A 57,671-nucleotide genomic window follows, 5' to 3' on the forward strand; every position below is an offset into this window, starting at 1 on the left:
CGGCGCCGTACCAGGGGCCGGCGGCGTAGCCGAGCGCGATCACCCCGATCCACGGCAGCACCGGGTAGGAGGTGCGCAGGCGCAGCTCGCCCAACTCCAGCCAGCGCCGGTCGTGCAGCACCGCCCAGACCGCCGCGAGCGGGCCGTCGCCCTGCACCTGCACATCGTCCAGCAGGTGGTGGCCGGCGACCAGCGCCGCGCCGAGCAGGGCCAGCGCCGGCCGCGGCAGCCACAGCAGTGCGGCCAGGGCGAGCATGCTCAGGCCGATCGCCCAGATCACCTGCAGGTACAGCGCCTGCGGCGGGAAGGCGCCGCTCCAGGCCAGGTTGACCAGGGTCAGCTCCAGCGCGATCAGGAACAGGCCGCGCTTGAGCAGGAAGCGGGCGGCGGCCGCGCGCCCGTCGGCCTGCCGGGACGCATACAGCCAGGCCGACAGGCCGGTGAGGAACACGAACACCGGCGCGCACAGGTGGGCGAGGGTGCGCGCGACGAACAGCGCCGGCGCCGTGCCCTCCACCTCCATCGGGTCGCCGACCGGGTGGTGCAGGTAGAAGGTCTCGCGCACGTGGTCGAGCAGCATCAGCAGCATCACCGTGCCGCGCAGCAGGTCGATCGGGGCCAGTCGCGCGGCGGGCGTCGCGGGAACGGCGAGGGAGGCGGGCGAAGCGAGGGCAACAGACGGCATGCGGTGCGATCGGTGTTAATTTTGAAACAATATAACACTTGGGCGGTAGAGCCCTTCCCGCCGCTGCTGGCGCTGGGGTACTCAGGCTTGGCCGCGCCGGGGTGCTGGCGCGGCGGCGGCGAGGCTCGGGCGGGGCAAGCCGGCGCGCCAGGTCGGCGTCGCTCGGCATGGCTTGGTGTCGGCCCGTGGGCGCGTCGGCGGGCGTCCTGCCTGGTGCGCCGAGCGCGGCGCCCGCGGCGGGCCTCTCAGTCCTCGCCGATGTCCTCGTTCCACACGTCCGGGTGCGCGGCGATGAAGCCGCCGAGCAGGTCGATGCACTCCTGGCTGTGCAGGTCGATGACCTCCACGCCGCTCTCGCGCAGCCAGTCGATGCCGCCCTGGAAGGTCACCGATTCGCCGACCACCACGGTGCCGATGTTGAACTGCCGCACCAGGCCGCTGCAGTACCAGCAGGGCGCCAGGGTGGTGACCATGATGGTGTCCTTGTAACGGCGCTGGCGCCCGGCCTTGCGGAAGGCGTCGGTCTCGCCATGCACGGACGGGTCGCCTTCCTGCACGCGGCGGTTGTGGCCGCAGCCGAGCAGGCGGCCGTCGCGGTGGTACAGGGCGGCGCCGATCGGGATGCCGCCCTCGGCCAGGCCCTGGCGGGCTTCGGCGATGGCGGTGTCGAGCAGGGCGCGGTAGTCGGGGGTGGTCAGCATGGGATGGCCCGGGGAAAAGGGAGTCGGCCGGCAGTCTGGCGCAGGCAGCCGGCGGCTGTCATCCCGGGCGGCGCTTCACCGGCACGGAGCGTCCGGCAGTGCGATAATCCCGGCATGAGCGAATCCCCCTACAAATCCGGCACCACCCATTTCGGCTTCCGCGACGTCGCCGCCAAGGACAAGCAGAAGCTGGTCGGCGAGGTCTTCACCTCGGTCGCCGGCAACTACGACCTGATGAACGACCTGATGAGCATGGGCATCCATCGGGTCTGGAAGCGCTATTTCGTCGCCACCGCGCAGGTCAAGCCGGGCGACCGCGTGCTCGACCTGGCCGGCGGCACCGGCGACATCGCCGCGCTGCTGAAGGACCGGGTCGGTGCCGATGGCGAGATCGTGCTGGGCGACATCAACGCCGGCATGCTCTCGGTGGGCCGCGACCGCCTCACCAACCGCGGCCTGGTCGCGGGCCTGGACTACGTGCAGTGCAATGCCGAGGCGCTGCCGTTCCCGGACCAGAGCTTCGACCTGGTGACCATCGCCTTCGGCCTGCGCAACGTCACCGACAAGGACGCCGCACTGCGCGAGATGTACCGCGTGCTCAAGGTCGGCGGCCAGGCGCGGGTGCTGGAGTTCTCCGAAGTCACCGCCGATTGGTTCAAGCCGCTGTACGACTTCCATTCGTTCAAGGTGCTGCCGCGCCTGGGCCAACTGTTCGCCAAGGACGCCGACAGCTACCAGTACCTGGCCGAAAGCATTCGCAAGCATCCGCCGCAGGACGCGCTGAAGGCGATGATGGAAGAGGCCGGCTTCGCCCGCAGCCACTACAAGAACCTGACCGGCGGCATCGTGGCGATCCACTCGGGCTACAAGATCTGAGAAGCCGGGAATCGGGAGTGGGGATTCGGGAATCGTAAGAGCAGGCGATCGGTGCTGACCGATCGCGGGCCCTGTGCCGTCTTTGTGGGAGGGACTTCAGTCCCGACGCGCGGTCCGGCGGTGCCGGCGCAAGCATTCGCCGCAGGACGTGAAGGCAAGGATGGAAGCAACCGGCTTCGCCCGCAACCACTACAGGAACCTTGCGGGCGGCATCGTGGCGATCCACTCGGCGACAAGATCTGAGTGGAGCCGGGATGGGAATTGAAGATTCGGGATTCGTCAGCGCGCGCCGCACTCCCGTTGCGAATCCCCACCCCCGAATCCCGAATCCCGGCCTTCCGGTAGACTGCGAGTTTTCCTCGAACCGGTTACTGCCATGCGTTCCCCGTTCCTGTTGTTGTCCCTGGCCGCGGTGATCGCGTCCGGGTGTTCCCGTGAAGCGTCCGCGCCCGATGCGGCCGCCACTGCCGCCAAGCCGGCACCCGCCGCGGCCAAGCCGGCCGACCGCAGCCATGACGAGACCTCCTACGCCGAGCCGTCCAAGGTCGTGATCAAGGATCTGGCGCTGGATCTGAAGCTGGATTTCGACAGCAAGCAGATCGGCGGCACCGCCACCTACACGCTGGACTGGAAGGACAAGAGCGCCAAGCAACTGGTGCTGGATACGCGCGACCTGACCATCGAGAAGGTGCAGGCCGACGACGGCAAGGGCCAGCAGGCGCCGCTGCAGTACGCGCTGGCGCCGGCCGACAAGATCTACGGCAGCAAGCTGACCATCGAGGCGCCGACGCAGCCGCAGACGATCAGCATCACCTACCACACCGCGCCGACCGCCTCGGGCCTGCAGTGGCTGGAGCCGTCGATGACCGAGGGCAAGAAGCTGCCCTTCATGTTCAGTCAGTCGCAGGCGATCCACGCACGTTCGTGGGTGCCGCTGCAGGACACGCCGAGCGTGCGTTTCACCTACAGCGCGCACGTGGTCTCGCGTCCGGACGTGATGGTGCTGATGAGCGCCGACAACGATCCCAAGGCGGTGCGCAACGGCGACTACCGCTTCAAGATGCCGCAGCCGATCCCGTCCTACCTGCTGGCGATCGCCGCCGGCGATCTGGTGTTCAAGCCGATCTCGGCGCGTTCGGGCGTGTGGGCCGAGCCGGCGATGGTCGACAAGGCGGCCAAGGAGTTCGAGGACACCGAGAAGATGATCGTGGCCGCCGAGACGCTGTACGGTCCGTACCGCTGGGGCCGCTACGACATGCTGGTGCTGCCGCCGTCGTTCCCGTTCGGCGGCATGGAGAATCCGCGCCTGACCTTCGCCACGCCGACGGTGATCGTCGGCGACAAGTCGCTGGTGTCGCTGATCGCGCACGAACTGGCGCATAGCTGGTCCGGCAACCTGGTGACCAACGCCAGCTGGAAGGACATCTGGCTCAACGAAGGCTTCACCACCTACGTGCAGGCGCGCATCACCGAGGCGCTGTACGGCCCCGAAGCGGCGGAGATGGAGCGCGAGATCGACCAGACCGACCTGCTCGCCGAACTGAAGGGCATGAGCCCGGCCGACCAGGCGCTGGCGCTGCCGGCGCTGACCGAGCGCGATCCGGACGAGGCGCTGAGCCAGGTCGCCTACGTCAAGGGCGCATGGTTCCTGCAGTTCCTGGAGCAGCGCTTCGGTCGCGACACCTTCGATCCGTTCCTGCGCGGCTGGTTCGACGACCACGCGTTCCAGAGCGCCAACACCGATCAGTTCGTCGAGTACCTGAAGACCCACCTGCTGCCCAAGAAGCCGAACGCGGTGACCGCGCAGGAACTGCATGCGTGGCTGGACGAGCCGGGCATTCCGGCGTTCGCGCAGAAGGCGCGTTCGCGCAACTTCGCCATGGTCGACACCGCGCGCATCGCCTGGACCGGCAGCGGCACGTTGCCGGGCAAGCAGGTGACCGATGCCTGGAGCACCCAGGAGTGGACGCGCTTCCTCAGCGGCCTGGGCGAGAAGCTGACCCCGGCGCAGCTCAAGCAACTCGACGACGCCTACCACTTCACCGGCACCGCCAACGGCGAGATCGCCATGCGCTGGTATCCGCTGGCGATCCGCAGCGGCTACGTGGACGCGCGCCCGGCCGCCGGCGAGTTCATCGCCCGCGTCGGCCGCCGCAAGCTGATCCTGCCGATCTACGCCGAACTGGTGAAGACGCCGGACGGGCTCGCCTTCGCCGAAGAGGTGTTCGCCAAGGCCAAGCCCGGCTACCACCCGATCACCACGGTGTCGGTGCAGGACATGCTGGACAAGGCCAAGGCCGGCAGCACCGCGCACTGACGCAAGTCGCCCGCGAAAGACCGCGCACACGGCGCCGGGAGCACTCCCGGCGCCGTGTGCGTGTGTGCGGCCGGCGTGTTGCGACCATCGCGTCGCGCGTGGAGAGTGCGATGGTGGTGGCATGGCCGCGCCTGCGTTGCAGGACGTCGTCATCTGCGGCGTCGCATGCGCCGCCGGCATGAGGCGCGTGCCTGTGCAGTGCCGCCTTAACGGATTCCACACGCAACGCCGTCGATCAGCACGACCTGCTGCCACGCATTCGCGATATCCTCGGCAGTCCCGATGGTCCTCGGTCCATGCGCGCATGACATCGTTCGCCACCGCCGCCCCGGTCTCCGCTGCAAGCGCCAGTGCCATGGCAGGTCGTTGCCGGCGCCGATGCGCGCGGGCCTGCATGCGCCTCCCGAGGGGCTGCTGAGATGACCGACGCGCCCGTGCTGTCCGGTTCCTTGCTGGACGCATTGCCCGATGCCCACGGTGGCGAAATCTTCACCGAACTGCTCCGGCGCTCCGGTTGCCGCGTCGAGCGCATCGTCTCGCACGGGCAGACCACGCCGCAGGAGTCGCCGTACCTGCAGGCGCACGACGAATGGGTGCTGGTGCTGCGCGGTCGCGCGCGGGTGGCGCTGTGCGATCGCGAGGTCGCGCTGGCGCCGGGCGACCATCTGTTCATCCCGGCCGATACGCCGCATTGGGTGACTTTCACCGATCCCGGGCAGCCGACCGTGTGGCTGGCCCTCCATCTCGGCGAAGCCGACGTGGTGGCGTGAGCGCATGAGCGACCTGCGCGCTCCGGTGTCCCCATGGTGATGGCGACCCTGGTCTTGATGATGCTGCTGCTGCTGGCTGGCGCCCTGGCGTTGCTGGTGTCGCTGCTGTGCGTGGCGCTCGTGGCGATGCCGATCGGGGCGCTGCTGGTGGCGCGCGATCCCTTCCTGCTGGTGCGCCTGGAGAGCCTGCGCCAGCGCCGCGGCAGCGGGCTGCGGCGGCGCCAGTCGCAGGTCGCCGGGCACACCTGGACCTATCTGGTGCGCGCCGCGGCCGATCCCGCCGCGCCGACCCTGCTGCTGGTGCATGGCTTCACCGGCAGCAAGGAGAACTGGCTGCCGCTGGCGCGCGCGCTGGGCACGCGCTATCACCTGGTGATCCCGGATCTGCCCGGCTGGGCCGAGAGCCAGCGCATCGCCGGGCAGGACTACGGCTTTGTGGCGCAGGCCGAGCGCGTGGCCGCGTTCGCCATGCAGTGCGCGCGCCGTGCGGGCAGCGAATGCGTGCTGCTCGGGCATTCGATGGGAGGCGGCATCGCGGCGCTGGCCGCGGCGCGCCATCCGGCGGTGTTCGACCGGGTCGGCCTGTTCAACGCCGCCGGCGTGCGCTTCGCCGACAACGTCTTCGGCCAGGCGGTGCTGGACGGGCACAATCCGTTCGCGGTGCACGATGCCGCATCGCTGCAGCGCTACATCGACACCGTGTTCCTGCTCGAGCGCGCCAAGCCGCGCATCCCGCGCTGGGCGGTGCCGTCGGTGGTGGCCTGGCGTCGCCGCGAGGCCGATTTCGAGCAGCAGGTGCTGGCGCGCATCGGCCGCGGCGAGGAGGCGTTCCTGCCGTTCGAGGAGGCCGCGCGCATTCGCCAGCCGGCGCTGCTGCTGAATTGCGTGCAGGACGCGGTGATCGACGCCAGCGCGCTGGCGCTGTACGCGCAACGCCTGCCGCAGGCGATCCAGGTACTGCTGGACGGCAGCGGCCACATGTCCATCGTCGAGAAGCCCGCCGAGGTCGCGCAGGCCATCGACACCCTGATCCAACGAGGAACCCCACGATGAAACGCATCCTGCTCGGCGCGCTGTGCGCCGTCGCCCTGGCCGCTTGCGGCGATCACGAGGCCGAGCGCAAGGCGCAGGCCGCGGCCGAAGCGCAGGCCAAGGCGCAGGCGGCCGACGACCTGGCCAAGCAGTACGACGCCGCGGTGAAGTCGGGCAACTGGGACCTGGCCCGGATCCACGGCGCGGCGCTGCTGCAGCAGTACCCCGGCTCGGACGCGGCCGAACGCATCCAGCCCGGCTACGCAGAGGTCAAGGCCAAGGGCGAAGCGGCGCGCGAGCTGCGGCGCATGCAGGCGGCCTGGCAGTACTCGCAGGTGCCGGCCGGCAAGGGCGTGCAGCGCTCGGCGATGCTGTACAGCCGCGACAAGGTCGATGTGGACGGCAGCGGGCCCAAGCCGGTGCAACTGGTGTTCCGCGACCATCCGGAATGGAAGCGCAGCGCCTACCTCGTGCTGCAGTCCGGCGATTTCCGCTGCGCCGGCGGCTGCAAGGTGGAACTGAAGGCCGACGACGCGCCGCCGCACGCGGCCGCGGCCTGGCGGCCCAAGACCGACGAGGCCATCGCCATGTTCATCAGCGACGACAAGGCGCTGTGGAAGCTGGCGCGCAAGACCACGGTGCTGCAGATCACCTTCCCGGTGAAGGCCGGCGGCACCCGCACCGCGGTGTTCGAGACCGGCGGCCTGGACGGCGCGCAGATGCCCGGCTGGGATTGAGCGCGATGCATGCCGCCATGCCACCGCCGGCCGAGGCGCTGTGCCAGGTGCGCCACTGGGTGTTCGACATGGACGGCACCCTGACCCGTGCCGTGCACGATTTCGCGCTGATCCGCCGCGAACTGCAGATCCCGCCGCAGGCCGACATCCTGCAGCACCTGGCGGCGCTGCCGGATGCGCAGCGCGCCAGCAAGCACGCCTGGCTGCTGGAGCACGAGCGCGTGCTTGCCCAGGAGGCCACCGCGGCCAACGGCGCGCCGGCGCTGCTGCGCACCCTGCACGCGGCCGATTGCCGGCTGGCGGTGCTCACCCGCAACGCGCGCGAGCTGGCGCAGCTGACCCTGGAAGAGATCGAGGTCGACGACCTGTTCGAGGACGTCACCATCCTCGGCCGCGACGAGGCGCCGCCCAAGCCGCATCCCGGCGGCCTGCTGCAGTTGGCCGAGCACTGGGGCGTGGCGCCGCAGGCACTGGCGATGGTCGGCGACCACGCCTACGACCTGCAGTGCGGGCGCCATGCCGGCGCCACCACCGTGCTGCTGCATCCGGACAATCCCTGGCCGGCGCTGGCCGACCTGCATTTCGCCGATTGCGCCGCGCTGCTGGCGTGGTGGCAGGACCGCGTCGGGCCGCAGTCGCACTGACTGCTGCGCGGCGGCTGACCGCCGCCGCGCGCCGGACCCTCCTTGGCGAGATCGGTGCAGGCGTGCCGGATGCGCACTCCCCGTCGCGCGCCCCGCCGTGCGCATCCGTGTGCGCCAGTGTGGCAAGCGCAGCGATGGCGCAGGGTGTGCCACCGGCACATGTGCTCACACTGCGCCACGTCCGATGCAACCGTGTGGCGCAAAGTGTCACGTTTCCGAGACACCCTCGACCGCGCTGGTGGGCGTCTCCGCGACGACAACCGGCGTCGTGATCCGCACGTCAAGGGATGTTGCATCGCAGCGCCGCGATGGCATGGACGTTGCTCGTATACATCCACGCTTCAGGTTCCGTGGCACACGCCGATAGGTGAAGTGACGCGGCTCTTCAACGAGGGGAGTAGAACGATGCACAGTCATTCACGTCGTACCCAGGCTTGTACGCTGCTCGCGCTGGCCACTGCGCTGGCATTGGCGGGTTGCAAGAAGCAGGAAGAGGCTCCGGCGCCGGCCGCACCGGCCGCCGCACAGCAGCCGCCGGCCGCCGCGCCGGCCGCGGTTGCCGATACCGACAGCGAGTTCGCCAGCAATGCCGCCAACCCTGACAACTGGGGTGGCATCGGTCGCGACTTCGGCCTGAACCGGCACAGCCCGCTGGCCGAGATCAATCGCGACAACGTCAAGAACCTGAAGATGTCGTGGGAGATGAAGACCGACGCCACCCGCGGCCACGAAGGCCAGCCGCTGGTGATCGGCAGCACCATGTACATGGTCAGCGCCTATCCGAACAACGTGTTCGCGATCGACCTGTCGCAGGAAGACAACGGCAAGGTGCTGTGGAAGTACACCCCGCAGCAGGACGAGCGCGCGGTGGCGGTGGCCTGCTGCGATACGGTCAACCGCGGTGCGTCCTACGCCGACGGCAAGGTGGTGTTCGGCAGCCTCAGCGGCGACGTGATCGCGCTCGATGCCAAGACCGGCAAGGAAGTGTGGAAGCAGAAGCTCGCCTATCCCGAGAAGGGCGAGACCATCACCATGGCCCCGATCATCGCCGACGGCAAGGTCGTGGCCGGCATCAGCGGCAACGAGTTCGGCGTGCGCGGGCGCGTGGCCGCGTACGCGCTGGCCGACGGCAAGCAGGCCTGGTCCTGCGAAGCCACCGGCACCGACAAGGACATCTGCCTCGGCCCGGACTTCAACAAGGCCAATCCGCAGCACGGCCAGCTCGGCGACCTCGGCCAGAAGACCTACCCCGACGAAGGCTGGAAGCGCGGCGGCGGCGCGGCCTGGGGCTGGTACAGCTACGACCCGAAACTCAAGCTGGTCTACTACGGCACCGGCAATCCCGGCCTGTGGAGCCCGTCGTACCGCTGCGGCAAGACCACGCAGAAGGAATGCGATACCGGCGAGTACGACAACAAGTGGTCCATGACCCTGTTCGCGCGCAAGATCGACACCGGCGAGGCGGTGTGGGGCTACCAGAAGACCCCGTTCGACCAGTGGGACTACGACGGCATCAACGAGCCGATCCTGGTCGACCTGACCATCGACGGCAAGCAGGTGCCGTCGGTGGTGCAGTTCGACCGCAACGGGTTCGCCTACGTGCTCGACCGCCGCGACGGCACGCTGCTGCGCGCCAACAAGTTCGTGCCGGCCAACTGGGCCGAGCGCATCGACATGAAGACCGGGCGCCCGGTCAAGGTCGCGGCGCATTCGCCGCTGGAACGCGGCCGCAAGGTCGAGGCGTTCCCGTCGGCGATGGGTGGCAAGGACCAGCAGCCGTGCTCGGTGGATCCGGCCAATTCGGCGGTGTTCTTCTGCGGCACCAACAACTGGCACATGGAGCTCGACCCGCAGGAGCGCGGCAACACCATGATGGGCCTGCCGTACGTGTTCGCCAACGTGCTGATGAAGCCCAACGAGCCGGGCGCACTGGGCATCGTCAAGGCGTTCGACGTGGTCGAAGGCAAGTCCAAGTGGGAGATCAAGGAGAAGTTCCCGGTGTGGAGCGGCACCCTGGTCACCGACGGCGGGCTGGTGTTCTACGGCACGCTGGACGGCTGGTTCCGCGCCGTGGACAAGGACACCGGCAAGAAACTGTGGGAGACCAAGCTGCCCTCCGGCGTCATCGGCAATCCGATCGCCTACAAGGCCAACGGCCACCAGTACGTGGCGGTGTTCTCGGGTATCGGTGGCTGGATCGGCCTGCCGGTCGCCGCCGGCCTGGATCCGGGCGATCCGTACGGCGCGCTGGGTGCCGCGGGCCTGGCCTTCAGCAACGGCTTCGACAAGATCCCGTTGGGCGGCATGGTGCACACCTTCCGCATCGACGGCGCCGGCAAGACCGTCACGCCCACCACGACCGCCACCGCGGCCGCCGGTGGCGGCAGCGCGGCGGTCGCCGCCAAGACGGTGCGATGAGCCGGCGGCGCCGCGTCCAGGGTGCGAGCGGGTGCCGGATGGCACCCGCCTCGCGGCGCCTGCCTGCGGGCGCGCGCGCCGTGTTGCTGTTGTGCAGCCTCGGACTCGTCGCCGCGGGCTGTACGCGCGAGCCGTCGTCCGCGACGGCTCGCGCTCCTGCTGCCCCGCCCGCCGTTGCGGCACCGGCATCCGCCGCGCCCGCCACGACGCTGTCGGCCGATGCGCCGGTGCTGCGGGTCTGTGCCGATCCCGGCAACATGCCGTTGTCCGATCGTGCAGGCGAGGGCTTCCAGAACAAGATCGCCCAGGTGGTGGCCGCGGAGATGGGCCGGCGCCTGGAGTACGAGTGGCGCAGCTACTACCAGCGCGGCCTGGCGCGCAGCACGATCAACGCCGGGCGCTGCGACGTGCTGATGGACATGAACAGCGATTTTGAAATGGGCCTGCCCACGCGCCCGTTGTATCGCTCCACCTATGTGCTGGTCACCCGCAAGGGCCTGGACCTGCGTCCTGCCTCGCTGGACGATCCGGCGCTGAAAAAGCTCAAGGTCGGCGTGTTCCAGAGCTCGCCGGCGCGGCAGGCGCTGTTCGACCATGGCGTGCAGGGTGAAGTGCAGTACCTGTTCTACGATTCGGCGAGTGCGCCGCAGGAACATCCCGGCAAGCTCGCCGAGCAGGTCGCCGCCGGCAAGCTCGATGCCGCCGAATCCTGGGGACCGGTGGCCGGCTACTACGCCGCGCGCGGCGGCCTCGGCTTGGTGCCGCTGAACGTCATCGACAACGAGGTGCTGGAATATTCGATGGCGTGGGCGGTGTCGCGCAAGAACGCGGCATTGCGCGATGCGCTGAACGCGGCGATGCAGCGCAGCGCCGGCAAGATCGACGCGATCCTGCGCGACTATCACGTGCCGCTGGTGGCCTGCGCCGATTGCATCGTCGCCGGCAACCTGCGCTCGCACGGACCTTATGCGGTGCCCGACGACCAGGACGACACGCCGAGCGCGCAGGCCTCGTCGGACATGCTGGCGCAATTGCAGCTGCGCATCGCCGGTGGCGCCGATCCCAACGAGGAGTTGGCGCACGCGCTGGATGCCGGCGATGGCGTGCGCGTGACGTGGCTGCTGCGGCATGGCGCCAGCGCCGACAAGCCCAACCTGCTCGGCGAGCCGCCGCTGCAGCAGGCGATCCGCAACCAGGCGCCGCTGCTGGTCGGCGAGCTGTTGGCCGCGGGCGCCAAGGTCGAAAACCGCGACAGCAATGGCTGGACGCCGTTGATGAAGGCGGCCTGGTCCAACGACGGCAAGAGCGCCGCGCAATTGCTGGCGCATGGCGCCAAGGTCGAGGCGGTGTCCGCCGACGGCTGGACGCCGCTGGACCTGGCCATCTCCTACGCCGACGCCGACCTGGTACAGGCATTGCTCACCGCGGGTGCCAGCGTGCGCCGTGCCAATCCGGCCGGCTTCACCCCGGTGATGTTCGCGGTGGCGCGCAACGACCCGAAGATCCTCGATCTGCTGCTCAAGCGCGGTGCCGAAGCCGACCGTGCCAACCGCGCCGGCGTCACGCCGTTGATGCTGGCCGCCGCTGCCGGCCGCGAGGACAGCGCCCGGCGCCTGCTCGCCGCCGGCGCCAGCGCCGATGCGCGCGACGCCGACGGCAAGACCCCGGCGGCGCTGGCCCAGCAACGCGGCAATGCCGAACTCGCCCACCTGCTGACGGAGGCCCAGCACCGACGCACGCAATGACCGCTTTCCGCCGTTCCGTACACGCCGCTCGCGCGGCCTGCTCCTCCCATCGTGCACTCCGCAAAGGTTCTGCTCCCATGCGCTCTGCTTCCGTCCGTCGTCGTGCCGTCTCCGTGCTGTTGCCCGTGTCCCTGTTCGCCTCGCTCCTGTTGCTGGCCGCCTGCGGCAAGCAGGAGACGCCCGCCGCGCCAGCGGCCACACCCGAGCCGGCTGCGGCGCCGGCGCCTGCACCGGCCTCTGCGCCGGCGGCGACCGCGCCCGCCGCCGCTGCTCCTGCCGCCGCACCGGCCCCCGCTGCGGCGGTGACGCCGATTCCGAAGGGACCGCCGGTCAAGGTCACCCCGGAGTTGGTCGCCGAAGGCAAGGCGCTGTTCAACTCCGCCGGCTGCACCGCCTGTCACGGCGGCACCGGTGGCGGCGGCATGTGTCCGCCGCTGACCAACGACATCTGGGTGTACGGCAGCGACGACGACACCTTGCGTACGCTGATCACCGAAGGGACGGCCGGCATGACCGCGCATGGCAAGACCCGGATCGGCCACGAGAAGGTGGTCGGGCAGATGCCGCCGTTCGGTCCCGTGCTCAAGCCGGGCGATACCGAGAAGCTGCTGGCCTTCATCCATTCCATCAACAAGACCGCAGGCGCCACGCAATGAGGAAAGCGTTGCGCCTGTCCGCCGTCGTCGCGCTGTCGCTGTTCGCTGCTGCGTGCCAGCGCACCGCCGCGCCGACGGCGGGAGCCGATGCGGCGGCGGCCGCGCCGGCGCCTGCGGCCGCGGCGCTGGCCTACGTGCCGAACCAGCGCAGCGGCACCATCTCGGTGATCGACACCGGCAGCGACCGCGTGGTGCGCACGCTGTCGGCGCAGGGCCAGCTCGGCAAGCGCCTGCAGCAGGTGGTGCCGGGGCCGCCCGGGCATCTGTACGTCATCGACGCGCAGGGCCATCGCCTGCTGGACCTGGATACCGTGCAGGACCGGGTGCTGCGCAGCGTCGACATCGGCGAGAACGCCGAAGGCGTCGCCGCGTCGCCGGACGGCCGCCAGCTGGCGGTGTGCGTGGAGGGGCAGAACCAGGTGATGCTGATCGACCCGGCCAGCTTCACCATCGGCGCGCACATCGCCACTCGCGGGCAGGCGCCGGAACACTGCGTCTACACGCCGGATGGCGCGCTGCTGCTGACCAGCAACGAAGGCTCCAACGACCTGGACGTGATCGACCTGAAGGCCGGCGCGTCCACCGGCGTCATCGCCACCAGCGGGCATCCGCGCGGCATGGCGTTCGCGCCGGACGGCAAGACGGCGTACGTGGCGCAGGAAGCGGCCAACGTGGTCGACGTGATCGACCTGGCGGCGCGCACGCGCGTGGCCAGCATTCCGGCCGGGCAGCGTACCGCCGGCATCGCCATCGCCCGCGACGGCAGCCGCGTGTACGCGTCCAATGGCGCCGGCACGGTCAGCGTGATCGATCCGGCCGCGCGCCGTGCGTTGGCGGAGATCCCGGTGGGGCAGCGGCCCTGGAACCCGGCGCTGAGCCCGGACGGCAAAAAGTTGTACGTGGCCAATGGCCGTTCCAACAGCGTCAGTGTCATCGACACGGCGGCGATGAAGGAGATCAAGCAGATCGCGGTGGGCGAGATGCCATGGGGTGTGATCGTGGCGCAGTGAGGTGAGGCGAGCGGCGCTCTTGGGCGCCGCGACGGGAGGCGGGGAGAGCCGGAATGAAGACGCGAGCCGCGGTCGCCTGGGCGGCGAACCAGCCGCTGGCCATCGAAGAGGTGGATCTGCAGCCGCCCAAGGCCGGCGAAGTGCTGGTGCGCATGGTCGCCAGCGGCATCTGCCACGGCGACGACATCGCCCTGTCCGGTGCCGATGCCGATGCGGCATTCCCGGTGATCCTGGGCCAGGAAGGCGCCGGCGTGGTTGAGGAGGTCGGCGTCGGCGTCACCAGCGTGCGCCCGGGCGATCACGTGATCCCGCTGTACATGCCCGAGTGCGGCGTGTGCAAGTACTGCCGTTCCAACCGCACCAACCTGTGTCAGGCGATCCGAAGCACCCAGGACCGCGGGCTGATGCCCGACGGCAGCAGCCGCTTCTCGCTGCATGGACGCCCGCTGCTGCACTACATGGGCACCAGCACCTTCGCCGAGTACACCGTGCTGCCGGAGATCGCGGTGGCCCGGATCCATCCGGCCGCGCCGCTGGACAAGGCCTGCCTGCTCGGCTGCACGGTCACCACCGGCATCGGCGCCGTGCTCAACACCGCGCGGGTGCGTCCGGGCGAGAGCGTGGCGGTGTTCGGGCTCGGCGGCATCGGCCTGTCGGTGGTGCAGGGCGCGGTGATGGCGCGCGCCGAACGCATCATCGTGGTCGACATCAACCGCGACAAGTTCCCGCTGGCGCGCGCGCTGGGCGCCACCGACTGCCTGGATCCGAAGGATTTCGGCGCACCGGTGCAGCAGGTCATCGTCGACCTCACCGACGGCGGCGCCGACCACAGTTTCGCCTGCGTCGGCGACGTGCGCGCGATGCGCGCGGCGCTGGAGTGCTGCCACAAGGGCTGGGGCGAAAGCATCATCCTCGGCGTGGCGCCGAGCGCGCAGGAGATCAGCACGCGGCCGCTGCAATTGGTCACCGGCCGCGCCTGGCGCGGCAGCGCGTTCGGCGGGGTCAAGGGCCGCAGCGAGCTGCCGGCCTATGCCGAGCGCTACCTGGCCGGGGAGATCCGCATCGACGAACTCATCAGCGAAACCCTGCCGCTGGACCACATCAACCGCGGCTTCGAGGCGATGCGCGCCGGCCGCGGCATCAAATCGATCGTTCTCTACTGAGCCCTCAAGGAACCGGCATGACCCACACCCCAGGACCGCATACTCCGCCGCCGAGCCTGCTCGCGCTGGCCGTCGCCACCGCCATCGGCCTGCTCGCCGCACCGGCGCACGCGCAGACCACGGTCAACGCCGACGACGCGCAGATCACCGCGCTGGACCGGGTCGAGGTCACCGCCACGCCGATCCCCGGCACGCTGATCGATGCCGACCTGCTGCCGTACACGGTGCAGACCGCCAATGCCGACGACATCGCACGCAGCCAGGCCGGCAACCTCACCGACTTCCTGCTGCGCGAAATGAACGGCGTGGACACCAACGAGGTGCAGGGCAGCCCGTTCCAGACCGACCTGACCTTCCGCGGTTTCCGTGCCTCGGCCTTGCCGGGCGCCTCGCAGGGCGTGTCGGTGTACCTGGACGGTGTGCGCATGAACGAGCCGTTCGCCGACATCGTCAGCTGGGACATGATGCCGGAGGCGGCGATCCGCAGCGTCGCGCTGATGCCGGGCTCCAACCCGCTGTTCGGTCCCAACACGCTGGGTGGCGCGCTGGCCTTCACCACCCAGTCCGGCCTGACCGCGCCTGGCCTGCGCGCCGACCTGTCGGTGGGCAGCGGCGCGCGCAAGCGCCTGGATGCGTCCTACGGCTACGCCGGTGCCGACGGCCTGCATGCCTTCGTCGCGGCCACCGGTTTCGACGAGAACGGCTGGCGCGACGCCTCCGCCGGCCGCCTGGGCACCGTATTCGGCAAGTTTGGGCGGCAGGGCGAGCGCACCGACTGGGACGTGTCGCTGCTGCACGGGCGCAGCCGCCTGGTCGGCAATGGCCTGCTGCCGAGCTATCGCTACACCGACGAGGGCACCGAGCCGGGGCTGTACGAGGCCGATCGCGCCGCGGTCTACACCTCGCCGGACCTGACCCGCAACCGCAACACGCTGCTCACCGGACAGTTCGACCATCGCTTCGACGAGCGCACCGCACTGCATCTGCTCGCCTACTACCGCCAGGGGCAGCGCGACACCGTCAACGGCGACATCAACGACGACTACGAAGAGTTCGTCGACGATTGCGCCGACGGCTACGCCGCCGACGGCACGCCGCTGGACGCCGGCTGCACGGTGTCGCGCGCCGATGCCGACGCGCTGCACAGCGGCGTGCTCAACACCACGCAGATGCGCCAGCACGCCGAGGGCGTGGCACTGAACCTCAGCCACCAGGCCGGCGCTCACGCGCTGAGCATCGGCGCCACCTACGACCGCAACCGCGTGCGCTACCGGCAGTACGAGCAGGAGGCGTTCGTGCAGGACGATCGCTCGGTGGTCGCCGATCCGGACGAGGATCGGGAGTTCTTCTCCGGCGTCGACGGGCGCAGCAGCACCCTGGGCCTGTTCGCCGCCGATACCTGGGAGCTGAGCGAGGCCACCCACCTCAATGCCGCGCTGCGCTGGAACCGCGTCGCCGTCGCCAACACCCTGTCCACCGCCGACGACGGCGTGCTGCCGCGCGAGCGCTTCGTGTTCGCCAAGGCCAATCCCTCGCTGGGCATCACCCAGCGCCTGGGCGACGGCTTCACCGCGTTCGCCTCGGCCTCGCAGAACAGCCGCGCGCCGACCGCGATCGAACTCGGCTGCGCCGACCCGGAACAGCCGTGCCGGTTGCCGACCGGGCTGCAGGCCGACCCGCGCCTGGAGCAGATCGTCTCGCGCACCTACGAGCTCGGCCTGCGCTGGAACCCGACGCCGGCGCAGACGCTGAACGCCTCGCTGTACCGCGCCGACAACCGCGACGACATCCTGTTCCTGCGCGCACCCAATTCCCAGCAGGGCTATTTCGACAACGTCGACCGCACCCGCTATCAGGGAGCCGACCTCAGCTACCGCGGCAGCCACGGCGCGCTGCGCTGGTTCGCCGGCTACAGCTACCTGGACGCCACCTACCGCAGCGCCGGCGAACTGCTCTCCGGCGAGCGCACGGTGACCTTGCGGCCGGGCACGCGCATCGCCGGCCTGCCGCGCAACACGCTGAAGCTGGGCGTGGACTGGCAGGTGCTGGCGCAACTGACGCTGGGGGCCGACTTGCGCGCGGTGTCGCGGCGCGTGGCCAGCGGCAACGAGGACGGCCTGGTCGAGGACCCCGAGGAAGGCGAGGCGCCGGCGCGCCACGACCTGTCCACCGGCGGCTATGCCTTGCTCGACCTGCACGGCACCTGGGAACTCGCCGAAGGCCTGTCGTTGTACCTGCGGGTCAACAACGTGTTCGACCGCCGCTACGAGACGTATGCGGCGATCGCCGAGGACCTGTTCCCGGGCGGCGCCCTGGCGCGCCCGCAGGACGCTGCGGTCGAGGACGGCCCCTCGCGCTTCGTCGCCCCCGGCGCCCCGCGGCAATACCAGGTCGGTTTGCGCTGGCGCTTCTAGCGGGCGCTTTGCGGTTCGTGTGGTGGCACCGCTCGGCGCGTGCCATCCGCCGTGTCCACCCGGCTGCACGCCAGCCGGCGCGGGCGACTGGCGCGGCTGACGCCGCTCCTGCCTGGGTTCGCGCTTGGCCACCGGCGCAGGGCTTCCTGCAGGAGCGGCGTCAGCCGCGACCTCGGACGAAACTATCCGGCTCCGTCCGCAGTCGGGACTGAAGTCCCTTCCGCAGTGTGCGATCTCAGCGACCCGCAAGCTGTTGTCGTAAAAACGGTTGTCGTAGGAAGCGGCTTCAGCCGCGACATCGAAGCCCGGCATCCTCCAGCCGCCTCAACGGTTGGGACGCCAATACCCCACAGCACTCACGCCGCTACCGAATGGCAAGACGCGACAGGCGGGGCTTCATTCGCGACACGCAGCAAACCCCTTGAATCGCGATGCCGCCGCCACTCAAGCCGTCGCCAACCCGTGCTTGCGCAGCTTGCGATACAAGGTATTGCGGCTGATGCCCAGCGCATCGGCGGTGCGGCTGACGTTCCATCGGTGACGCTCGAGCTGCTGCTGCAGCACGCTGCGCTCGGCACTGTCCAGGGCGACGCGGCCGGGCATGCCGTCGCCGGCATGCGCATCGTCGCCGAGCAGGCATGGGCCGCTGTCGGCGTCGACGATTTCCTGCGGCAGGTTGGGGATGCGGATGACGCCATCGGCGCACAGCACCGCCGCGGTACGCAGCACGTTGCGCAGCTGCCGCAGGTTGCCGGGCCAGGCATAGCTGAGCAGCTTGTGCAGGGCGTCCTCGCTGATGCGCACCGTCTGCTCGCCGCTCTCCTCGCGCAGCAGGGTGCGGATCAGTTCGGCCTTGTCGCTGCGCTCGCGCAGCGGCGGCAGGTGCAGCACCACGCCGTTGAGGCGGTAGTACAGGTCCTCGCGGAAGCCGCCGCTGCCGACCATCTGCGCCAGGTCGCGGTGGCTGGCGCTGATCACGTGCAGTTCCAGCGGCACGGCGCGGTCGCTGCCCAGCGGGGTCACGCTCTGTTCCTCCAGCACCCGCAGCAGGCGCGTCTGCAGCGGCAGCGGCATGTCGCCGATCTCGTCCAGGAACAGGGTGCCGCCGCTGGCCTGCAACAGCTTGCCGTGGCGTCCTTCGCGCGCGGCATCGGTGAAGGCGCCGCGCGCATAGCCGAACAGCTCGCTCTCGATCAGCGCTTCCGGGATCGCCGCACAGTTCACCGCCACGAACGGGCGGTCGGCCCAGGGCGAGCTGCGGTGCACCGCCTTGGCGAACTCTTCCTTGCCGGTGCCGGTGGCGCCGCACAGCAGGATCGACACGCGGTGCTTGGCCAGCTTCAGCGCATTGTCCAGGTTGTGCAGCATGCGCGGATCGGAACCGACATGATCGTTGGCGCGCGCGGCCTGGCCGTCCTCGCCCGCGGCGCGCGTTCGGCCGGCAGCGCTGCGCGCACGCGGTGGCTGCGCCAGGGCGAAGAAGCGGCGGCCGTGGCAGGCGCAACGGATCGACCACAACGTACTGGCGTCTTTGCGCGCGCGCTGCTCCAGCGTGTCGAAATCCAGCTGCATCACCTGGGCGATGTCGCGCCCGACCAGCGGCGAACGGTCGGGCTTGCCGAGCTGTTCCAGCGTGGCCTCGTTGACCGCCAGCACGCGGCCGTCGCCGCCGACCGCGATCAGCGCCTCGTGCAGCAGGCCGGCGAACTCGGGGCGGCTGTGGAAGCGCAGGATCCACGCATGCCGGTACTGCTCCAGGAAGTACGCGCGGGCGATCTGCGCCGCCGACATGCGCACCAGCGCGCCGGTATGCCGCTGCACCAGCTTGGTGTCGCGTGCGTCGGGCGTGGAGGCGTCCAGCACCGCCAGCAGATGGCCTTGCGGGTCCAGGATCGGCGCGCCGCTGCAGGACAACGGCAGGTGCCGCTCCAGATAGTGTTCGCCGCGGTGCACGCTCAGCGCACTGCCCTCCACCGCACAGGTGCCGATGCCGTTGGTGCCCTGGTAGCGTTCGGCCCAACTGGCGCCACAGAACAGCCCGGTCTCGCGGAACGCACGCAGCAGCGCCGGATCCTGCACGCTGTGCAGGACCGTGGCCTCGGTGTCGGCGAACACCACCGCGTAGCTGCCGCCGGCGATCTGTTCGTAGAGATTTTCCATCTCCACCTTGGCGATGCGCAGCAGCGCCTCCAGCCGCTGCTGGCGCTCGCGCAACTCACCGTCGTCATGGACCATCGGCGAGGGGTGGGTGTCCGGGGCCAGGCCGTACTCGTCGAGGCAGCGCCGCCACGAGCGTGCCAGCGCCGGCGGCAAGGACTCGATCTGGCGGAAATGGCGCATGCGCGCCAGCGGCGCGCAGTCGGCCTCGGCGGCGGATGGTGCGACGACCTTGGCTTGCGCGAGGCTGGCGACAGTCGACTCGGACATGGGCGCGCTCTCGTCCCCCCCAGGGGCCCTTGCGCAAGTGACGCACAAACCAGGCCTGGGCTCAACCCGCAGTGCAGCAAAGCGATGGCGTCGCCCGCCGTCGATCCCCCGGTCGCGCTGGGATCCTCGCTCCATCATGACTGTCGGTGGGCGTGCAGGACACGCCGCGCTCCGACAGCGCCCTGTCGTAGTGCATCCGCATCCACCGTCGCGCGGGGGGAACGGCGACGGTGCGAATCGAATCGAGTGCCGCACCGCACCGCCTGCTACACAGACGGCGCGCTGCGCGCTGCCGCATGCGCCCCGCCGAAGTCGGGTTATGCCAGTGCCGGGCCGTTGCGGCTCGGTGCGTCCCGCTCGCGCGCCAATTCCTGCTGTTGCGTGAGTTGCCGTTCGCGGTCGATCGCCTGGTTCGCGGCCTGCAGTCGCTGGTCGGACTGCTCGACCGGAGTGGCGAGCGCCACTTGCACATCCACGCTGGCGCGCTTTTGCGCCGGGTCGCGCTGTTCACCTTCGACCACCACCAGATGGCCCTTCTCGGTGAGCGCCACGCGATCGGCGCGTTCCAGTGCGTTCGACGCCAGCGGCGCGTTGCCGGGGCCGCCATTGTCCCGGCAAGCGGCCAACGCAGCACGGCTCAGGCGTTCGCTGGCCGCATCGTACGGTTTGCCCAGATCCTGGTCGATCCTTCTGACGCCCTCGCGGATCTGCTCGAGCAGCGCATGATTCGGGTGGCTGGCGTCGTTCGGGCCGGGCGCCGACGCCGGGGTGCGATCCGGCGCAGGCGTTTGCGGTTGCTGCTGCTCGCTGCGTTCGCGCAACTGCGCCGGGGTCGGTACGTGCAGCAGCGTTTCGCTCTTGCCGTCCTTGCGCAGTTGAAGATCCACGCTCTGATCGGCATTGCCGACGCGCTTGACCTCGTCGCGCTGCACCGCGCTCCACTTGCCGCCGACGAAGGCGGTACCGTGACCGTTCCCATCGAAGACGACCACATCGTTGTCCGCGCCGAACAGACTCGACGACTGCGCGACCGTCTTGCCGTTCCGGCCTTTGAGGTTGTAGCCGAACGCACTGTCCTGGTCGAGGGCGCTGATCAGTTTTGGCGACTGGCCGTTCTGCAGGAACAGGGTCTTGGTCGCGTTGTACTGATGCAGCGCATCCGCGTGGGCAGTATCGCCCTTCAGGTCGACGGGGCTGCGCAATGGGTCGGCGGAGACCGCCGCAAAAGCGTCATGCAGGGGATTCCCGGGCTGCGCCGCACGGAGCTTGTTGAACACCTCGGTACCTGCGAGCGCGTGGTGGACGCCGCTCTCGATGTAGTCGGGCACCACCTCGCCTTTCTTGTTGGTCTTGTTCGGCAGCAGCGCGTCGACCTTGTTCACTACGTCCTCGACGCTGCCGAGGCTGCCGTCGTTGATGCCCTTGAGGATCTTCGGATACTGACTCTTACCGGCCTGGTTCTCCAGCTTCATCAGCACGGTGGCGTACTTGGCCTGGTCGTCCAGGCTCGCGTTCCTGTACAACTCCGTCTGGCGCAATTGGTGCAGCGCGCCGCCATGGTCCTTCTTGCCGTCGCCTTCGCGCATCAGATGGTCGATCTGCGTGCGGTCGCGATCGTGCACGAATTGCACGCCTGCATCGGAGGCCAGGAAGGTATTGAGGTTCTTGAGCACGGTTGCATCGGGTGCGCGGCCGTTGTCCGCGCGGATGGCATCGCCATTGCGCTGCAGATCGGAGATCGTCTGTGTTCTTTGGTTTTCCGACAGCGCCAGACTCGGAGTCTGCCGGGCGGCCCATGTCTGGTAGGCATCCACCAGCGTCGGGACGACGTCCGGATGTGCGCCCAGGTCGGTCTGCAGCGTGCCGATGCTGAAGCCACTGTTGGCCACCGGCTTGAGCGTGTTGCCCTCGACCGATCCGGCGAACGACAGGTGATAGGCCACATTCTTGGGGCCCAGGCTGCCTTCCGAGGCCACGCCGATGGCGAAGTAGCCCAAGGTCTTGAGTTGCGCGTCGGTGAGTTGCGGCGTTGCCGCGGTGGGGGCGGTGTTTGGATCGGACATGTCGCTGTTCCCCGATGGTGTGTTGTCCCTGTAGACGCTCGCGTTAGCCTCTGCCTTCTCCGCAGAGCTTGAGGTTGGTGCGTGCGGCGCGGATCACGCGGAGGTAATCGTCGACGAGGGCGGGCGTCATGCCCTCGCTGATGGCGTCGTCGCTGCGCTTGGCGTCGTCCTGGTAGGGCGCCAGTGTCTGCCGGCATCCGGCATCGTCGCCGAGTTTATGCTGGGTCAGCGCGTAGTCATTGCGGATGGCGCCGGCGTTGCTGAAGCTGAGGGCCGCCACGCAGTCGCGATAGAGCGGCGCGAGCGCCGCTTCGGCACCCGCATAGTCCTTGCGATCGTAGGATGCCTGGAAGGCCTTGCGCGTTCGCTGCATGGCTTCAGGCGTGCAGGTCGCAGCCTGTTTCAGATAGTCGCCTGCGAAGCTGCCGTTGCCGCCGCAGTACTCCCGGCACGCGCTCTCGGCGCCGGCCGTGGCGGACACCGCCACGCCGTCTGCCTTGGGTGCGAACTGCAGCGTGCAGGTGCCGTCGTCGACCGCGGCCTGGGTCCCGTGCAGCGTGCCGCTGAAGCTGCAACCGGCATCGACATTCTGCGTTTCGAGGGTGAAGCGTGCATCGGGCTGCACGGTCAGCTGGCCCCAGCCGGGCTGGGTGGCATAGTGGCCGGGGGGCACTTGCGCGGCCGCCGCATCGTGCGTCGCAGCAGGCGCCGTCGGGCCGTTCGCGGCAGGCGCGGGGGCGGTCGGGGGCACGGAGGGAGTGGCGCTCGCGGGTGCCTGGGCGGCGTTGCCGCAGGCGCACAGGGTCGCCGCGCAGCACAGGGAGAGCAGCAGTCCACGCGGGATCGGTGCGGCGGCCAGGATCCTGGCGGTCCAGCGAGGCGCGGTGTCCATCCGATCATTCCATCGACGCGGGCGGCCGAGTCTAGCCCCGCCCGGATCGGCGCCGCAAGCCTGGATGCCGCGTCGCAATCGGTCGTGGAACGGCGGCCCGCCGGGTACGCGGCCGGCAAGCGCGATGGCCAGGTGTCGACGCTGCCGTTCCGCCGGTAGTGCCCCAGCCTTACAACGCGTAACCGAACTGCTGCTTGAACTGGTCGTTGAATTCGTCGAAGTCGAAGCGCTGGTTCTGCGTGCCCGGGTGCTCGACCTTCAGGGCGCCCATCAGGTTGCCCATGCGGCCGATGGTCAGCCAGTCGCAGCCGCGCTGGATGCCGAAGATCAGGCCGGCGCGGAAGGCGTCGCCGCAGCCGGTGGGGTCGACCACGCGGCGCTCGTGCGCCGGCGGGATGTCGTAGGTCTTATCGGGGGTGTGGACCAGGGCGCCCTTGGGGCCCTGGGTGGTGATGTAGGCCTGCACGCGCGAGACGATGTCCTTCTCGTTCCAGCCGGTGCGCTCCTGCAGCAGGTTGGACTCGTAGTCGTTGACCACCACGTAGTCGGCCTGCTCGATGAACTGGCGCAGCTCCGGGCCGTTGAACAGCGGCATCGCCTGGCCGGGGTCGAAGATGAACGGCACGCCGCCGGCGCTGAACTCCTCGGCGTTCTGGATCATGCCCTCGCGCCCGTCCGGGCCGACCAGGCCCAGGGTCACGCCCGGCACGTCCTTCACGTGGTTCTCGTAGCTGCGCATCATCGCGCCCGGATGGAAGGCGGTGATCTGGTTGTTGTCGTGGTCGGTGGTGATGAACGCCTGCGGGGTGAACAGCTCCTCGATCACCTTGACCCGCGACAGGTCGATGCCCAGCGCCTGGAAATGCTCGCGGTACGGGCCGAAGTCCTGGCCCACGGTGCCCATCGGGATCGGGTGGCCGCCCAGCAGGTGCAGGTTGTAGGCGATGTTGCCGGCGCAGCCGCCGAACTCGCGGCGCATCCGCGGCACCAGGAACGACACGTTCAGGATGTGCACCTTGTCCGGCAGGATGTGGTTCTTGAACTGGTCCGGGAACACCATGATGGTGTCGTAAGCGAGAGAACCACAGATCAGTGCAGACATCGGGCAGGCCTTGGCGGAGGAATGAGCCCGCATTCAGGCGGGCGAGGGGCGGGGTCGCCGCGGCGCAAAGGGTAACGGCTGCGGCCCGGCAGGGCCAGAACCACGATCCATCGCGGTCCCGCCGATACCACGCAACGCGTGGTTTTAGCGAGAATTTTCCTTGCCCGCTCCCAGGCGGGTTGTTAGGCTAGCGGACTTCGTTTTCTGCCCATTTTTTCGCCATTCTGGCGACGGCGCGCGCCCCAGGACCCAATCCCCCGATGTTCAAGAAACTCCGCGGCATGTTCTCCAACGACCTGTCCATCGATCTGGGCACGGCCAACACCCTCATCTACGTGCGTGGCCAGGGCATCGTGCTGAACGAACCGTCGGTGGTGGCGGTGCGCCAGGACCGGGCGATCGGCGGCACCCGCTCGGTGGCCGCGGTCGGCGCCGAGGCCAAGCAGATGCTCGGCCGTACGCCGGGCCACATCACCACCATCCGCCCGATGAAGGACGGCGTCATCGCCGACTTCACCTACACCGAGGCGATGCTGAAGCATTTCATCAAGAAGGTGCACAAGTCGCGCTTCCTGCGCCCCAGCCCGCGCGTGCTGGTGTGCGTGCCGGCCGGCTCCACCCAGGTCGAGCGCCGCGCGATCAAGGAATCGGCCGAGGAGGCCGGCGCCCGCGACGTGTACCTGATCGAGGAACCGATGGCCGCGGCGATCGGCGCCGGCATGCCGGTCACCGAGGCGCGCGGCTCGATGGTCATCGACATCGGCGGCGGCACCACCGAGGTCGCGGTCATTTCGCTGAACGGCATCGTCTATTCGCAGTCGGTGCGCATCGGCGGCGACCGCTTCGACGAGTCGATCACCAATTATGTGCGCCGCAACCACGGCATGCTGATCGGCGAGGCCACCGCCGAGCGGATCAAGCTGGAAATCGGCTGCGCCTACCCGCAGGCGGTGGTGCAGGAGATGGAGATCTCCGGCCGCAACCTCGCCGAGGGCGTGCCGAAGATGATCAAGATCAACTCCAACGAAGTGCTGGAAGCGCTGCACGAGCCGCTGTCGGGCATCGTCTCGGCGGTCAAGCTGGCCCTGGAGCAGACCCCGCCGGAACTGTGCGCCGACGTCGCCGAGCGCGGCATCGTGCTGACCGGCGGCGGTGCGTTGCTGCGCGACCTGGACCGGCTGATCTCCGAGGAAACCGGCCTGCACGTGCAGGTCGCCGACGATCCGCTGACCTGCGTGGCCCGCGGCGGCGGCCGGGCGCTGGAACTGGTGGACATGCACGGCAACGAGTTCTTCGCGCCGGAGTGATGGTGAGGCTGGGAATCGGGAATGGGGAATGGGCAATCGAATGCCCCATCCGCACCGATGCCCCAGTACCCGCGTTCACCGCCGTATCCGCGCCCCGGCCCGATCGAGCCGGGAGCGCGCCGTTGTTGTTCGATTCCCCACTCCCGATTCCCCATTCCCGGCTTTAGCCCGTGCCTCCTTACGCCGGTCCTCCCGTCACCGCCCGCCCCGGCGAATCCGCCAGCACGCCGCGCCTGCTGGCCTACCTGGCGTTGGCGCTGGTGCTGATCGTGCTCGACGCGCAGGCCGACTGGCTGGCCCGCCTGCGCAGCCAGGCCACGGTGCTGGTGCAGCCGATCTGGGCGCTGGCCGGCCTGCCAGGACGGCTGGGGTCGCAGGTGCAGGAGAACGCGGCCAGCCACGCGCAGCTGGTCAAGGAAAACCGCGCGTTGCGCAACGAACTGCTGATCGCCAAGGCGCGCCTGACCCGGCTGCAGACCGCGGCGCTGGACAACGCGCAGCTGCGCGAACTGCTGGGCGTGGCCGAGCGCCGCGGCCTGGACGTGCAACTGGCGCCGATCCTGGACATCGACCTGGACCCGACCCGGCAGCGCCTGGTGCTCGATGCCGGCAGCCGCGACGGCGTGCACGTCGGCCAGGCGGTGATCGACGCCGGCGGCCTGATGGGCCAAGTGATCGCGGTGACCCCGCTGCACTCCACCGTGCTGCTGCTGACCGACCCCGACCACGCGGTGCCGGTGACGGTGGCGCGCAACGGCGTGCGCCTGATCGTCTACGGCCGCGGCGGCAGCCTGGAACTGCGCGACATCCCGCTCAGCGCCGGGGTCGAGGTGGGCGACGAGATCGTCACCTCTGGCCTGGGCGGCCGCTTCCCGGCCGGCTTCCCGGTCGGCACCATCTCCGCCCTGCGCCCGGACGACACCCACGCCTTCCTGGTCGGCGAGCTGAAGCCGGCGGCGAAGCTGGACCGCGGGCGGGATGTGTTGTTGCTGAAGAGCCGGGAGTGGGGAATCGGGAATCGGGAATTGGCGAAGCCGGCGTCCGCGGCAGCGGAAGGGGCCTCGCCCGTGGTTGGCGCAGCGCAAGGCGGTGACAAGGCCGCGCAGCATTCGGCCCCGACCGTCGCAACTGGGACGACCGCACCGGCCGCACCGGCCTCGCACCCGTCCGCCACCGTGCCCACCCCGCCGCCGACCAAGCCGGCACGCGCGACATCCGATTCCCGATTCCCGAATCCCGATTCCCGCCCGGCTCCAAAGGAGACGGGCCAATGAGCCGCCTGCGCAGCAAAGGCTGGGTGCTCCCGGTCAGCGTGATCGTGGCGCTGTTGCTGGGGTTGATGCCGTTGCCGCTGGTGGTGCAGCCGCTGCGGCCGTACTGGCTGGCGCTGGTGGTGGCGTACTGGGTGATCGAGACCCCGGACAAGGTCGGGCTGGGCTTCGCCTTCGCGGTCGGGGTGCTCGCCGATCTGCTGTACGGCGGGGTGCTGGGCGAGCAGGCGCTGCGCCTGGTGATCCTGAGCTTCATCCTGCAGCGCTTCCGCGCGCGCATCCGCTTCTTCCCGATGTCGCAGCAGGCGCTGGCGATCGGCGGCCTGCTGGTCAACGACCGCATCGTCGCCGCGGCGGTGCACCTGGCCGTCGGCGAGCCGACCCTGCCGTGGAACTACTGGTGGGCGCCGCTGCTGGGCATGGCGCTGTGGCCGCCGCTGTTCGTGCTGCTGGACGCGCTGCGGCTGGGCCGGCGGAGCAAGTAGCATGGCCCTGCATCCGCGCCGCGCGCAGAAGAACCCGCACGCCGAGGCCGAGCAGTTCCGGCGCCGCGCGGCGCTGGGCTTCCTGTGCGTGCTGCTGGCGCTGCTGGGCCTGGGCGCCTGGTATTTCAAGCTGCAGGTGCTGGACCACGACATCTACGCCACCCGCTCGGACGCCAACCGCATCAAGCCACGGCCGGTGGTGCCCGGACGCGGCATGATCTACGACCGCAACGGCCGCCTGCTGGCCGAGAACGTCCCCGCGTTCCGGCTCGACGTGACCCCGGACAAGGTCGCCGACATGGACGCGCTGCTGGCCGAGCTGGGCAAGGTCATCGCGCTGTCGCCGGAAGACATCGAGCGTTTCCAGGCCGCGCGCAAGGCCAGCCGCAGCTTCCGCCCGATCACTCTGAAGCTGCGTGTCAGCGAGGAGGAGCGGGCGCGCTTCGCGGTTGACCGCTGGCGCTTCCCGGGCGTGGAACTGGAACCCTACCTGACCCGGCACTACCCCTACGGCGACCTGTTCGCGCACATCATCGGCTACGTCGGCCGCATCGACGAGAAGGACCTGGAGACGCTGGGCGAGGGCAACGCGGCGCTGACCCACATCGGCAAGTCCGGGCTGGAGCGCTATTACGAGGAGCAACTGCGCGGCAAGGTCGGCTACGAGCAGGTCGAGACCAACGTGCAGGGCCGCGCGATCCGCACCGTCGGCCGGGTGCCGGCGCAGTCCGGCGCCGACCTGCGCCTGTCCATCGACGCCGACCTGCAGCGCGCCATGGTCGCCGCGTTCGGCGACTACCAGGGCTCGGCCATCGCCATCGATCCGCGCACCGGCGAGATCCTGGCCATGGTCAGCCTGCCGTCCTACGACCCCAACCTGTTCGTCAACGGCATTTCCCACGCCGATTTCCAGGCGCTCAACAGCGACCCGTCGCGGCCGCAGTTCAACCGCCTGGTGCTGGGTGGCGTGGCGCCCGGCTCCACCATCAAGCCGTTCATGGGCCTGGCCGGCCTGGACAGCGGCACCCGCCGCCCGGAGGACAAGATCCTCTCCACCGGCATGTTCTACCTGCCCGGGGTCAGCCGCGGCTGGGGCGACTCGCACCGCGGCGGCCACGGCTGGACCGACCTGCGCAAGTCGATCGCGCAGTCGGTGAACACCTACTACTACAAGCTGGCCATCGACATGGGCATCACCAAGGTCGACCAGTACATGACCCGCTACGGCTTCGGCGTGCCCACCGGCATCGACCTGGTCGGCGAGACCGGCGGCATCGTGCCGTCGCCGGCGTACAAGGCCAAGAGCCGCAAGGAAGCCTGGTACCCCGGCGACACGGTCAACATCGCCATCGGCCAGGGCGACTGGAAGGTGACCCCGCTGCAACTGGTGCGCGGAGTCGCCGGCCTCGCCGATGGGCAACTGCGCACGCCGCACCTGGTGATGGCCACGCGCCAGGCCTTCGACCAGCCCTGGGCGCCGGTGCAGCCGGGCACGAGCAAGCCGATCAGCGACAACCCCAGCAATCTGCAGGCGGTGCGCGAAGGCATGATGGACACCATGCGCCCGGGCGGCAGCGGCTATTCGATCACCGTCGGCGCGCCCTACCAGATGGCTGGCAAGACCGGCACCGCGCAGGTGGTCAGCCGTAAGGGACTGGCGGCGGTCGATCCGCGCAGCCTGCCGATGCACCTGCGCCACCGTTCGCTGTTCGAGGGCTTCGCGCCGGCGGAGCGGCCGACCATCGCCCTGGCGATCGCGGTGGAAGGCGGCGGCTACGGCGCCAGCACCGCCGCACCGATCGCGCGCAAGATCTTCGATGCCTGGCTGCTCGGCCGACTGCCGCCCGGGGTCGAGCCGCTGGACAGCCTGCGCGGCGCCACCGCGTTCGGCAGCCACCTGTACTACGCAGAAGATCCCGGCTCGCGCGCCGCCGCCGACGCGGTCGCACTGGCCGCTGGCGAACGCCCGGTGCTGATCGGCCAGGCCGAGGTGGACGCCGCCGCGGTGCCGCTGCCGGCTGCGCCGCCGCCGATCCCCGACGAGATTCCGGACGAGCGATGAAGGATTTCCTGCGCTGGCTGGTCGACATCGGCGGCCGCTTCACCCGTACCCTGGACTGGCCGCTGTGCCTGGCCCTGGGCGCGCTGATGGCGATGGGGCTGGCGGTGCTCAAGAGCGCCGGCGGCATGCACCTGGTGATGGCGCAGGGCGCGCGGTTCGCCATCGGTGCGGCGGCGATGTGGAGCCTGTCGCGGGTGTCGGCGCTGCGCCTGCGCGCCTGGACCCCGCTGATCTACGCGCTGTCGATGCTGCCGCTGCTGGCGGTGTTCGTGCTGGGCACCGGCAAGTACGGGCGGCAGTGGCTGGACCTGAAGGTGTTCTACCTGCAGCCGGCCGAGCTGTTGAAGATCAGCATGCCGATGATGGTGGCCTGGTACCTGCACCGCATGCCGCTGCCGCCGCGCATCCCGACCGTGCTGGTCAGCGCGGTCATCATCGGCATTCCCACCGCCTTGATCATGCTGCAGCCGGACTTCGGGACCGGCGTGCTGATCGCCGCCAGCGGTGGCTTCGTGCTGCTGCTGGCCGGCCTGCCGTGGTGGTGGGTGGGCATCGCCGTCGGCGGCGTCGCCGCGGCCGCGCCGGTGGCCTGGCTGTGGCTGCTGCGGCCCTACCAGAAGGACCGCATCATGATGTTCCTCAACCCGGAGAACGACGCGCTCGGCGCCGGCTGGAACATCATCCAGTCCAAGATCGCGATCGGTTCCGGCGGCCTGCACGGCAAGGGCTGGGGCATGGGCTCGCAGTCGCACCTGAACTTCATTCCCGAGCAGACCACCGACTTCGCGTTCTCCGTGCTCAGCGAGGAGTTCGGCTGGATCGGCGTGGCCACGGTGATGACCCTGTACCTGATCGTGATCGGGCGCTGCCTGTGGATCGCCTCGCAGGCGCGCGACACCTTCTCGCGGCTGCTGGCCGGCGCCACCGGCCTGGCGTTCTTCGTCTACGTGCTGGTCAACGGCGGCATGATCTCCGGACTGCTGCCGGTGGTCGGCGTGCCGATGCCGCTGATGAGCTACGGCGGCACCTCGGCGGTGTCGTTGCTGGCCGGGCTGGGCCTGGTGATGGCGGTGAAGGCGCACCGTCCGGTGCACGGCTACTGAACCAGCGCACGGCGTTCGACGCGCGCTGGCTTAACCGCAACCTTGCAGGCAGGTGACGGCATTATTGCGGCGCATGTCGTGCATCCGCACAATGCGCGTCGATGCCACGTGACGCGCGCCGCTCCCCCCGGCCCACAGGTGTGCAGGAACTTCCGGGTAGGCAGGTGCGACCCCGCGCATCCATCCCAGCCCACATCGCCGAGGCATCCTCCGCAGCGCATCCGCCGATCCGGGCTCCGGCCCACCCGTCTGCGTCGTCCGCCGCTGCCTCGTCGTTCCCGTGGTTGTCCAGAGGCTCGGCGTTAGCCGGGATGGATGCGTGTCGATGAAATTCCTGCGCGTGTTGCTGTTGACGAGCGTGGTGCTGGGCCTGAGCGGCTATGCACTGCTGCGCTATTACTTTCCGCCGGGGGCGCTGCATGCCCGTGGCTATGGGCGCACGACCCTGGTGCATCCGCAGGGGGCGCCGCAGGGGCTGGTGATCCTGCTGGCCAGCGGCAGCCCGGCGCAGCGGCAGGACGCCGCGCGGCGCATCGCCGCCAGCGGCGCGCTGGTCGCGGTGGTCGACGGCCAGCGCTATCTGAAGCACTTGCGTCATGGCGGCCACGGCTGCGACAAGGCCTGGCACGATGCCGAACGGCTGAGCCGGCGGCTGCAGCGGCAGTTGCACGGCGACAGCTACTACCTGCCGGTGCTGGCCGGCACCGGCACCGCCGCGACCCTGGCCGCGCGCATCGTCGGCGCGGCGCCCTCCGCGACCCTGGGAGGCGCCATCGGCGTGGCGCCGGCACCCACCGAGGTCTGTGCCGGCACCGCCGCCGCGACCGCTGCGCAGGGCTTTGTCGACACCGTGGCCGCGCCGGCCGAAGGCGGCGTGGATGCCGCGCTGGCCGCGCGGGTCGCCGCGCACCTGCATGCGCGCGGCCGTGGCGGCGCGCTGGACGATCTGCCGCTGACCGAGCTGCCCTCGGCGACCCCGGGCGCACCGCTGGCCATCGTGCTGTCCGGCGACGGCGGCTGGCGCGACATCGACAAGGGCATGGCCGAAGCGCTGCAGCGCCGCGGCATCGCCGTGGTCGGCTGGGACAGCCTGCGCTACTTCTGGCGGGCCAAGCCGCCGGCGCGGGCCAGCGCCGACCTGAGCCGGGTCATCGCCTACTACCAGCAGCGCTGGCGTCCGCAGAAGATCCTGCTGGTCGGCTATTCCTTCGGCGCCACCACCCTGCCGTTCATGGTCAACCGGCTGCCGCCGGCGCAGCGCCAGCAGGTCGGCCTGGTCGCGTTGCTGGGCCTGGAGCACAAGGCCGATTTCCAGATCCGCGTGCGCGGCTGGCTCAACCTCGGCGACGACGACGACGCACTGCCGGTGCAGCCGGAACTGGCGCGCATTCCCGCGGCGCAGTTGCTGTGCGTGTACGGCGACAAGGAAAAAGATACGCTCTGCCCGCAATTGCGCGCGCGCGGAGCGGAGGTGGTGGTGTTGCACGGCGGTCACCATTTCGATCAACACCCGGCCGGGCTGGCGACGATCGTCGACGACCGCTGGCAGCAATTGTCCGCCGACGCGCGCCTGCCGGTCGCCGAGCTGCCGGAGCCGCATCCTGCGGCCGCCGCGGCGTCGCCCGCCGCCACGCTGCCGCCGTCGCACGCCGCGCTCCGGCAATGAGCAAGCCTGTGCGCGTCGCACTGGTGTCCGGCGGCGTACTCGCCGCCGCTGCGTTCGTCAGCGCTGCCGCGACCGGCGATTCCCGCCACGCGGTCGAACCGCACTTGCCGCCGGTGTGCGTGGCGCTGGATGCCACCCTGCAGGCGCAGCAGCGCCGCTTCGCCGACGCGCAGGAGCGCAGCGCGCCGGACACTGCGCGCATCCAGGCCGCGCTCGACCGCTGCGCCGCCGGTGCGCACGGCGCGGTGCTGCTGCGCGCCGGCAGCGGCAACGCCTTCCTCAGCGGACCGTTGACGATCCGCAGCGACACCACGCTGGCGATCGACAGCGGCGTGACCCTGTTCGCCTCGCGCCAGCCCGCCGACTACCAGGTGCCCGGCCGCAACGCCTGCGGCCAGGCCGCGGCCCGCAGCGGCGGCTGCCGGGCGCTGATCACCCTGCAGGGGCGCAGCCTGGGGGTGATGGGCGTGCGCGACGGCGCCGGCCACCAGGGCACTATCGACGGCCGCGGCGACCTGCCGATGCTCGGCGGCAGCGACAGCTGGTGGCAATTCGCGCGCGGCGCCAAGGCCGCCGGCCAGACCCAGAACGCGCCCGACCTGATCCGCGCGCAGGACGTCGCCGATCTGCAGCTCTACCACGTCAACTTGGTCAATGCGCCGTACTTCCACGTCTTCGTGCACGGCGGCGACGGCGTCACGGTGTGGGGCGTGCGGGTCAGGGCGCCGGCCAACAGCCCCAACACCGACGGCCTGGATCTGGACAGCGTGCGCAATGCGACCCTGGCCGACAACGACGTGATGGCCGGCGACGACGGCATCGCGATCAAGACCAGCGCCGCGCGCTCGGCCGACATCACCGTGCGCGACTCGCGCTTCTACGGCACCCACGGCATCTCCATCGGCAGCGAGGTGATGTATGGCGTCGGCAACGTGCTGGTGGACGGCAATCGCCTGGTCGGCCACGACGCCGACGGCATCGTCGCCACCGACAACAACGGCCTGCGCATCAAGACCGGCCTGGCCAAGGGCGGACCGGTGCGCGACGTGCTCTACCGCAACACCTGCCTGTTCGATGTGGCCAGGCCCCTGGTGATCACGCCGCTGTACGGCCACGACCACGGCGGCAGCCGCAGCGGCAGCGTGCCGACCTTCGCCGGGATCGTGGTCGACGGACTGCGCGCGCAGGACACGCCCGCCGGCAAGGGCAGTACGGTGCAGGGCTACAGCGCCGCGACACCGCTCGAGCTGGTGCTGGCGCACGTGGCCGCCGATGTCGCCACGCTGCATGCCAGCAATGCGCGCATCGGCGTGGACCAATCCGACCTGCGCTTGAGCGAGGACAGCAGCGCGGCCTCGACCTATGCGACCACGCTCGCCGGGTCGATTCCAGCCTGCAGCAGCGCGCCGGTGTTCCCGGCCCTGTAGCCCGCGCGCGCAACGCCGGCGGCCACTCGGCGCGCGCCCGCGTGGCGCGAGCGGTCGGTGCCCGCGTCTTGCGGCTTTGATGGCGTGCGCCGCCACGCACTGCAATCGTCCGCACGTGATGCCATCGCCCTGTTACACCGCAGCGTTCCGCCGCCTAGCTGCGGGCATCGCGCGCGCTCTTTTGCGCGTGATGCGGCAGCGCGCTTGATCCGGATCAATGCCCGCGCGTCGGCCGGCGCGCACAGTGCACGCGTCCTCCAAGCGAGCCGCGATCATGGCGTTCACTGTTGCAGTCCTGAGGGAAGAACAGGCCGAGGAGCGCCGCGTGGCGATGGTGCCCGCGGTGCTGCCGAAGCTGGCCAAGTTGGGCGCGCAATTGCGCCTGCAGGCCGGTGCCGGCGGCGGTTCGCGACTGCCGGATGCGGCCTATGCCGGCGCCACCGTGCTCGACGATGCGCAAGAGGTGGTGGCCGGTGCGGACCTGCTGTTGGCGGTGCAGGCACCATCGCTGCGCACGGTGGCGGCGCTGCGCCCGGGCAGCATGCTGATCGCGATGCTGTACCCGGCCAAGCTGCCCGGCCTGCTGGAGCTGCTGTGCGAACGCCGCATCACCGCCTTCGCGATGGAGACGGTGCCGCGCATCAGCCGCGCGCAGGCGCTGGACGTGCTGTCCAGTCAGGCCGCACTGGCCGGCTACTACGCGCCGCTGCTCGGCGCCGTGCATCTGCCGCGCATCCTGCCGATGATGACCACCGCGGTCGGTTCGCTGCGTGCCGCGCGCGTGCTGGTGATGGGCCTGGGCGTGGCCGGCCTGCAGGCGCTGGCCACCGCGCACCGGCTTGGCGCGATCACCGAAGGCTACGACGTGCGTCCGGAAACCCGCGAGCAGGCGCAGTCGGTCGGCGCGCGCTTCGTCGACACCGGCATCGACGCACGCGGCGAGGGCGGCTATGCGCGCGAACTCAGCGCCGAGGAGCGGGCCAAGGCCGCGGCGGTGCTGACCCAGCACATCCAGCAGGCCGATCTGATCATCACCACCGCCAATGTGCCCGGGCGCACCGCGCCGATCCTGATCGACCGCGAGCAGATCGCCGGCATGAAGCCCGGCGCGGTGATCGTGGATCTCGCCGCCGATAGCGGCGGCAACTGCGAAGGCAGCGTGCCGGGGCAGACCGTGGACGTCGGACCGGTCACCCTCGTCGCCCCGCGCAACGTGCCTTCGGCGTTGGCCCAGCACGCCAGCGAGCTGTACGCCAAGAACCTGCTGGGGCTGCTCGACCTGCTGGTGCGCGACGGCGCACTGGCGCCGGACTTCGACGATGCGGTGGTCGCCGGCACCGCGCTCACCCATGACGGCCGCCTCTGCCACCCACCGGTGCCGGCCGCCGCGCCCGTTTCCACCAAGGAGTCCTGAGTCATGTCCCTCGATCTGTCGATGAGCTGGCTGATCGCGTTGTACGTGTTCATGCTGGCCGCGTTCACCGGCTACGAAGTGATCGGCAAGGTGCCGTCGATCCTGCACACGCCGCTGATGTCCGGGTCCAACTTCGTCCACGGCATCGTCGTGGTCGGCGCGATGCACGCGCTGTTCAATGCCGACACCGTCGCCGGCCAGGCGATCGGTTTCGTCGGCGTGCTGCTGGGCGCCGGCAATGCCGCCGGCGGCTACGTGGTCACCGACCGCATGCTGGCGATGTTCAAGCCCAGCGCCGCGCCAGCCGCGAAGGAGTAGCGCCATGCTCTCGCTCCTGGTGGAATTGAGCGGGTTCGCCGCCGCGTTGCTGTTCATCCTCGGTCTCAAGCGCATGTCCTCGCCGGTGACCGCGCTGCGCGGCATCGTCCTGGCCGGGATCGGCATGCTGGTGGCGGTGGCCGCCGCCTTCGGCTATCTCGCCGACCTGCAGCCCGCGGCGCGTCCGCACGCGCTGACCAACCTGGCCCTGGCGCTGCTGGCGTTGCTGCTGGGCGGTGCCTGGGCCTGGCGCAGCGGCCGCCGTGTCGCGGTGACCGCGATGCCGCAGATGGTGGCGCTGTACAACGGCATGGGCGGCGGCGCCGCCGCGGCCGTGGCCGCGGTCGCGCTGACCGCGCGGCAGCCGCAGCAGGGCGGCCTGCATCTGGCGGTGACCGTGCTCGGTGCGCTGATCGGCGCGATCTCGTTGTCCGGCTCGGTGATCGCCTGGGCCAAGCTCGATGGCCGCATCGACACCGCGTGGCGGTTCAAGGGCCAGAGCGCCTTCAATGCTGCGGTGTTCCTGGCCGCGCTGGTGCTGGGCACGCTGGTGGTCACCGGCACGGGCGGCGCCTGGGCGGCGCCAGCGTTCTTCATCGCCGCGCTGGGCTTCGGCGTGCTGATGACGCTGCCGATCGGCGGCGCCGACATGCCGGTGGTGATCTCGCTGTACAACGCCTTCACCGGCCTGGCGGTGGGCCTGGAAGGCTTCGCCCTGCAGAACCCGGCGCTGATGATCGCCGGCATGGTGGTCGGCTCGGCCGGCACCCTGCTGACCGTGCTGATGGCCAAGGCGATGAACCGCTCGCTGGGCAACGTGCTGTTCAGCAATTTCGGCGACGGCGCCGCGGTCGTGCAGGGCGACGTGCAGGGCCGCATGACCGCGGTCGAGCCGGGCGATGCGGCGACGTCGATGCGCTACGCCTCCAGCGTGATCATCGTGCCCGGTTACGGCCTGGCCGTGGCGCAGGCGCAAGGGCGGCTGTACGAACTGGTGAAGCTGCTGCAGGCCGCCGGCGTCGACGTGAAGTTCGCCATCCATCCGGTCGCCGGGCGCATGCCCGGGCACATGAACGTGCTGCTGGCCGAAGCCGGGGTGCCCTACGACCTGATCTACGACATGGAGGACATCAACGACAGCTTCGCCAGCACCGACGTGGCGCTGGTGATCGGCGCCAACGACGTGGTCAACCCGGCGGCGCGCACCGACAAGGCGTCGCCGATCTACGGCATGCCGATCCTCAACGCCGACCAGGCGCATCAGGTCTACGTGATCAAGCGCGGCCAGGGCAAGGGCTACGCCGGCGTAGAGAACCTGCTGTTCTACGGCGACAACTGCGACATGGTCTACGGCGACGCCGCCGCGGTGCTCAACCGCATGGTGCAGGCGGTGAAGGAACTGGCCGCCTGACCCAACCGCTTCCCGCGCCGGCGCGAGGCGTCCGGCGCTTTCCGACCTTCCACGAGGACACCACCATGACCTATGCGACCCGCAATCCCTATACCGGCGAATTGCTCGCCACCTTCCCGGAGGCCACCGATGCGCAGGTACTGGCCGCGATCGATGCCGCCGACGCCGCGTTCCAGCAATGGAAGCAGGCCCCGTTCGCCGAACGCGCCAGGGTGATGCATGCCGCGGCGCGGCTGCTGCGCGCCAACACCCGCGAGTACGCATGCCTGCTGACGCTGGAAATGGGCAAGCTGATCGGCGAGGCCGAAGCCGAGGTGCGGTTGTCGGCGGACATCTTCGAGTACTACGCGGTCAACGCCGAGCGCTTGCTGGCGCCGGAGCATCTGCCGGTGGCCGATCCGGCCGAGGGCAGGGCGATGGTGGTGCACGAGCCGCTGGGCGTGCTGCTGGCGATCGAACCGTGGAATTTCCCGTACTACCAGATCGCGCGGATCATCGCGCCGCAACTGTCGGCCGGCAACACCGTGCTGCTCAAGCACGCCTCCAACGTCCCACAATGCGCGGCCAAGTTCGAAGCGCTGATGGCCGAAGCCGGTCTGCCGGCGGGGGCCTTCGCCAATCTCTACGCGACCCGCGGCCAGGTGGAGACCATCCTCAACGATCCGCGCGTGCACGGCGTGGCGCTCACCGGGTCGGAAGGCGCCGGCGCCATCGTCGCGGCCCAGGCGGCCAAGGCACTGAAGAAGTCGACCATGGAACTGGGCGGTGCCGACGCCTTCGTGGTGCTGGACGATGCGCCGCTGGAGAAGACGGTGAAGTGGGCGGTGTTCGGCCGCCACTGGAACGGCGGGCAGGTCTGCGTGTCGTCCAAGCGCATGATCGTGGTGCAGGAGGTGTACGACGAATTCCTGCAGCGCTACCGCGCCGGCGTGGCGGCGCTGCGGGCCGGCGATCCGATGGATCCGGCGACCACCCTGGCGCCGCTGTCTTCGCAGGGCGCCGCCGACGACCTGAAGCGGCAGATCGCCGAGGCGGTCAGGCATGGCGCCACCGCGACCGAGGTCGGGCCGCCGGTACCCGTGCATGGCGCGTTCGTGCAGCCGACCCTGCTCACCGACGTCGGCCCGGACAACCCGGCCTACCACCAGGAATTCTTCGGCCCGGTGTCGATGCTGTTCCGCGCCCGGGACGAGGACGACGCGGTACGCATCGCCAACGATTCGCCGTTCGGCCTGGGCGGCTCGGTGTTCACCGGCGACGATGCGCGCGGCGTGGCGGTGGCCAGGCGCATCTCCACCGGCATGGTGTTCGTCAACCACCCGACCATGGTCAAGGCCGACCTGCCGTTCGGCGGCGTGCGCCGTTCCGGCTACGGGCGCGAACTGATCGGGCTGGGCATCAAGGAATTCGTCAATCACAAGCTGATCGACGTGGTCGACATCGACGCGCCGTTCTGAGTGGGCGCCATGCGTCAGGCCAGGCCGCCGGGGGCAACCCCGGCGGCTTTTTTGTGCCGTCGCCACGCCCGGGCCGGGGCGCGTGCCCGGTGCATGCCGGCAGGTCATGCTGCGGGCGCACTTGACCTGGGGCAAAGTTCTTTTGTTTCATGGCGTTATTGGTAGAAATTCATCTTGAATCTGTTAGTCTGCCGGCATGATCCGACGCTCGCTGATTTGCCTGCTCACGCTTGGCCTGGTCGCATGCGCGACCCAGCCCAAGGCGCCTCCGTCGCCGCCGCAGGCCAGCGCGCCGCCGCCTGCGCCGCGTCCGGCTCCGCCGGCCGAGGCCGCGCCGGAAGTGGTGCAGGCGCCACCGGTGGACCTGACCCCGGTCCCGTTCGAGGTCGCCCGCGCCAACTTCGTCCGCGACACCGCGGCCAGGTACGGCATCGATCCGGCGCAGATCGAGGCGACCCTGGCGCAGGCGCAATTCAAGGATGCGATCGTCGCGGCGATGTCGCGCCCGGCCGAGCGGGTCAAGCCGTGGAGCGAGTACCGGCCGATGTTCATCAGCCAGGCGCGCATCGACGGCGGTCGCGCGTTCCTGGCCACGCACCGCGACGAATTGCAGCGGGTGCAGGCGCGCACCGGCGTGCCGGCCGAGGTCATCGTCGCGATCATCGGCGTGGAAACCAGCTACGGCAAGAACGCCGGCTCCTACCGCGTGCTGGATGCGCTGTACACGCTGGCGTTCCGCTATCCGCGCAGCGGCGACCCGGCCAAGCTCGAGCGCGAGGTGCGCCGCGAACTGTTCTTCCGCGATGAGCTCGGCCAGCTGTTCGCGCTGGCCCGCGAGGAGAACCTGGACATCACCGGCCTGATCGGCAGCTATGCCGGCGCGATGGGCCTGGGCCAGTTCATGCCGTCCAGCTACCGCCAGTTCGCGGTCGATGGCGACGGCGACGGCAAGCGCAACCTGTTCACCGACTACGATGACGCGTTCTCGTCCATCGCCAACTACTTCGTCAAGAAGGGCGGCTGGGTGCGCGACGGCGTGGTCGCGGTGCCGGCGACGCTGCGCCCGGGCGCCGAGGAATTCAATCCGACCGACTGGACGCCGACCTACACCCTGGCCGATCTGGCCGCGCGCGGCTACACGCCGACCGCGCCGGTGCCGGCAGCCGCTGGCGGCGCCACGCCGATCACGCTCGACGGCAGCGCCGGCAAGCAGTACTGGCTGGGCTTCCAGAACTACTACGCGATCACCCGCTACAACAATTCCAAGATGTACGCGATGGCCGTCTACCAACTGTCCCAGGCCATCGCCGGCAAGGAGTTACCCCCGGCATGAACCCGAACGCGCTGCTCCGGATCGCTCCCGTCGTCGCTGTGCTGGCGCTGGCCGCCTGCAGCAGCGCCCCGAAGAAGACCGCCGGCGGCGCCGGGCCCGGCATCCGGGTCGAGGGCAAGGGCCCGGCGCACGTCGCCACCGGTTGTCCGTCGACCTCGCCCTACGCGCCGGCCAAGGAAGATCCGTCCAAGCGCGGCAACTACACCGCCGGTGGCCTGTATGCGCCCGGCGTGCGCGACAGCACCCCGGACTACGTGCCCAACGTCGCCTGCATTCCCGAGCCGCTGGTCACCGACGAGCCGCGCTCGGCGATCGGCAACCGCTCCCCGTACATGGTGCTGGGCCGCGAGTACGTGGTCATCGACGATCCGCACAGCTACGTCGAGCGCGGCACCGCCTCGTACTACGGCAGCAAGTTTCATGGCCGGCTGACCTCCAACCGCGAGGTCTACGACATGTACGCGTTCACCGCCGCGCACAAGACCCTGCCGCTGCCCAGCTTCGCCCTGGTCACCAACCTGGACAACGGCGAGTCGGTGGTGGTGCGGATCAACGATCGCGGCCCGTTCCACGATGATCGGCTGATCGACCTCAGCTACGCGGCGGCGGTCAAGCTCGGCATCACCGGCAAGGGCACCGGCCGCGTGGAAGTGCGCGGCCTGACCCCGGCCGACAACGGCGACCTGCTGGCACGGCGCACTCCCGGCCGGCGCCCGGCGACGCTGCTGGCCAGCGCGTCCACCGCCACCGCCACCGCCACACGCGATCCCGCGGCGGTGCGGCGCGCGGCGGACATGGACAACCTGGTCAAGACCCTGCCGGCGAAGTCGGCCGGATCGGCCGGCGGCAGCGTGGCCGCCGCCGCGACCGTGCCGGCGCGCGCCGGCACGGTGGCGGCGGTCGTTGCGCCTACCGCCGCCGCGGCGACCGCCACGGCCGCGGCGCTGCCGGAAGGCGAGCGTTGGCGCTATCGCGTGCAGGACGCGCCGGGCCGGGTCGGCGATGCCGATCGTTTCGACGCCTGGATGAAGTCGCGCGGCGTGCGCGTGGCCACCGGCAAGCCGGCCACGCCCGCGCCCAGCGTGGCCGCAGCGAGCACCCCGGTGCGCGGATCCCGCGGCACCGCGACGACCAGGCCCGCTGCCGCGGCGACCGCCGTCGTGGCCGCCCCGGCCGTCGCAGTGGCGACGCCGGCAGCGCCGCCTCCCGCACCGGTCGCCAGCGCCGCGTCGCGCGCCGACGACGACAGCGCGCGCGGGCCGCTCGGCATCCTGCTGCAGGTGGCCAGCTTCGCCAGCCGCGAGAACGCCAACCGCGCGCTGTCGCAGTTGGCCTCGGCCGGCATCGTCGGCGCCAGCATCAGCGACATCGTCTCCGGTGGCCGCACCCTGTGGCGGCTGCGGGTGGCGGCCGAGGACCATGGCCGCGCCGCCGAGCTGGCCACGCGCATCGCCGGCCTCGGCTTCGGCCGGCCGCAGATCGTCAAGGATTGAGGCGGCGTGCCCGCCACGGCGGGCGGTCGGCGCGCCGATGGCTTAACGCCGGTTCGCGCGCGTGCCCGCGCCGCGCCTGCCCGGGCGCCGGCTCGGCCTACAATGTCGCGTTTTCCATCGGCCTTCGGGCCCGCCAGGAGTCGTTTTAGATGAAACTCCGCTTCGCCGTCGCTGCCGTGGCCACGTTCGCCGTCGGCCTGGTTTCCGCGCAGACGCCCGGTCCGGTTCCCGCGCCGCCGGCCGCCGCCGCCGCCGCTCCGGCCACCGTGGCGATCCCGCCCGCGCCCAAGCCGGCCGTGTCCAAGTCCTGGGTGCTGATGGATTACGCCACCGGCCAGGTGCTGGCCGGCGAGAACGAACACGAACGCGTGGCCCCGGCCAGCATCACCAAGGTGATGACCTCGTACGTGATCGCGGCCGAACTGAAGCTGGGCAAGATCACCCGCGACGACCAGGTCATGCTCAGCGAGCGCGCCTGGCGCGAGGGCGGCGCCGGCACCGACGGCAGCTACAGCGGCTTCCCGGTCAACAAGACCGCGCGCCTGGAAGACATGGAAAAGGGCATGGCGATCCAGTCCGGCAACGACGCGGCGATCGCGCTGGCCGAACACACCGCCGGCAGCGAGGAAGCCTTTGCGTCGCTGATGAACGAGTACGCGAAGAAGATCGGCATGACCGGCTCGCACTTCGTCAACGCCCACGGCCTGTCGGCCGACGGCCACTACACCACCGCCTACGATCTGGCGCTGCTTGGCCGGGCGATGGTGCGCGACTATCCGGAAACCTACGCGTACAACAAGATCAAGGAATTCCGCGTCGGCGACATCACCCAGCCCAACCGCAACCTGCTGCTGTGGCGCGACCCGAGCGTGGACGGCATCAAGACCGGCCACACCTCCGAAGCCGGCTACTGCCTGCTCAGCTCGGCCAAGCGCGGCGACCAGCGCCTGATCGCGGTGGTGATGGGCGACAGCTCCGAGAAGCAGCGTGCCGAGGACAGCCTGGCGCTGCTGAACTGGGGCTTCCGCTTCTTCGAGACCCACAGCCTGTACGAGCCGGGCAAGCAGGTCGCGCAGCAGCGCGTGTGGAAGGGCACCGAGAAGCAGGTGCTGCTGGGCGTGGCGCAGCCGCTGCTGGTCAGCGTACCGCGCGGCCGCTACAACGAACTGAAGCCGTCGATCGAAGTGCCCAAGACCCTCGAGGCGCCGATCAAGCAGGGCCAGCAGATCGGCATGGTCAAGGTGAGCCTGGACGGCAAGGTGGTGGCGCAGGCCCCGCTGGTGGCGCTGAAGGCGGTCGACGAGGCCGGTTTCTTCAAGCGCCTGTGGGACAGCTTCTGGATGTGGTGGGAATCGGAATGAGTGTTTGAAAAAAGCCGGCTGATGCCGGCTTTTTTCTTGGGAATGGAGAATGGGGAATCGGGAATTGGTAAAGCGGTGTCCCGCGACCTGGCGGATTGGTTGGCGGATGGGAAGCCCGCTTTTGCCATTCCCTATTCCCCATTCCCGATTCCCTGCCTCACAGCTTCCGACTCACCGTAAAACTCCCGAACACCGGCGTCTGCCGCTGCAGGTCGAACTCGCGGGTGCGCCAGTAGCGGGCGAGGGCGAACTTCCATTTGCCGCGCATCACCGCCAGGCCGATGCCGGCGTCGCCGACGAAGGGGCGCTTCTTCACGCTGTGGCTGTCGCGGAAGGTGTTGCCGTCCAGAGTGATGTCGCGCAAGACCCAGCGTCCATCGCTGGTCACGAACAGATGCGCCGACCAGCCGCTGCCGACGCTGTCGGCCGGCGGGGCGACGTTCTCGCCGGCGGGACGCAGCGGCGAACTGCCGAAATCGTCCGGCAGCTTCCAGCCCAGACGCAGTTCCATGCCGGCATTGGCGTGCGTGTCCAGCGTACCCAGCGCGCCGCCCCAGTGGCTGATCGCGTCCCACCCCCAGCCGTCGCGGCTGCCGTCGCCTGACCAGCGGCGCAGCCGTTCGTGCAGCACGCGGAACACCGGTTCGTCGTGCAACTGGTTGTCCCAGCCCTGGAACTTGGCGTCGCCGAGCAGGGCGTGCACCGCATCCTGCACCTGCTTGCCCTGCGCCGACGGGCCGATCAGGCCCAGGGTGAGTTGGGTGGTACGCAGGCGGTCGTCGTTGCGCGCGTTGTAGCCGATGTTCATCAGCAACAGGCCGGCGTAGGGGCGGTCGTCCTCGATCAGGTCGCGGCGGGTCTTGTCGGTGGGGGTGAACAGCGCTTGCCCGACCGCGAAGGTCATGTTGCGCTGGGTGAAGTCGCTGTTCGGCTGCAGCCAGGTCAGGGCGCGGTTCGCCGCCCGCGCCAGCCGCGGCAGGCAGGGGTCGTCGGTGTAGTCGCGCAGGTTCGGCGAGACGATGATCAGGCCGAACCCATTGGTATAGCCCTGGTCCTGGCCGGCGCCGCCGAACAGGTCGTTGTCGACGCGGACGTTGACCGTGGGCGCGGTCGCTTCCAGGGTGTCGCGTGGGCATTGCGCGGTGGCGACGGCGGGCGCAGCCGCGGCGGCGAGGGCGACAGCCAGCGGAAGCAACGGGCGGGATGACGGCATGAGCGGCGTCTCTGATCGGAAAGGGAGTGAGCGGCGATGTACGCCTGCAGGCAGTCGGTGCCGGCGCCACCCCGGACCATGAACGCAGCCCGTGCAGTGAAGGATAGGCAAAAGCGCCGTAGCGGACAAATTCGTCCGTTTGGGTTTGTCTGTCCCATTCGCCCTCTTGCCGCGTGAAGGCGATGGTGCGCAATGACCCGCGCAGGAGGGGGGCACCCCCGCGGCGCGCGGCCGCGCCGCACTGGTGTCTTGCGCGCGGTCGGATCTCCGTGCTGCGCGGCTCCGGGATCCCTGGGCGCTGTCTGCGCACCGCGGCCGGCCTTGGGTTTGCCCGGCGCCGGCCCGATAATGCGGACATGGACATCACTTCCGATAACCCCGATCACGGTTTCCAGTTCCCCGGCGTGTTCGAACTCAGCGCCATGGGCACCGCCAACACCGGCCTGGAGGCCGAACTGCCGCGCCTGCTCGCCGCGGCCGGCGTGGAGGTGATGGAGGAGCGCATCAGCTGGAAGCATTCGTCCAACGGCAAGTACGTGTCGGTGCGCATCGCCTTCCGTGCCGTGGACCGCGCCCAGTACGACGCCGCGCATCAGGCGCTGCGCGAACACCCGGAAGTGAAGTGGACGCTGTAGCCGGGGACGCGCCAGTGGCGCCGGCACTGACGCTGCCGCCGTGCGGCGTCCGCCAGCTCGGCCGCCAGCCCTACGAGCCGGTGTGGCGGGCGATGCAGCGCTTCACCGATGCGCGCGACGAGGCCACCCCCGACGAACTGTGGGTGGTCGAACACGAGCCGGTGTTCACCCTCGGCCAGGCCGGCAAGTCGGAACACGTGCTGGCGCCCGGCGACATCCCGGTGCTGCAGGTCGATCGCGGCGGCCAGGTCACCTATCACGGCCCCGGCCAGCTGGTGGTGTACCCGCTGCTGGACCTGCGCCGGCTGCACATCGGCGTGCGTGACTACGTGTGCCGGATCGAGCAGGCGATCATCGACACCCTCGACGAATGGAACATCCTCGGCGAACGCCGCGACGGCGCGCCGGGCGTCTACGTCGGCGGCGCCAAGGTCGCCGCGCTCGGCATCCGCGTGCGCCGCGGCTGCACCTTCCACGGCCTGTCGTTCAACGTGGCGATGGACCTGGAGCCGTTCCACCGGATCAATCCCTGCGGCTACCAGGGCCTGCAGGTGACCGCGGTGCTAGACTTGGGCGGTCCCTCCGGCATGCAGGCGGTCACTCCGGTCCTGCTGGCCCAACTGGCGCGCCAGTTCGGGCTGACCCTGCAGCCGCTCGACGCCTTGCCCGATCTTTCGCTCACGCACGCGGCTTGACCGCCTGCCCGCCGACCACGCCATGACCCAGCCCAGCGCACGCTCCATTCCCTTGCAGGTCCTTTCCGGCGACAGCGCGCCCGCGCCGCTGCAGACCGGCGTCAAGCAGTTGGGCGGCGACAAGATCGCGCGCTCGCCGGTGCAGTTCGCCGACGCGCCGGTGCTGCGCAAACCGTCGTGGATCCGCGTGCGCATTCCCTCCGGCAATGCGGTGCAGAATCTCAAGGCCAAGCTGCGCGAGAACCGCCTGGTCACCGTCTGCGAAGAGGCCAGCTGCCCGAACATCCACGAGTGCTTCGGCCACGGCACCGCCACCTTCATGATCCTCGGCGAGGTCTGCACCCGCCGCTGTTCGTTCTGCGATGTCGCGCACGGCCGGCCCAAGCCGCCGGACGCCGGCGAGCCGGCCAGCCTGGCGCAGACCGTGGCCGACATGGGCCTGAAGTACGTGGTGGTGACCAGCGTCGACCGCGACGATCTGCGTGATGGCGGTGCCCAGCATTTCGCCGACTGCATCGGTGCGATCCGCGTCGCCGCGCCGACCACCCGCATCGAGATCCTGACCCCGGACTTCCGCGGCAAGGGCCGCATGGACCGCGCGCTGGAGATCCTGGCGACCAATCCGCCGGACGTGTTCAACCACAACATCGAGACCGTGCCGGACCTGTACCCGAACGTGCGTCCCGGCGCCGACTACCAGTGGTCGCTGACCCTGCTGAAGAAGTTCAAGGCGCAGCATCCGGCGATCGCCACCAAGTCCGGCATCATGCTCGGCCTGGGCGAGACCCTGGAGCAGGTGCAGGCGACCCTGCGCGACCTGCGTGCGCACGACGTGGACATGGTCACCATCGGCCAGTACCTGCAGCCGACCGCCCATCACCACCCGGTGATGCGCTACTGGACGCCGGACGAATACAAGGCGCTGGAGGAGTACGGCAACGCGCTGGGCTTCAGCCACGTCGCCTCCGGGCCGATGGTGCGCTCGTCCTACCACGCCGATCGCCAGGCGGCCGGCGCCGGCGTCGCCGCCTGAATCGCGTCCTCCTGAGCCGCGTCGTTGATCGCGCCTGTGCGCGGCGACGACGCGCGTTCGTCGTCGCAGGACGACCGTCCGCGCGGCTCCCACCGGCAGCGTTCACATTTCTGCGCAAGCCGGCAGCTAGTCTGCTTCATGAACAGGTGACACGGCCTGCAACTTGCGTCACTGTCGTGTTGTCTCACGCGATGTGCTGCCCCCCTGACGGCCTGGTGCCGAGAGTCCCCAGATGAAATTCAAAGCTTCCGCCTTCCTGCTGGCGTTTGCGCTGACCGCACCGCTGGCGCTGTTCGCCCGTACCGATGCGCCCGCCCTGCCGGCCGCTGCCACCGCCGACCAGGCCACCACCGCCAAGCTGGTGTACGGCCTGCTCTCCGACAGCCGCTACGCCTACCGGCCGCGCGCCCTCGACGAGGCGACCTCCAAGGAGGTCTTCAAGAAGTATCTGGAGACCCTGGACGGCAGCAAGCAGTTCTTCACCCAGGCCGACGTCGACAAGTTCGCCAGCTTCCAGAACAACCTTGGCGCCAACATCGCCTCCGGCCAGCTGGAACCGGCATTCCAGATCTTCGCCGTGTACCGGCAGCGGGTTGACGAGCGCATCGCCTACGCGCGCAAGCTGCTCAAGCAGGACTTCAACTTCGACGGCGACGAGAAGTTCGAGTACGACCGCAAGAATGCGCCGTGGGCCAAGGACGACCAGGAACTGGATGCGCTGTGGCGCAAGTCGGTGATGAACGACTGGCTGCGGCTCAAGCTCGCCGGCAAGAAGCCGGAGGACATCCGCAAGACCCTGGACAAGCGCTACGCCAACCTCGACGACTCGGTGAAGGAACTGAAGAGCGAGGACGTGTTCCAGTTCTTCATGAACGCCTACACCAACACGGTCGATCCGCACACCGACTACTTCACCCCGCGCACCGCCGAGAACTTCAACCAGCAGATGTCGCTGTCGCTGGAAGGCATCGGCGCGCAGCTGCAGAAGCAGGACGACCTGGTGGTGATCCGCGAGGTGATCCCGGGCGGCCCGGCCGCGCTGGACGGCACGCTCAAGCCGGGCGATCGCATCGTCGGCGTCGGCCAGGGCAAGAGCGGTCCGGTCGAGGACGTGATCGGCTGGCGCATCGACGACGTGGTCGCCAAGATCCGCGGCGACAAGGACACCCAGGTGCGCCTGGAGTACATCCCCGCCGAAGCCGGCGTGGACGGCAAGCATCGCCAGGTGCTGCTGACCCGGCAGAAGGTGCGCCTGGCCGAACAGGCCGCCAAGGGCGAGACCATCGAGCTGCCGGCCAAGGACGGCGAGCCGGCCCGGCGCATCGGCGTGATCAAGCTGCCGGCGTTCTACCAGGACTTCGAAGGCCGCCGCCGCAACGCCAAGGACTATGCCTCGGCGACCCGCGACGTGGCCAAGCTGCTGGCCGGGTTCAAGACCGACAAGGTCGACGGCGTGGTGCTGGACCTGCGCAACAACGGCGGCGGTTCGCTGGACGAGGCGATCGAGCTGACCGGCCTGTTCATCGAGCAGGGCCCGGTGGTGCAGGTGCGCGAATCCGGCGGCCGCGTCACCGTCAACAGCGACCAGAACCCGGCCGTGGCCTGGGACGGCCCGCTGGCGGTGCTGATCAACCGCGGCTCGGCCTCGGCGTCGGAGATCTTCGCCGGCGCCATCCAGGATTACGGCCGCGGCCTGATCATCGGCGAGACCAGCTTCGGCAAGGGCACGGTGCAGAACATCGTCGACCTGGACCGCTGGCCGGCCAACGAGACCGACCGCTTCGGCCAGGTCAAGCTGACCATCGCCCAGTTCTTCCGCGTCAGCGGCAGCAGCACCCAGCACAAGGGCGTGGTGCCGGACATCGCCTTCCCGGCCAGCGTCGATGCCACCGAGTTCGGTGAAAGCACCTACGACAACGCCCTGCCGTGGAGCCGCATCGCCGCGGTGCCGCACACCCAGTACGGCAATTTCGCGCCGCTGCTGCCCAAGCTGGAGGCGCTGCACACCACGCGCATCGCCAACGACAAGGAATTCCAGTGGTGGGAAGAGGACGTGCGCCAGTTCCGCACCGAGGCGGCGAAGAAGTACGTGGTGCTAAACGAGGCCGAGCGCCGCGCCGAGCGTGAGAAGCAGGACGCGCAGCGCAAGCAGCGCCAGGAGATCCGCAAGCAGCTCGGCCTGCCGCTGGATCCGCTGGCCGACGACAGCAGCGACGACGGCCTGACCGGCAACGAGCGCGACATCGTCAAGGACGCCGCGCGCGAGAAGCTGGTCGACAAGCGCCCGGATCCGCTGCTGCGCGAATCGGCCTCGATCCTGAGCGATGCGGTCAACCTGCTGGAGAAGGACCGTCCGCTGTCGGTGCAGGTGCTGCCGCAGTCCACCGGCCCGGGGCGCTGGGCCGACTGAGCCCGCGCGCTAGCGTCGCAAAAGCCAACGCGCCATCGCCCAGCGGTGGCGCGTTTTTTTGTGGGAGCGGCGTCAGGCCATCTCTCGCAATCTGTTCCGCCACGCGCAGGCGGATTCTGCTTGTCCGGTAGGAGGGTAATTTCGCGATCAGGTTGCTCCCACATCCCGCGTCGTCGCGACGACGCGGCCATGGGCGCGCGCAATCGCGGCCCTTCGGGTTGGGCCTGGCAGGCGCGCGGCCGGCGCCGCGCTGCTTGACCTAACGGCCAGTCAGGCGCTGCGCCACGCAACGCCGGCCGCGCGCCTGCCAGACCCAACGCGGCATACTCGGGAATTGATGACACGCCCTAGCCCAGCGCCTGCCACACCTGGTGCAGGCCCAGTGCCAGCAAGGTCAGGAAGAACACGCGGCGAAACGCGCTGGCGGAGATGCGTTGGCGCAGCCGCGTGCCCAGCCACATGCCCACGGCAGTGGGCAGCAGCGCCAGCAACGACGGACCCAACGCCTGGGTGGGGAAGGCCCCGTGCGCGACGAGGGCTGCGGCCAGCGCAAGCGTGGCCGCGGCGAAGCAACTGCCGAGCGCGCGCATCAGCGCCTCCCGCGGCAGATCCAGCGCCACCAGATAGGGCAGCACCGGCAACACGAACACACCGGTGGCGCCAGTCAGCAGCCCGGTCGCCAGGCCCACGGGCGCCGCCGCCCAGCGCGCCTGCGATGACGACAGGCGTGCCTGCCACTGACTCAGCCCAAGCACGGCATACAGCGCCAGCAACGCGCCCAGACCGGCGCGCGTCAGCCGCGGGTCCGCGTCGGCGAGGACGCCGGCGCTGCCCCAGGTGCCGGCGACGATGCACGCCAGCAGCGGCCACAGTCGCCGCAGCAGCGCGCCGATGCCTGCGCCCCAGGCTTGTTGCAGGTTGGTCAGTAGCGACGGTAGCGCCAGCAGCGCCGCGGCCTCGGTCGGCGTCAGCCAGAGTCCCAGCAGGCCCATCGCCACCGTCGGCAGGCCCATGCCGGCCACGCCCTTGACGCCGCCGGCGAGCAGGAAGACCAGGGCGATCGGCAGCAGGTGCGGTGCGAGGGTGTCCATGGCATCCAGCATCGGCGCGCCGCGGCGGCCGGACAATGCGCGAATGCTTCAGGCAGACTTCGGCAACGACGAAGGCGGGAGCGCCGATGCACCTGGATTTCACCGATCTGCGGCTGTTCCTGGCGGTGGCCGAAGCCGGCAGCATCACCGCCGGCGCCGACCGCGCAGCATTGTCGCTGGCCGCCGCCAGTGCACGCATCCGCGCGTTGGAGACGCAGCTTGGCGTCGCGCTGTTCGCGCGCGGCCCGCGCGGCGTCGGCCTCACCGCGGCCGGCACTGCGCTGTTGCGGCACGCGCGGCAGTTGCTGCGGCAGGCCGAGGCGATGCGCAGCGAACTGGGCGAGTACGCCGGCGGCCACCCGACCAGCGTGCGCCTGCTGGCCAATACCGCGGCGCTGTCGGAATGGTTGCCGGAACTGCTGGCCGAGTTCCTGGTGGCGCACCCGCGCATCGATCTGGCGCTGCGCGAGCAGGGCAGCGTCGCCGCGGCCGACGCGCTGCGCGAGCAACGCGCCGACCTGGCGGTGATCGCCGATCACGCCGATCTGCAGGGCCTGCAGGCGCGCCCGTTTCGGCAGGATCGGCTGGTGCTGGTGGCCGCGGCCACGCATCCGCTGGCGCAGGCGCCGCAGTTGCGGTTCTCGGAGGTATGGCAGGCGCAGTTGCTCGGCCTGGCCGAGGACAGCGCACTGCAGCAGCATCTGCGGATCCATGCCACGCGTGCCGGTGGCCAGCTGCGCATCCGCGCGCAGGTGCACGGCATCGAACCGCTGTGCCGCATGCTGGCGCGCGGCGCCGGCGTGGCGATCCTGCCGCAGGCGGCGCTGGAGCGGGTCAGCGTGCGCGCGCAACTGGTCGCGGTGCCGCTGCAGGAGCCGTGGGCGCTGCGCCAGTTGTCGATCGTGTGGCGAGCGACACCTGCGCCGTCGCCGCCGGTGCAGCAGGTATTGGACTGGCTGTGTGCGCATGCCGCGCCGGCGGCCTGAGGATCCGTCGGCTGGCGCACGACTGACGCCTCTGACGATGCGCTTGCGCAATGGTGCAGCGAGGCATCGTTAACTGGCGGGCGCGGGCCTTGTTACGCTGTTCGGGATGGCTTGCGACGGCTGTTCCCCGGTGACGCGTGTCGCGGCTGAAGTTGCTCCTGCGGACGCACGGCCCCCTGTCAGCGCAGTTGCTTGCTGTGGGAGGGACTTCAGTCCCGACTGCTGCCGGAGCCGGATGCTTTCCGGTGCGAGATTGCGACGGAAGAACTGCGCGGATCACGCGCTTCTGCGTTGGCTCTGCCGGAAGTGTTGCCTGTCTTGCAGCGCTCGATGCGGCCTTGGTCAGCCACGCCAAGGCCTTTCGCGTCATGCGCGTCGCGGCTGATACCGAACAGATAGGAACCGCTCCCGTTCGTGGGCCTGCGGTCCATGCCGCAGGCCCACGCGCCTCACTGCGGCCAGGCGAACGTGGCGATCACCGGGAAATGGTCGGACGGCCAGTGGCCCTGCGGCCGCGCGTCGAGCGTGGCGTAGTCGGTGGCCTTCAACCCGCGCGAGAGGATCCAGTCGATGCGCCGGTCGGGATGGCCGGTGAAATCGTGGAAGGTCGCTTCCGGGCCGCGCGGCTGCGCCACCTGCGTGCGCGCATCGGCCAGGCTGGCGGTGAGGGTGCGGTAGGTCGGCGAGTCCGGCACCGTGTTGAAGTCGCCGGTCAGCACCACCGGCACGTCCGCCGGCAGCGCCTTCAGCCGCGACACGATCAGCGCCGCGCCCTTGGCGCGCGCCGCTTCGTCCTCGTCGCGATAGGGCAGATGGGTGTCGAACAGGTAGAAGCGGCGGCCATCGCCGATGCGCTCGAACAGGCCCCAGTTGACCATACGCGGCAGCGGATGGCCCCAGCTGATGCTGCCCATCACCTCCGGCGTGTCCGACAGCCAGAAGTGTCCCGAGTCCACCAGCTTCAGCGTGTGGCTGTCGTAGAACACGCCCATGCGTTCGCCGTCGTCCTTGCCGTCACGGCTGGGGCCGAACCAGCGGTACTCCGGCAGTTGCGCGGCCAGGTAGTCGGCCTGGCGCTGGACCAGTTCCTGTGTGCCGAACACATCCGGGTGCTGCGCGCGGATCAGCGCGGCCATCGCGCTGCGGCGCACGTCCCAGCGCTTGTCGCCGTCGGTATCGACCGGCACGCGGACGTTGAAGCTCATCACCTTGAGCGGGGCCGGCGCGGCGGGCGTTGCGGGCGTGCGCGCCTGCGCTGGCGCGATGCACGCGCTCAGCACCAGCAGCAGAGGAAGCGCGAGCTTGCGCGCGGACGACAGCGACAGCGACATGGCAGATCTCGACAGGAGCGGAGCACGCGATGGTGGCACGGCGGTGGTGTCGGTGACCACCGCGTGGCGCGCCTGCCGCGAGGTGCTCAGTTGAACGCCGACAGCGCCTGGGTCAGTTTCCCGTTGTTGTCGACCGCGCCCATCGTGTAGCCCTGCCAGCCCGGATACGCGTCGGGTTCCCAATAGAACACGCCCAGGCCGCGGCTGCCGAGCGCGCGGGTCTTGCTCAGCAGATCGGCCAACATCGCGCGGGTGGTCGCGGCCTGCTGCCAGTCCATGCCGACCTCGCTGACGATCACGTCCGACCCGTAGCGCGCCACCATGTCCTGCATGTTGCTGGCGATCTGGGTGTTGGCGCTCTGCCAGGCATTGGGGGACGGGTAGTGCGACATGCCGACCACGTCCCACTTGCCGCCGGCCGACTTGAGGCTGTCGAAGAACCAGCGGAAGGTCGCGTTGTCGTGGCCGTTGGCCAGGTGCACGATCACCTTGGCGTTGGGATAGACCGACTTGCTGGCGTTGTAGCCGCTGTTGATCAGTTGCGCGAGGTTGCCGAAGTTGGGCGTCTTGCCGTCCGGCCACAGCATGCCGCTGTTGATTTCGTTGCCCACTTGCACCCAGCTCACGTCGATGCCGTTGGACTTGAGATAGGACAGGATGCCGTTGGTGTGCGAATACACGTCCTTCACCAGGGTGGCGAAGTCGTGGTTGCTCCAGGCCGCCGGCTTGGTCTGCTTGCCGGGATCGGCCCAGCTGTCGCTGTAGTGGAAGTCGATCATGATGCGCATGCCCTGCGCCTTGGCCCGCTTGGCCATATTCAGCGTGTCGGCGCCGTCGTTCCAGCCGCCCTGCGGATTGACCCACACGCGCAGCCGGATCGCGTTGACCCCGGTGCCCTTGAGCAGCGCGAAGAAATCGGTGGTGGCGCCGGAGGCGTTGCGGAATACGCGACCGCTGCTCTCCTGCTGGTCGATCCAACTGACATCGGCGCCCTTGGCGAAGGTCTGCGCCATGGCCGGCGCACACAGACAGGCGAGCAACAACACCAGCAGCCAGGCGGACACGCGCTTGCTCGATCGGTTCATGCGATTCTCGCGATGATGGGAGGAGGGAAGGGGGGCGTCATGCGGCCCCGAGGAGTGGGCGCAGCGACGTGCCGGGCCGTCCCCCGCGGCCGCGGCGCGCACGAGGCTAGCGCGATCGTCACGGCGACGCGCGCTGCACTGCAGCGGTGCTGTCGCGACGTCCGCAAGCGCTGTCTGGATGGCCGATGAATCTGCGCGGTGCGTCACTTGACGCGATGCGGCATCGGCGTAGCATTCCGCTCACGCCAAGGGACAGACCCGCGGCGATCCACCCAACCGTGAGGGATGCTCATGGAGTTCGACTATCTGGTGTTCATCGGGCGCTTCGAGCCCTTCCACAACGGCCACGCCGCCGTTGCCCGCCACGCCCTGGCGCGTGGTCAGAAACTCATCTTCCTGATCGGCTCTGCCGAGACTCCCCGCACCATCCGCAATCCCTGGACCGTTGCCGAGCGCAGCGTGATGATCCAGGCCGCGCTGGAAGGCGCCGGCGAGCGGCTGATCCTGCGGCCGTTGCGCGACCATCTGTACAACGAAAGCCAGTGGATCGCCGCGGTGCAGTCCACGGTGGCCGAGGCGGTGCGCAGCGACGGCGGCAGCGCCGAGGCGCGGATCGGCCTGATCGGCATGGACAAGGACGCCAGCAGCTATTACCTGCGCGAATTTCCGCAGTGGCCGCTGGTCGATGTGCAGCACACCGAGACGCTGTCGGCGACCGAGCTGCGCCGTTACCTGTTCGAGGCCGGCAGCATAGATTTCCACGGCGCGCTGCTGATGCTGCGCGGCAACGTGCCGACGCCGGTGTTCGACATGCTCGAGGCGTTTCGCAAGAACTCGCCCTCGTATGCCGAACTGCTCGCCGAGTACCAGTTCATCGAGCAGTACCGCGCCGCCTGGAAGGAGGCGCCGTATCCGCCGACCTTCGTCACCGCCGATGCGGTAGTGGTGCATTCCGGGCACGTGCTGCTGGTGCGCCGCCGCGCGGCGCCGGGCAAGGGCCTGTGGGCGCTGCCCGGCGGCTTCGTCGGCCAGCACGAGAGCATCCTCGACGCCTGCCTGCGCGAACTGCGCGAGGAGACCCGGCTGAAGATTCCGGTGCCGGTGCTCAAGGGCTCGCTGAAGAACCGCCAAGTGTTCGACCACCCCGAGCGCAGCCTGCGCGGGCGCACCATCACCCACGCCTTCCACTTCGAGTTCGTGTTCGGCGAACTGCCCGAGGTGCGCGGCGGCGACGACGCCGACAAGGCGCGCTGGGTGCCGGTCAGCGAAGTGCTGGGCATGGGTCCGAAACTGTTCGAAGACCATCTGCACCTGCTCGAATTCTTCCTCGGCCGCGGCTGACGCGGCCTTCCCGGCCGGCGGACAGACCGCCGGCTTTCCCAGACGCGAAGGAGCTTCCGTCATGCAATGCCTGAACAACCTGCTGCTCAACACCGACAGCTACAAGGCCAGCCACTGGCTGCAGTACCCGCCCGGCACCGATGCCACGTTCTTCTACGTGGAATCGCGCGGCGGCGTCTACGACCGCACCGTGTTCTTCGGTCTGCAGTCGATCCTCAAGGAGGCGCTGGGCCGCCCCGTCACCCATGCCGACATCGACGAGGCGCGCGACCTGTTCGCCGCGCACGGCGAGCCGTTCAACGAAGCGGGCTGGCGCGACATCGTCGACCGCCTCGGCGGCCAGTTGCCGATCCGCATCCGCGCCGTGCCCGAGGGCAGCGTGGTGCCGACCCACAACGCGCTGATGACCATCGAGTCCACCGACGCGCAGGCCTACTGGGTACCGTCGTACCTGGAGACGCTGCTGCTGCGCATCTGGTATCCGGTGACCGTGGCCACAGTGAGCTGGCACGCCAAGCAGACCATCCGCCAGTTCCTGGAGCGCACCAGCGACGATCCGGACGGGCAGTTGCCGTTCAAGCTGCACGACTTCGGCGCGCGCGGCGTGTCCAGCCTGGAATCGGCGGCGATCGGTGGCGCGTCGCACTTGGTCAACTTTCTCGGCACCGACACCGTGTCCGGGCTGTTGCTGGCGCGCGCGCACTACCACGAGCCGATGGCCGGCTATTCGATCCCCGCCGCCGAGCACAGCACGATCACCAGCTGGGGCCGCGAGCGCGAGGTCGAGGCCTACCGCAACATGCTCAAGCAGTTCGGCAAGCCCGGCGGCGTGGTCGCGGTGGTGTCGGACAGTTACGACATCTTCCACGCGATCCGCGAGCACTGGGGCACCACGCTGCGCGAGGAGGTGATCGCCTCCGGCGCCACCGTGGTGATCCGCCCGGACTCCGGCGATCCGGTGGCGGTGGTGCACCAGTGCCTGGAACTACTCGACGAGGCCTTCGGCCACAGCGTCAACGGCAAGGGCTACAAGGTGCTCAACCACGTGCGGGTGATCCAGGGCGACGGGGTCAACCCGACCAGCATCCGCGCGATCCTGGAGCGCATCACCAGCGCCGGCTACGCCACCGACAATCTGGCCTTCGGCATGGGCGGTGCCTTGCTGCAACGGCTCGACCGCGATACCCAGAAGTTCGCGTTGAAGTGCTCGGCCGCCCGCGTCGACGGCCGCTGGATCGACGTGTACAAGGATCCGGTCACCGACAAGGGCAAGCTCAGCAAGCGCGGGCGCATGCGTCTGCTGCGGCACCGCGAGTACGGCAGCTACCGCACCGAGTCGATGGCGCCAGACGCGGTGTCGGCCGAAGCGGTCGCCGGCCCGGCCGGTTACGACGATGCGATGGTCACCGTGTGGGAGAACGGCCGCCTGCTGCACGACTGGACCTTCGCCGAGGTGCGCGAGCGCGCGAACGCGGCGCGCCTGTAGGAGGCGACCATGGACGCGTCCCTGCCGAGTCCGCCGCCATTGAGCGGCGGTTCGCCGCTGTTCGCCGCGCTGCGCGCCAGCACTCCGCATCTGGAATGGCGGGTGCCGGCCGCGGCGGATGCCTCGCGCTGGCGCCAGCAGCGCATCGGCGCACGCGACTACCGCGTCGCGCAGCCGGTGACCTTCACTCCCTACGCATCGGTGCGGCCGTGTTCGGCGCGCTGCCGCTTCTGCTCGGAAACCCTGCGGCCGCTGGCCGGCGGCACCGCCGCGGCCAGCCTGCGGCCGCCGCCGGACTACTTCGCGCAACTGCGTCAGGCATTGGCGCAGTTGCGCGGACTGCCGCTGTCGCACTCGCTGTCGGGGCTGGAGATGACCGACGACGAAGCCTGGTTCGTGGAGCTGCTGCGGACCCTGGATGCGGCCGAGCGCGAGGGTTTGCTGGTCGAGCAGCGGGTGCTGTACAGCAACGGCGCAGGTTTCGCCCGCGGCCACGGCGATGCGCTGCTGCATGCACTGCAGCGCTTCGGCCTGTCGTGGATCGAACTGTCGCGGCACCATCCGCAGCAGGCGCGCAACGACGCGATCATGCGTTTCCGCCCCGGCGAGGCGATCGCCGATGCGGAGGTGTTCGTCGCCACTGCGCAACGCATCGCCGAAGCGCTGCCGTTGCGCCTGGTGTGCATCCTGCAGCACGGCGGCATCGCCGATGCCGACGGCGTCGCGGCCTACCTGGACTGGGCGCGCGCCTGCGGGGCACGTACGGTGATCTTCCGCGAATTCTCCCGGCTCGGCGACGGCTACCGCGATGGCGGCACCGCACGCTATCTCACTCAGGCGCGGGTCGCGGTGGAGCAGGTGCTCGGCGCCTGCATGGCCGCGCCGTGGTGGCGCGAATTGCAGCCGCTGCAGATCACCGAGGGCTACTACTTCTGGAACCTGCGCCTGGCCACCGCCGACGGCATGGAGGTGGTGTTCGAGACCTCCGACTACGGGGCGATGCACGCGCGCCACGACAGCGGCGACATCTACAAGCTGGTGTTCTTCGCCGACGGCCGGCTGTGCGCCGGCTGGCAGCCGGACCGCGATCTGCTATGGCGGGCGTCGCATGGATAGCCGCAGCTGGTGGACGCCGTTGCCGGATCCGCCCGAGCATCGCCTGCCGGAGGACCTGCGCCAGCGCGATCCGCTGGGCGCGCGCGACTGCGGCTGGGTCGGGCAGATGCGTCCGTTCGTGCGCCACTTCAGCGCGCCCGGCGAGCGCGTGCTGGATCCGTTCTGCGGCTTCGGCAGCACCTTGCTCGCGGCGGAACTGGAAGGGCGCCACAGCATCGGCCTGGAGATCGACGCGGCGCGTGCGCGGCTGGCGCGCGAACGGCTGCAGCGGCTGGGCCTGCACGCCGAGGTGCTGGACGGCAGCTTGCCGCACCGCGCGCCATCCGCGCCGGTGGACCTGTGCCTGACCAACGTGCCGTACTTCGGCTGTGCCTGGCCGGCTGAGGCGGGGCCCGACCAGCTCTACGCCAGTGCCGACTACGCCGCCTACCTGCACGGCCTGCGCGCGGTGTTCCATGGAGTCCGCCGCCACCTGCGCGAGGACGGCTTCTGCATCGCGATGGTGGAGAACGTGCAGCTCGGCGCGACCACGGTGCCGCAGGCCTGGGACCTGGCGCGGATCCTCGGCAGCCTGTTCGCGCCCTGTCCAGAGCGCGTGTTGTGCTACCCACGCGAGACCGCGCAGCCGCTGGCGCCCGGCGACACCCGCAGCGACCGCAGCCACGAGTACGCGCTGATCTTCCAGCACCGACGCCAGCCCATCGACCTGGCGGGTGCGGCGCAGTTGCTGGAGGCGCTGCGCGCCGACGGTTTCGCCTTCGCGTTGCACGGCAGCTATCCGCGCTGGCTGGCCGATCCGGCGGCGGCGCCGCGCCTGCCCGGCGATGTCGATCTGTTGCTGCCGCGCGACCTGGACGGGTTGCTGCGGCTGCTCGACTGGCTGCGCGCGCGTAGCTTCCTGCTGAGCCTGTGGGGCGAGCCGCTGGCGGTGCCGCCGACCCTGGAACTGCTCGACGCCTATCATTACCTGCGCGCCGAACGTCGCGATCGCCACGGCGGCCTGCTGCGCGTGGACCTGGCGCTGGAACCCGCCGCCGCCTGACGCGGCGGCGGCGCAGACCGCCCATCTCGCTAACCGCGGGATGAGCGGCCGCGGTGGCGTCAAGGCCGCGCCCACGCGCTTGCGGCTATCCTTTGCCGCGGTTCCCTCTCTCCGGTCAACGGCCTATGTCCGCTCCCTCCAAGGTTCTCGCCATTCCCGCGCTCGCGCTGATCGCGATCGGCCTGAGCGGCTGTTTCGCGCGCAAGCAGGACGGCCTGGTGAAAGAGACCTTCAATTCCGACAACACCTATTCGCGCAACTACCCGGTGCAGCCGGCGCAGGCCTGCGAATCGGCGCGGCGCGCGCTGCTGAGCCAGGGCTACGTGGTCTCCAAGGCCACCGCCGATGCGGTGGAAGGCACCAAGAACTTCCAGCCCAGCGACGAGTTGCACGAGCAACTGGAACTGCGCGTGTCCTGCGTCGCGCATGGGCAGGACGAATCCTGGG

Annotated in this window: 46 protein-coding genes (2 of these 46 running past the window's edge); 36 read left to right on the forward strand and 10 right to left on the reverse strand. The window is 69.9% G+C overall.

The annotated features are described in order from the left end of the window. Positions 1-685, reverse strand: partial view of a DUF1624 domain-containing protein gene (locus ACHWVH_RS15830; RefSeq protein WP_394687530.1) — the 5' portion only. It extends 503 nt beyond the left edge of the window; only the first 685 of its 1,188 coding nucleotides appear in the window; the start codon lies at positions 683-685; the stop codon falls past the left edge of the window. Positions 686-930: 245 nt separating this feature from the next. After that, the gene (locus ACHWVH_RS15835; protein ID WP_010341927.1) at positions 931-1,386 is read right to left on the reverse strand and encodes a nucleoside deaminase; all 456 of its coding nucleotides are present in this window, start codon (positions 1,384-1,386) and stop codon (positions 931-933) included. 114 nt (positions 1,387-1,500) lie between these two features. Between ACHWVH_RS15835 and ubiE the strand changes: the two genes are divergently transcribed. From ubiE to ACHWVH_RS15895, 12 genes are all read left to right on the forward strand, one after another. Beyond that, positions 1,501-2,262, forward strand: a complete 762-nt coding sequence (gene ubiE / locus ACHWVH_RS15840; RefSeq protein ID WP_152243601.1) for a bifunctional demethylmenaquinone methyltransferase/2-methoxy-6-polyprenyl-1,4-benzoquinol methylase UbiE — start codon at positions 1,501-1,503, stop codon at positions 2,260-2,262. A gap of 376 nt (positions 2,263-2,638) precedes the next feature. Beyond that, a complete protein-coding gene (locus ACHWVH_RS15845) occupies positions 2,639-4,579 on the forward strand; it encodes a M1 family metallopeptidase (protein ID WP_153750636.1) in 1,941 nt (646 codons plus the stop codon). 419 nt (positions 4,580-4,998) lie between these two features. Beyond that, positions 4,999-5,349 carry a cupin domain-containing protein gene (locus ACHWVH_RS15850; protein WP_267084152.1) on the forward strand — a complete coding sequence of 117 codons (351 nt, stop codon included), beginning with the start codon at positions 4,999-5,001 and terminating at the stop codon, positions 5,347-5,349. 33 nt (positions 5,350-5,382) lie between these two features. After that, complete coding sequence (locus tag ACHWVH_RS15855; protein ID WP_394687531.1) at positions 5,383-6,402, forward strand: alpha/beta fold hydrolase; 1,020 nt, start codon at positions 5,383-5,385, stop codon at positions 6,400-6,402. Continuing rightward, a complete protein-coding gene (locus tag ACHWVH_RS15860; protein WP_017910020.1) occupies positions 6,399-7,118 on the forward strand; it encodes a hypothetical protein in 720 nt (239 codons plus the stop codon). Before ACHWVH_RS15855 ends, ACHWVH_RS15860 begins: the two co-directional genes overlap by 4 nt. 5 nt (positions 7,119-7,123) lie before the next feature. After that, positions 7,124-7,762 carry an HAD family hydrolase gene (locus tag ACHWVH_RS15865; RefSeq protein ID WP_017914832.1) on the forward strand — a complete coding sequence of 213 codons (639 nt, stop codon included), beginning with the start codon at positions 7,124-7,126 and terminating at the stop codon, positions 7,760-7,762. 405 nt (positions 7,763-8,167) lie between these two features. Next, positions 8,168-10,180, forward strand: a complete 2,013-nt coding sequence (locus ACHWVH_RS15870; RefSeq protein ID WP_267121994.1) for a methanol/ethanol family PQQ-dependent dehydrogenase — start codon at positions 8,168-8,170, stop codon at positions 10,178-10,180. A 38-nt stretch (positions 10,181-10,218) separates the two neighbouring features. Beyond that, a complete protein-coding gene (locus tag ACHWVH_RS15875; RefSeq protein ID WP_394687532.1) occupies positions 10,219-11,925 on the forward strand; it encodes a quinoprotein dehydrogenase-associated putative ABC transporter substrate-binding protein in 1,707 nt (568 codons plus the stop codon). A 77-nt stretch (positions 11,926-12,002) separates the two neighbouring features. Beyond that, on the forward strand, positions 12,003-12,581 hold the full coding sequence (locus ACHWVH_RS15880; RefSeq protein ID WP_267084148.1) for a cytochrome c: 579 nt from the start codon (positions 12,003-12,005) through the stop codon (positions 12,579-12,581). Then, positions 12,578-13,591 carry a beta-propeller fold lactonase family protein gene (locus ACHWVH_RS15885; protein WP_394687533.1) on the forward strand — a complete coding sequence of 338 codons (1,014 nt, stop codon included), beginning with the start codon at positions 12,578-12,580 and terminating at the stop codon, positions 13,589-13,591. The genes ACHWVH_RS15880 and ACHWVH_RS15885 overlap by 4 nt, the downstream gene beginning before the upstream one ends. A gap of 53 nt (positions 13,592-13,644) precedes the next feature. Then, positions 13,645-14,754 carry an S-(hydroxymethyl)glutathione dehydrogenase/class III alcohol dehydrogenase gene (locus ACHWVH_RS15890; RefSeq protein WP_043094692.1) on the forward strand — a complete coding sequence of 370 codons (1,110 nt, stop codon included), beginning with the start codon at positions 13,645-13,647 and terminating at the stop codon, positions 14,752-14,754. Positions 14,755-14,771: 17 nt separating this feature from the next. After that, positions 14,772-17,168: a TonB-dependent receptor gene (locus ACHWVH_RS15895; protein ID WP_394687534.1), complete on the forward strand. Its 2,397-nt coding sequence runs from the start codon at positions 14,772-14,774 to the stop codon at positions 17,166-17,168. A gap of 444 nt (positions 17,169-17,612) precedes the next feature. On the opposite strand, the gene ACHWVH_RS15900 is transcribed toward ACHWVH_RS15895, so the two are convergent. The 4 genes from ACHWVH_RS15900 to ACHWVH_RS15915 form a co-directional block, all read right to left on the reverse strand. After that, positions 17,613-19,595 carry a sigma-54-dependent Fis family transcriptional regulator gene (locus ACHWVH_RS15900; protein WP_043094693.1) on the reverse strand — a complete coding sequence of 661 codons (1,983 nt, stop codon included), beginning with the start codon at positions 19,593-19,595 and terminating at the stop codon, positions 17,613-17,615. Positions 19,596-19,912: 317 nt separating this feature from the next. Continuing rightward, entirely contained in the window at positions 19,913-21,658 is a 1,746-nt protein-coding gene (locus ACHWVH_RS15905; protein ID WP_394687535.1) for an XVIPCD domain-containing protein, read from the reverse strand. Positions 21,659-21,701: 43 nt separating this feature from the next. After that, complete coding sequence (locus ACHWVH_RS15910) at positions 21,702-22,214, reverse strand: hypothetical protein (protein ID WP_394687697.1); 513 nt, start codon at positions 22,212-22,214, stop codon at positions 21,702-21,704. A gap of 505 nt (positions 22,215-22,719) precedes the next feature. After that, positions 22,720-23,652 (reverse strand): carbohydrate kinase family protein, encoded by a 933-nt coding sequence (locus ACHWVH_RS15915; protein ID WP_394687536.1) that lies wholly within the window; start codon positions 23,650-23,652, stop codon positions 22,720-22,722. A gap of 260 nt (positions 23,653-23,912) precedes the next feature. Between ACHWVH_RS15915 and ACHWVH_RS15920 the strand changes: the two genes are divergently transcribed. The 14 genes from ACHWVH_RS15920 (at position 23,913) to ACHWVH_RS15985 (ending at position 41,760) form a co-directional block, all read left to right on the forward strand. After that, a complete protein-coding gene (locus ACHWVH_RS15920; protein WP_010343692.1) occupies positions 23,913-24,959 on the forward strand; it encodes a rod shape-determining protein in 1,047 nt (348 codons plus the stop codon). Positions 24,960-25,129: 170 nt separating this feature from the next. Beyond that, positions 25,130-26,233 (forward strand): rod shape-determining protein MreC, encoded by a 1,104-nt coding sequence (mreC, locus tag ACHWVH_RS15925; protein ID WP_394687537.1) that lies wholly within the window; start codon positions 25,130-25,132, stop codon positions 26,231-26,233. Further along, on the forward strand, positions 26,230-26,715 hold the full coding sequence (mreD, locus tag ACHWVH_RS15930) for a rod shape-determining protein MreD (RefSeq protein WP_010343694.1): 486 nt from the start codon (positions 26,230-26,232) through the stop codon (positions 26,713-26,715). Before mreC ends, mreD begins: the two co-directional genes overlap by 4 nt. A gap of 1 nt (position 26,716) precedes the next feature. Continuing rightward, entirely contained in the window at positions 26,717-28,777 is a 2,061-nt protein-coding gene (mrdA, locus tag ACHWVH_RS15935) for a penicillin-binding protein 2 (protein ID WP_267099724.1), read from the forward strand. Beyond that, the gene (rodA, locus tag ACHWVH_RS15940) at positions 28,774-29,880 is read left to right on the forward strand and encodes a rod shape-determining protein RodA (protein ID WP_017907587.1); all 1,107 of its coding nucleotides are present in this window, start codon (positions 28,774-28,776) and stop codon (positions 29,878-29,880) included. Before mrdA ends, rodA begins: the two co-directional genes overlap by 4 nt. Before the next feature lie 325 nt (positions 29,881-30,205). Continuing rightward, a complete protein-coding gene (locus ACHWVH_RS15945) occupies positions 30,206-31,546 on the forward strand; it encodes a virulence factor family protein (RefSeq protein ID WP_267104837.1) in 1,341 nt (446 codons plus the stop codon). After that, entirely contained in the window at positions 31,543-32,973 is a 1,431-nt protein-coding gene (locus tag ACHWVH_RS15950) for a glycoside hydrolase family 28 protein (RefSeq protein WP_394687538.1), read from the forward strand. Before ACHWVH_RS15945 ends, ACHWVH_RS15950 begins: the two co-directional genes overlap by 4 nt. A gap of 274 nt (positions 32,974-33,247) precedes the next feature. After that, positions 33,248-34,387 carry an NAD(P) transhydrogenase subunit alpha gene (locus ACHWVH_RS15955; protein WP_394687539.1) on the forward strand — a complete coding sequence of 380 codons (1,140 nt, stop codon included), beginning with the start codon at positions 33,248-33,250 and terminating at the stop codon, positions 34,385-34,387. Positions 34,388-34,390: 3 nt separating this feature from the next. After that, positions 34,391-34,705, forward strand: coding sequence for an NAD(P) transhydrogenase subunit alpha (locus ACHWVH_RS15960; protein ID WP_017909700.1), 315 nt, complete (start codon positions 34,391-34,393; stop codon positions 34,703-34,705). A 4-nt stretch (positions 34,706-34,709) separates the two neighbouring features. Then, entirely contained in the window at positions 34,710-36,116 is a 1,407-nt protein-coding gene (locus ACHWVH_RS15965; RefSeq protein WP_320745633.1) for an NAD(P)(+) transhydrogenase (Re/Si-specific) subunit beta, read from the forward strand. Positions 36,117-36,181: 65 nt separating this feature from the next. Then, positions 36,182-37,573: an NAD-dependent succinate-semialdehyde dehydrogenase gene (locus ACHWVH_RS15970; protein WP_267122001.1), complete on the forward strand. Its 1,392-nt coding sequence runs from the start codon at positions 36,182-36,184 to the stop codon at positions 37,571-37,573. 196 nt (positions 37,574-37,769) lie between these two features. Then, entirely contained in the window at positions 37,770-38,906 is a 1,137-nt protein-coding gene (gene mltB, locus ACHWVH_RS15975; protein WP_152180747.1) for a lytic murein transglycosylase B, read from the forward strand. Continuing rightward, positions 38,903-40,399: a septal ring lytic transglycosylase RlpA family protein gene (locus ACHWVH_RS15980; RefSeq protein ID WP_152235591.1), complete on the forward strand. Its 1,497-nt coding sequence runs from the start codon at positions 38,903-38,905 to the stop codon at positions 40,397-40,399. The genes mltB and ACHWVH_RS15980 overlap by 4 nt, the downstream gene beginning before the upstream one ends. Before the next feature lie 149 nt (positions 40,400-40,548). Beyond that, positions 40,549-41,760: a D-alanyl-D-alanine carboxypeptidase family protein gene (locus ACHWVH_RS15985; protein ID WP_394687540.1), complete on the forward strand. Its 1,212-nt coding sequence runs from the start codon at positions 40,549-40,551 to the stop codon at positions 41,758-41,760. Positions 41,761-41,917: 157 nt separating this feature from the next. On the opposite strand, the gene ACHWVH_RS15990 is transcribed toward ACHWVH_RS15985, so the two are convergent. Continuing rightward, the gene (locus ACHWVH_RS15990) at positions 41,918-42,973 is read right to left on the reverse strand and encodes a lipid A deacylase LpxR family protein (RefSeq protein WP_150409629.1); all 1,056 of its coding nucleotides are present in this window, start codon (positions 42,971-42,973) and stop codon (positions 41,918-41,920) included. A gap of 356 nt (positions 42,974-43,329) precedes the next feature. Between ACHWVH_RS15990 and ACHWVH_RS15995 the strand changes: the two genes are divergently transcribed. The 4 genes from ACHWVH_RS15995 (at position 43,330) to ACHWVH_RS16010 (ending at position 47,746) form a co-directional block, all read left to right on the forward strand. Beyond that, entirely contained in the window at positions 43,330-43,608 is a 279-nt protein-coding gene (locus ACHWVH_RS15995) for a YbeD family protein (RefSeq protein WP_010343116.1), read from the forward strand. Beyond that, entirely contained in the window at positions 43,596-44,303 is a 708-nt protein-coding gene (lipB, locus tag ACHWVH_RS16000; protein ID WP_394687541.1) for a lipoyl(octanoyl) transferase LipB, read from the forward strand. Before ACHWVH_RS15995 ends, lipB begins: the two co-directional genes overlap by 13 nt. A 22-nt stretch (positions 44,304-44,325) precedes the next feature. Beyond that, entirely contained in the window at positions 44,326-45,336 is a 1,011-nt protein-coding gene (lipA, locus tag ACHWVH_RS16005; RefSeq protein WP_043094712.1) for a lipoyl synthase, read from the forward strand. 232 nt (positions 45,337-45,568) lie between these two features. Beyond that, the gene (locus tag ACHWVH_RS16010) at positions 45,569-47,746 is read left to right on the forward strand and encodes a carboxy terminal-processing peptidase (RefSeq protein WP_017908122.1); all 2,178 of its coding nucleotides are present in this window, start codon (positions 45,569-45,571) and stop codon (positions 47,744-47,746) included. A 347-nt stretch (positions 47,747-48,093) separates the two neighbouring features. On the opposite strand, the gene ACHWVH_RS16015 is transcribed toward ACHWVH_RS16010, so the two are convergent. Further along, the gene (locus tag ACHWVH_RS16015; protein ID WP_295928473.1) at positions 48,094-48,837 is read right to left on the reverse strand and encodes a sulfite exporter TauE/SafE family protein; all 744 of its coding nucleotides are present in this window, start codon (positions 48,835-48,837) and stop codon (positions 48,094-48,096) included. An 86-nt stretch (positions 48,838-48,923) separates the two neighbouring features. Here ACHWVH_RS16015 and ACHWVH_RS16020 point away from each other — a divergent pair, with 86 nt between their 5' ends. After that, positions 48,924-49,823, forward strand: a complete 900-nt coding sequence (locus ACHWVH_RS16020; RefSeq protein ID WP_267122006.1) for a LysR substrate-binding domain-containing protein — start codon at positions 48,924-48,926, stop codon at positions 49,821-49,823. A gap of 449 nt (positions 49,824-50,272) precedes the next feature. On the opposite strand, the gene ACHWVH_RS16025 is transcribed toward ACHWVH_RS16020, so the two are convergent. Together ACHWVH_RS16025 and ACHWVH_RS16030 are read right to left on the reverse strand one after the other, a co-directional pair. Beyond that, positions 50,273-51,154: an endonuclease/exonuclease/phosphatase family protein gene (locus ACHWVH_RS16025; RefSeq protein WP_295928399.1), complete on the reverse strand. Its 882-nt coding sequence runs from the start codon at positions 51,152-51,154 to the stop codon at positions 50,273-50,275. A gap of 86 nt (positions 51,155-51,240) precedes the next feature. Then, complete coding sequence (locus ACHWVH_RS16030; RefSeq protein ID WP_394687542.1) at positions 51,241-52,239, reverse strand: arabinogalactan endo-1,4-beta-galactosidase; 999 nt, start codon at positions 52,237-52,239, stop codon at positions 51,241-51,243. Positions 52,240-52,524: 285 nt separating this feature from the next. Between ACHWVH_RS16030 and ACHWVH_RS16035 the strand changes: the two genes are divergently transcribed. The 5 genes from ACHWVH_RS16035 to ACHWVH_RS16055 form a co-directional block, all read left to right on the forward strand. Beyond that, positions 52,525-53,580, forward strand: a complete 1,056-nt coding sequence (locus tag ACHWVH_RS16035; protein ID WP_394687543.1) for a bifunctional nicotinamide-nucleotide adenylyltransferase/Nudix hydroxylase — start codon at positions 52,525-52,527, stop codon at positions 53,578-53,580. Between the two features lie 61 nt (positions 53,581-53,641). After that, positions 53,642-55,066, forward strand: a complete 1,425-nt coding sequence (locus ACHWVH_RS16040) for a nicotinate phosphoribosyltransferase (protein ID WP_267106761.1) — start codon at positions 53,642-53,644, stop codon at positions 55,064-55,066. 39 nt (positions 55,067-55,105) lie between these two features. Next, positions 55,106-56,182 carry a hypothetical protein gene (locus tag ACHWVH_RS16045; protein WP_394687698.1) on the forward strand — a complete coding sequence of 359 codons (1,077 nt, stop codon included), beginning with the start codon at positions 55,106-55,108 and terminating at the stop codon, positions 56,180-56,182. Beyond that, positions 56,175-57,224: a DNA methyltransferase gene (locus ACHWVH_RS16050; protein ID WP_394687544.1), complete on the forward strand. Its 1,050-nt coding sequence runs from the start codon at positions 56,175-56,177 to the stop codon at positions 57,222-57,224. Before ACHWVH_RS16045 ends, ACHWVH_RS16050 begins: the two co-directional genes overlap by 8 nt. Positions 57,225-57,349: 125 nt before the next feature. Further along, positions 57,350-57,671, forward strand: the 5' end (the start) of a protein-coding gene (locus ACHWVH_RS16055) for a DUF2242 domain-containing protein (RefSeq protein ID WP_043094730.1). It continues 413 nt past the right edge of the window; 322 of the gene's 735 nt are visible here — the first part of the coding sequence; the start codon lies at positions 57,350-57,352; its stop codon lies beyond the right edge, outside the window.

The organism is uncultured Xanthomonas sp. (assembly GCF_964278005.1).
Classification (GTDB): Bacteria; Pseudomonadota; Gammaproteobacteria; order Xanthomonadales; family Xanthomonadaceae; genus Xanthomonas_A; species Xanthomonas_A sontii.

Excerpts from the sequence above, each read along its gene's own strand:
- ACHWVH_RS15860 (WP_017910020.1), top strand. The coding sequence starts at position 6,399 with ATGAAACGCATCCTGCTCGGCGCGCTGTGCGCCGTCGCCCTGGCCGCT.
- rodA (WP_017907587.1), top strand. The coding sequence starts at position 28,774 with ATGAAGGATTTCCTGCGCTGGCTGGTCGACATCGGCGGCCGCTTCACC.
- ACHWVH_RS15985 (WP_394687540.1), top strand. The coding sequence starts at position 40,549 with ATGAAACTCCGCTTCGCCGTCGCTGCCGTGGCCACGTTCGCCGTCGGC.
- ACHWVH_RS15915 (WP_394687536.1), bottom strand. The coding sequence starts at position 23,652 with ATGTCTGCACTGATCTGTGGTTCTCTCGCTTACGACACCATCATGGTG.
- mreD (WP_010343694.1), top strand. The coding sequence starts at position 26,230 with ATGAGCCGCCTGCGCAGCAAAGGCTGGGTGCTCCCGGTCAGCGTGATC.
- ACHWVH_RS15875 (WP_394687532.1), top strand. The coding sequence starts at position 10,219 with ATGGCACCCGCCTCGCGGCGCCTGCCTGCGGGCGCGCGCGCCGTGTTG.
- ACHWVH_RS15895 (WP_394687534.1), top strand. The coding sequence starts at position 14,772 with ATGACCCACACCCCAGGACCGCATACTCCGCCGCCGAGCCTGCTCGCG.
- mltB (WP_152180747.1), top strand. The coding sequence starts at position 37,770 with ATGATCCGACGCTCGCTGATTTGCCTGCTCACGCTTGGCCTGGTCGCA.
- ACHWVH_RS15965 (WP_320745633.1), top strand. The coding sequence starts at position 34,710 with ATGCTCTCGCTCCTGGTGGAATTGAGCGGGTTCGCCGCCGCGTTGCTG.
- ACHWVH_RS15870 (WP_267121994.1), top strand. The coding sequence starts at position 8,168 with ATGCACAGTCATTCACGTCGTACCCAGGCTTGTACGCTGCTCGCGCTG.
- ACHWVH_RS16050 (WP_394687544.1), top strand. The coding sequence starts at position 56,175 with ATGGATAGCCGCAGCTGGTGGACGCCGTTGCCGGATCCGCCCGAGCAT.
- ACHWVH_RS16035 (WP_394687543.1), top strand. The coding sequence starts at position 52,525 with ATGCTCATGGAGTTCGACTATCTGGTGTTCATCGGGCGCTTCGAGCCC.
- ACHWVH_RS15970 (WP_267122001.1), top strand. The coding sequence starts at position 36,182 with ATGACCTATGCGACCCGCAATCCCTATACCGGCGAATTGCTCGCCACC.
- ACHWVH_RS16020 (WP_267122006.1), top strand. The coding sequence starts at position 48,924 with ATGCACCTGGATTTCACCGATCTGCGGCTGTTCCTGGCGGTGGCCGAA.
- ACHWVH_RS15995 (WP_010343116.1), top strand. The coding sequence starts at position 43,330 with ATGGACATCACTTCCGATAACCCCGATCACGGTTTCCAGTTCCCCGGC.
- lipA (WP_043094712.1), top strand. The coding sequence starts at position 44,326 with ATGACCCAGCCCAGCGCACGCTCCATTCCCTTGCAGGTCCTTTCCGGC.
- ACHWVH_RS15980 (WP_152235591.1), top strand. The coding sequence starts at position 38,903 with ATGAACCCGAACGCGCTGCTCCGGATCGCTCCCGTCGTCGCTGTGCTG.
- ACHWVH_RS15950 (WP_394687538.1), top strand. The coding sequence starts at position 31,543 with ATGAGCAAGCCTGTGCGCGTCGCACTGGTGTCCGGCGGCGTACTCGCC.
- ACHWVH_RS15855 (WP_394687531.1), top strand. The coding sequence starts at position 5,383 with ATGGTGATGGCGACCCTGGTCTTGATGATGCTGCTGCTGCTGGCTGGC.
- ACHWVH_RS15955 (WP_394687539.1), top strand. The coding sequence starts at position 33,248 with ATGGCGTTCACTGTTGCAGTCCTGAGGGAAGAACAGGCCGAGGAGCGC.
- ACHWVH_RS15850 (WP_267084152.1), top strand. The coding sequence starts at position 4,999 with ATGACCGACGCGCCCGTGCTGTCCGGTTCCTTGCTGGACGCATTGCCC.
- ACHWVH_RS15865 (WP_017914832.1), top strand. The coding sequence starts at position 7,124 with ATGCATGCCGCCATGCCACCGCCGGCCGAGGCGCTGTGCCAGGTGCGC.
- ACHWVH_RS15845 (WP_153750636.1), top strand. The coding sequence starts at position 2,639 with ATGCGTTCCCCGTTCCTGTTGTTGTCCCTGGCCGCGGTGATCGCGTCC.
- ACHWVH_RS15990 (WP_150409629.1), bottom strand. The coding sequence starts at position 42,973 with ATGCCGTCATCCCGCCCGTTGCTTCCGCTGGCTGTCGCCCTCGCCGCC.
- mrdA (WP_267099724.1), top strand. The coding sequence starts at position 26,717 with ATGGCCCTGCATCCGCGCCGCGCGCAGAAGAACCCGCACGCCGAGGCC.
- ACHWVH_RS15835 (WP_010341927.1), bottom strand. The coding sequence starts at position 1,386 with ATGCTGACCACCCCCGACTACCGCGCCCTGCTCGACACCGCCATCGCC.
- ACHWVH_RS15890 (WP_043094692.1), top strand. The coding sequence starts at position 13,645 with ATGAAGACGCGAGCCGCGGTCGCCTGGGCGGCGAACCAGCCGCTGGCC.
- ACHWVH_RS15945 (WP_267104837.1), top strand. The coding sequence starts at position 30,206 with ATGAAATTCCTGCGCGTGTTGCTGTTGACGAGCGTGGTGCTGGGCCTG.
- ACHWVH_RS15960 (WP_017909700.1), top strand. The coding sequence starts at position 34,391 with ATGTCCCTCGATCTGTCGATGAGCTGGCTGATCGCGTTGTACGTGTTC.
- ACHWVH_RS16010 (WP_017908122.1), top strand. The coding sequence starts at position 45,569 with ATGAAATTCAAAGCTTCCGCCTTCCTGCTGGCGTTTGCGCTGACCGCA.
- ACHWVH_RS15900 (WP_043094693.1), bottom strand. The coding sequence starts at position 19,595 with ATGTCCGAGTCGACTGTCGCCAGCCTCGCGCAAGCCAAGGTCGTCGCA.
- ACHWVH_RS16030 (WP_394687542.1), bottom strand. The coding sequence starts at position 52,239 with ATGAACCGATCGAGCAAGCGCGTGTCCGCCTGGCTGCTGGTGTTGTTG.
- ACHWVH_RS15905 (WP_394687535.1), bottom strand. The coding sequence starts at position 21,658 with ATGTCCGATCCAAACACCGCCCCCACCGCGGCAACGCCGCAACTCACC.
- ACHWVH_RS15880 (WP_267084148.1), top strand. The coding sequence starts at position 12,003 with ATGCGCTCTGCTTCCGTCCGTCGTCGTGCCGTCTCCGTGCTGTTGCCC.
- ubiE (WP_152243601.1), top strand. The coding sequence starts at position 1,501 with ATGAGCGAATCCCCCTACAAATCCGGCACCACCCATTTCGGCTTCCGC.
- ACHWVH_RS15920 (WP_010343692.1), top strand. The coding sequence starts at position 23,913 with ATGTTCAAGAAACTCCGCGGCATGTTCTCCAACGACCTGTCCATCGAT.
- ACHWVH_RS15885 (WP_394687533.1), top strand. The coding sequence starts at position 12,578 with ATGAGGAAAGCGTTGCGCCTGTCCGCCGTCGTCGCGCTGTCGCTGTTC.
- ACHWVH_RS16040 (WP_267106761.1), top strand. The coding sequence starts at position 53,642 with ATGCAATGCCTGAACAACCTGCTGCTCAACACCGACAGCTACAAGGCC.
- ACHWVH_RS16015 (WP_295928473.1), bottom strand. The coding sequence starts at position 48,837 with ATGGACACCCTCGCACCGCACCTGCTGCCGATCGCCCTGGTCTTCCTG.
- ACHWVH_RS16025 (WP_295928399.1), bottom strand. The coding sequence starts at position 51,154 with ATGTCGCTGTCGCTGTCGTCCGCGCGCAAGCTCGCGCTTCCTCTGCTG.